Below are 57,009 nucleotides of genomic sequence, written 5' to 3' on the forward strand. Positions count from 1 at the left end.
CTCGGAGTTCGACGCGGCGCTGTTCGCGTGGGTGGGCCAGCCGCTCAAGGCCGGTGCCTACGGCAACTACGCCCAGAAGGACAAGGGCGGCACGGTGAACTACAACAACTACGACTCGGCCGTGGTGACCGAGCAGTGGAAGACCGCCAACGGCGAGCTCGACTTCCAGAAGCGCACCAAGATGATGAACGACATCGACAAGGAGATGCGCAACGACCTGCACAGCGTCCCGCTGTTCCAGCTCACCGACTTCGCGGCCAGCACGGCCGACATCTCCCCGATCTCCTACGTGGGGCTCGGTGGTGGCGTGACCTGGAACCTGTACGCCTGGCAGATCAGGAAGTAGCTCCGACGCCCCCGGTACCCGGGTGGGCGGGGTACCGGGGGCGGCACGACACCGCTGCCCGGCGGCGGTGGCAGCGGCGAAGCGCTCGGCCGGGACATCCCGGCCGAGCGCTTCGCGCTACCACGGGGTTTCCCGCGTCACGAGCGTTTCTCCAGCTCGCTGAACGGGGTGAGCACGCCGTCGCGCGCGGTGCGCAGGGCGACGTGGCGGCGGCGGACGAGTTGGCCGACCGCCAGCAGGACGTAGAGCGCGGACAGGGCGACGATCACGGTCTTGTTCGCGTCGGCGGGCAGCACGATGCTCGCGGTGAACTGGGTGGCGAACAGCGCGAACAGGGTGACCGCTCCGGCCGTCGTGAGCGCCAGGTCGGTGAGGATGCTGATGGCGAACAGCGACTGGGCGGCGGTGAGGAGCAGTTCCAGGCGCTGGTGGTCGTCCAGCGGGAGCCCGTGCCACCCGCCGCTGGACAGCGCGAACACCACCGGGATGGTGCCGACCAGCAGCGTCCACTGGTTGACCTTGCTCGACAGCAGCGTGCCGAGGGACTGCGACGCCATCAGGCGCGCGGCGTAGAGGCAGGCCACGATCAGCTCCGGTGATTCGCTGGCCAGCGGCGCGACCCACTGGACCAGCAGGAACTCGTCCGCGCCCAGGCTGGTGCCGGTCCGCACGAGACTGGTGGCGAAGTGCTCGGCGGTGGCCAGGATGACCAGTCCGGCGAACGCGAACATGCCGATCACCCACGTCCGCCGGGGGGTGGAGGCCTGCTCACCCACCCAGGCGCTCACGCCCAGCAGGTGGGGCTGCTCGACCGGTGCCTTGGACAGCCGCCACACGTAGGCGACGAACACGGCCACCAGCACCGCCGCGTCCACCACGGTCAGCGACGTCCGCAGCGGCAGGCTGAGCGAGTACAGCGTGGCGATGCCGAGGAAGACCACCTCGGCCGACATCACGCGAGGGAGCGCCACCCGGCCCCGGTGGGTCGACTCGCTGTCGTGCTTCGCGCGGCGCACCGCGACGGCGGCCACGAGCACCACCAGCGGCCAGCCGATGCCGACCAGGACCCGGTTGGCCCCGGTCATGTTCGCCAGCGCGAGCGAGCACGGGTCGGCCTGGCCCGGTGGCGGCGCGCACGTGCCCTGCTGCGCGAACTCCTGGCCCGCCTGGAAGGTGAACACGAGGTCGACGGCGTACTCCGGCAGCACGGCCACGAGCGCGAGCAGCGCGATCGCCAAGCCGGCGCTGACGTCGACCTGCGCGGCTTCGGCGGCCCACGACAGGACGAACGCGGCACCGACGATGGCGATGCCGAACACGGCGGCGGCCACCGCGTCGGGCAGTTCGGGGTGCGGCAGGCCGAGGTAGTCCGCCGCACCCAGCAGTGCGCCGGGCAGGGCCGTCACGGCGGCGAGCGGCAGCCGCAGGGGGAACGCTGGGCGATCACCGGACAAGGTGCGACCTCCGACGTGGGTTGTTCACCGCGATCCCGTCACGGGTACCCGGACTTCGGCGGTTGCGACGAACCGGAGCCCATCGGCCGGGTGAACGCGCGACAGCGCCCCCGCGCTCAGTCGAGCACCCCGAAACCGGTCAGCAGCGTGGCCAGGGCCGGCAGGAAGTTGTTGAACTGGTGGGCGGCGATCGCGGCGGTCACCGTGCCGGTGCACAACCGGGCGAGCCCGATCGGGATCGCGACGACGACGAGCAGCGGGGTCCGCTGCCACTCCAGGTGCGAGAGGGCGAACGCCGCCGTGGTGACGGCGAACACGACCCACCGGTGGCACCCCCAGTGCTCCAGAGCTCGCCACAGCACCCCGCGGAAGAGCACCTCCTCTGCGATCGGCGCGATCAGCCACACGGTCAGGAAGATCGCGATCCCCGCGCCGAGGCCGGGTTCGCGCCCGTCGAGCAGGTGGCCGGCGGCCGAACCCCCGCCGTCGGTCCACGCGGACCACATCGCCGCCGCCGGGACGACGAGCAGCAGCCCCCCGGCCCCGAACGCGGCTCCGACCAGCACGTCGCGCCGAACACCCGCCCACTCGCGCCGCACCCGCCCCGGGCGCGGTCCGCCGCCGACCAGCCGCAGACCCCCGGCCGCGACCAGCACCGCGACGAGGGCGGGCACGACCAGCAGCAGCGGTAACGGCCAGAGCGGCTGCCCGACTTCGGCCGGGGACCAGCCCGCCCGGGAGAGCAGGAGCGCGAACAGGAGGGACGTGCCGGCCAGCGCGAGCTCGGCGACCAGGAAGACGGCCAGCAGGCGGGTACCGGTGCCCCGGTCCCGGGTGACCGTCCCAGCGGCGCGGAGCCCGCGTGGAAGACCGGTCCGGTGCCGCACTGGGAACCCCGTTGCCTGGGCGGAAGTGGTGCCCTCCGGTTACCCCGCCCACCGGTGACCGAACCCCGCCACCGACGCGGTGGGCGTGCGGGCCGATCACGGTCACCCTCGGTGAGTTGGAGCCACCCGATCAGGTACCAGCTTCGCCGGTGTAGGTCGTTCCGCCTCGGGTAGTCGCCAAATGGAGCAGAGGAGGCCCGGTGGAGGCGAATAATCCCGCGCAGCGCGTCGGCGACGCCGTGGAGCAGGCCCCGATTCTCCTCGCCCCGGCCCTCTCCGAACTGTCCGCGAGCGGATCGCCCGCCTTCCCGCCGACCGCCGCGCCCGTCCCCGCTGTGGCGTGGACCCCGGCCCCGGGCGTGGCCACCGGTGGCACCGCGACCGACCGGAGCACCACCGTGTTGAAGCGTGCCTACCGCCCCCCACCGGCTTGCCGTGGACGGGGTGGTCGGCGACACCGCTGAGTTGGGAGGAAGACATGGAACCCCTGACCTTCACCCCGTGGATCTGGCGAGACCCGGCGTGGCCGGCGGTCAGCGGTGCCGCGTTCGACCCGGCCCGCGGCCCGGTCGGCGGTGGCGAACCGCCGGAGACCGGGCTGATCGGCTACCGCGTCGAGGCGACCGACGGGAGCCTGGGCAAGGTGGACGGCGAGCACGCCGACGTGCCGGAGGGCTGCCTGCTGATCGACACCGGTCTGTGGATCTTCGGCAGCACGGTCGTGCTCCCGGTCGGCCTCGTCAGCCGGATCGACCACGAGCAGCGCACGATCTACCTGGACCGCACGAAAGAGCAGATCAAGGCCGCGCCGGAGTACGACCCGGAGGGCGGGGGCAGCGACGACTTCCGCCACCGGGCCGACGAGTACTACACCGAGTGCTACCGCCTCCTCCCGCCACTGCTCTAGCCGGCGCGGTCGGCCGCGTCGGCCAGCGCCGCCGCGATCGCCTGCTCCGCGGTGTCGTGCAAGGGCAGGAGCGCTTGCATCGCGGTGAGTTCGAGCGTCCGCCGCACGTTCCCGCCGACCGCCACGTGGATCGGGCGCGTGCCGTTGTCCCGGTTGTGGCCGTGCAGGTGGGCGAGGGCGGCGATGCCGGAGGAGGCGAAGAACGTCACCCCGGACAGGTCGAGCACGAGCGCGATGGCGTCACCGTCGAGCAGTCTCACGCCGTGGTCGCGCAACTCGTCGCTGTTCGACATGTCGACCTCTCCGACCGCTCGGAGCACGGCCACCTCGCCGAGCATCTCGGCGCTCATCCGGGTGGTCGGGGGGTGCGCTGTAGGCATGCGCACATGGTTCCCACCTCTCGCGCGCTGGAAACAGCCGTTGTGGAGCCGGATCACGTGACCTCGACGCGCTCCGGATCAGGAGGCGGGGCGCACGGCGTTCGGCCCCGCCGAGGAGGAGATCGTCAGCGCACCGCGCCCAGAACGTGGGCGGGCGCGGAGAGCAGCGCGGTGACGTGGGGTTCGGCGGCGCGCCGGGTCAGGGGGAGCGGGGGACAGGCGGCCAGGTGCTCGGCGACGGCTCCCAGGCGGCGCACCTCGGACACCGCCGCCACGCACGCGCCGGGACCCACCGCGAACGGCAGGAACGCGTCAGGGCGGTCGGGCAGGTCCGCCCACCGCGCGGGATCGAAGGCGGCCGGGTCCGTCCAGTACCGGGGATGGCGGTGCATCGCGTAGGTCGGCACCACCACGTCATCGCCCCGCAGCGCCGACAACGGCCCAAGGCGGTGGTCGTGCCGCACCGGGCGTCGGTGCTGCCACGCGGGCGGCCACAGGCGCAGCACCTCCAGTGCCACGTGCCGGGGATCGGCCTCCCGCACGTCGCCCACCCGGCGGGCCTCGACCGGCTCCGAGCGCTGGAACGCGCACACCAGCCAGGTGAGCGCGGCGGCGGACGCGCCGACGAACGCCGTCACGGCCCGGAGGTAGACCTCGCCGCGCACGGCCGCGTCCAACTCCGGCAGCCCGGCCACCGCCCCGCCCGCCGTCACCGCGCCGGCCCGCGCGCAGAGCCGCTGGAAGCCCGCGTCGTCCACGCGCCGACGGGAGCCGGTGACCATGCTGTGGAAGACGGTGTCCAGGAAGTCGGCGACGACCGCGCGCAGGTCGGCGTCGTCGAGCCCCAAGGCCTGTCGGTGCGCCTCGGCCGTCGCGTGCAGGCACGCGCGGTGCAGGTCGCCGCGCGCGGCGGCGAGCGAGTCGACCGCGAGCCCGGCCGAGCGGTGGACGTCCTCGGCCGCGAGGGCGCGGTGCACCCACCGGTTCAGCGCCGCGCACCCGTCCGGGGGCAGGGCGACGCCGCCGGGACGCCAGAACGCGGGCGGGTGGTCGAGCACGCCCCCGGCGTCGGCCAACGAGTCCCGGGCCAACCGCGCGTCGCACACCACGACGCTGCCCGCGAGGGTCCGGAACACCGGGCGGCGCACGCACCGGCGGTGCAGCCCGCGCAGCCCCCGCCAGCCGATCCGGCGGATCGGGCCGAACGGCACGGGTCAGTAGTACGTGTACATCGGGCTCCACGCCAGGTGCCGGAACCCGCGCTCGATCCCCAGCCTGCGCAGCAACGGCCTGATCAACCTCTTCACGGCATCCTCCCGGGCAGCGCGTCGGGTCGTCGCACCCCACGTAACACGCCGCCGGGGCGGGCGGTCAAGTGGTCGACCAGGTGACGACGGCGGGTGATCCGGCACCTCGCCGGTCACCCGCCCTCCGGGGCCGGCTCCGGGCGGTGGCCGGCGGCGATCGTCTCCAGGTGGGCCAGGTCGGGGACCTGGACGACGCGCCGCGCGCTGGCCCGCACCGCGCCGGTGTCGCGCAGGTCGCTGAACGCCTTCTCGGCGGTGCGGGGCTTCATCCCGGCGATCGAGGCCAGCTCGATGTTGGTCAGCGGGAGGTCCAGGGTCCAGCCGCCGTCGGCGGTCCGCCGCCCGTGGCGCGTGACGAGGTGGACGAGGACCCGCGCGATCCGGGTGGACGCCTGCTGGGGCATGGCCCGGCGCAGGTCGTTGGACCAGCGGAGGTGGTCGACGCCGGCCTTGGCCAGCTCGGCCAGGACCGTCCCGTGGCGGTCCAGCAGGTCCAGGAGCTGGTGCTGGGGGATCAGCCGGGCGGTGACCGCGCCGCAGGCGGTCACGGTCGCGGACCGGGGTTTGCCGTCCAGCGCGGCCATCTCGCCGACCAGGTCCCCGGCGGAGCGCACGGCGAGCAGGGTGGGACCACCCTCCACGCCGGTCGCCCAGACGGTGACCGCACCGGTCAGCAGGAGTGCCGCGTGCCCGTCCTCGGCACCCTCGCGGAACACCGTGGCACCCGGCACCCACGCGACCGGTGCGCCGAGTGCGAGCAGCGCGCACGCCGTGTGGTCCGACAGTCGGCCCAGCAGCCCTCGATACGGCCGGTCATTCTCCACGTCCCCGCCCCCTGAGCAGTTCGTTTCCCGAGTGGCACCCGATGTCGAGCATTCCACCAGCCGGCCGAGCCCCGGGCGTCCCGGTACCGGGGTGCCCGACTCGTGCCGATCCTCCCGACCGTCCACGCGGCAGGGGCGCGGGACGTCGGTGTGGCACAACCCTGCCAGTCTCCCCGCTCGGCCACCCGTCGCGGGTGGCCGAGCGGGTGGACGCGCCCCGTCGAGCGGAAGGCCGGAGCCGCGTCCGACGGTGCGACGGAGGTCCGCTCAGGTCGGTTCCGCTCCGGCCGGACGTGGTGCGCCGTGCCCGCCGATCACCGCACCACCGCATCGAACGTGCCGGGTTCGTACGACCCCGCCGGGGTCCGCACGATGACGTTGATCCGGTTGGCCCGGATCTTGACCAGCTCCCGGTTCTCCCTCGGCAGCGGCGACTGGTCGACCACCAGATGCCGCCCGGCGGTCCGGTGTGACAGCCACCGAGACGTTCCTCGCCCACCGCGACCCGCTGTTCACGGTCGCCGACGAGATGCTCGGCTCGGCCGCCGACGCGGAGGACGTGCTCCAGGAGACGTGGTCGCGGTGGACGGGCGTCGAGCCGGCGGACAGCGTGTCGATCGCGGTGCTGTGGGTGCTGGAGACGCTCGCGCCGACCGAGCGGGTCCGTGTCGCGGGCGGGGACGCGGGAAGCGCTCGACGCGTTCCGCCGGGCGGTGGAAACGGGTGACCTGCAAGGGTTGTTGGACATCCTCACGCCGGACGCCGGACGTCGTGCTCGTGGCCGACGGTGAGGTCGACACGGTCTTGGCGGTGCGCTTCGACGACGGCCTGATCTCCGGGATCTACGCCGTGCGCAACCCCGAGAAGTTGTCGCACCTGGCCCGGGAAAGCACCCTCCACCGCTGACCGCTGCGAAATCGGAGTCGGTGGGTGGGGCGGCGTGGGTCCGCCCCACCCACCTCCCGGTCAGCCGCTGGTCACCCTGGTGACCAGGTGCGGTAGGCCGGGGCCTGGGGGTGAAGAGTGTCGTAGTCACCGCAGGTGAACTATCCGGCCCCGTGCCCCCGATGCCCATGCCCGGCCACGAAAGGGAGTCCGGCGTCGCTCGGTGGTGGACGGCCCACGACACCGCGTCCACCGTCACCCGGATCGAGGCTGGGCCAAGTGGGCGACGGGGTGCGGTAGACCGGTAACGGTGCGTTTCTCCGACAGGGCCGGGCCCACCGCGTGAAGTCGCGAGGTCGGGGTCAGGAGACGACGGCCTCGATCAGGCAGTACCCGGACGGCGGCAGCGGGACGACGTCGGCGACGGCGAACCCGTTGTCTCCCAGCAGGGTCTCGAACTCGGCGCGCGTGCGCTCCCGGCCTCCGACGTTGACCAGCATGTTGAGGTCGCTGAGGTAGACCACGGGCGCGGTGGCGTCGGCGACCGCCTCGGGGAGCACCGGCTCCACCACCAGCAGTCGGCCGTGGGGAGGCAGGGCCTGCCGGCAGTGCCCGAGGATGGTCCGGCAGCGCTCGTCGTCCCAGTCGTGCAGGATGCTCTTGAGCAGCACCACGTCCGTCGAGTCCGGTACGTCGGTGAAGAAGTCGCCGGTCGTCACCCCGGACCGGGCCGCGACACCGGCCGCCCGCAGCGTGTCACCGGCCCGCGCGGAACCCGCCGCCGTGTCGAACACCGTGCCGCGCAGACCTTCGTGGCGCTTCAGGACGGCGGCCAGCAGGGTGCCGTCCCCGCCGCCGACGTCGGTGATCGGGGCGAAGCGGCCGAGGTCGCAGGCGTCGGGCAGCAGCGCGGCGACGATCCAGGTGCCCTGGCCCATGGCGGCGTTGAAGGCCGCGCCCAACTCCGGCGCGGACTGGAGGTGGTCGAAGAACGGCACGCCGAAAGCGTCCTCGAAGGTGGTGCGGTCGTCCCGCACGGCCTGGTCCAGGTCGTGCCACGCCCGCACCATCACCGGGTCGGTGAACACCCGCGCGAAGGTGTGCATCGACGCCGGCCCGTCGGCCCGGAGCAGCGCACCGGCCGGGGTCAGGGCCACGCGGTCCCCGGCGCGCTCGGTCGCCAGGCCCAGCGCCGCCACGGCGCGCAGGAGCCGCCGCATCGGCCCCACCGGCGTGCCGCAGGCCCCGGCCACCTCCCCGGTGGTCGGCTCGCCGTCGGCGATGGCGTCCGCGACGCCCAACCGGACGACCGCGCTCACGACCTGGGCGGCCATGGACCCGAAGACCAGGTCCACCACGGTGCGACGGGCTTCGGTGGTGGTGTTCGGCGATTCCGCCATGCGATCCCCCCGGATCTCGCGAACTGACAACGATTGTCACCTCCACGGTAGCGGCGGGGACGTGCCGAGGCCACCCGCCGAGGACGGGGACGTGCCGGGCGGTGCCGGTGCGAGATCACCGGTGATCACGTCCGGAGCATTCCGGTGGACCGGCGGTGTGGACCGACAGTGTCGTCGGGAACACGGCGCGCAACAATCGGATCACCGGGCCGGGTAAATGGTCGGCGATACCGCGATCGCCCACCCGACCTCATTTCCACGGGCTATTCGGCGGATGCGGCCACCGGCCGCTCGGCGGGGACCGACCGCCGGTCAGGACGGGTGTCGGACCGATTGCGGAGGGTCGACATATCGCGTGCGCCGGCACGACCCACCGGTAGGACCCCGGGTGGGTTATGTCACGAAACCGGCCGGGGGATCACTGGACCGCCACCGGCTGGTTAGGTTAGCTTCAGCTAAGAAGTGCGGAAGAAACTTCACGTTGCTCCGGCCGGTTCGGAACAGGTGTCGATCTCGTACGGGAGAGGCACCACCGGGCGCGCGAAGCCACGGCGACGTCACCACCGCCGCGCTGTCGGCCCCGATCCCCCGCAGGAGCACCGAGTTGAGCATCGCGAACCCGTCCACCGCCGGGCACGCGGCGGCGGCGGCGTGACCGCCCCGCGCACCGACCACCGCGACCGGTACCTGGAGCGCATCGCCGAGGTGCGCGCGGGCAGCGCGGCGGCCAAGGTCGGCTACCCGATCCACGTCCGCGAGGCCACCGTGGTGCGCTCCGCGCCGCTCGGGTCCGGGCTGCTGCGGGTCACGCTGGGCCGGCCGGGCACCGAGGGCTTCGAGGCCCACGCGCCCGACGAGCACGTCAAGCTGCTGTTCCCGGGCGAGGACGGCGTGCTGCGGCTGCCCGAGCCCAACGGCCTGATGCTGAGCTGGCCCAAGCCGTTGCCGACGTCGCGCGAGTACACGGTGCGCCGCTACGACCCGGTGACCGGCGAGCTGGACATCGACGTGGCGCTGCACGCCGGCGGCCTCGGCTCGGAGTGGGCGCGCGCCGCCCGGCCCGGTGACACCGTGCACCTCGCGGGCCCTCCCGGCGGGCTGATCGTGCCGCACGACTACGACCGCTACCTGCTGGCGGGCGACATCACCGCACTGCCCGCCGTCGCGCGCTGGCTGGAAGAGCTGCCGCGCGACGCGGCCGGGTGGGCGTTCGTCGAGGTTTCCGGCCCCGACGAGGAGATCGCGCTGTCCGCGCCGGACCGCGTCGAGGTGCGCTGGCTGCACCGCGGCGACGTCCCGCCCGGCGCGAGCACCCTGCTCGCCGACGCCGTGCGCGAGGTGCGCGTGCCCGAGGGGGAGCGGGTCTACGTGTGGGTCGCGGGCGAGGCGGGCTCGATCAAGCCGCTGCGCCGCTGGGTCCGCGACGAACTCGGCCTGGGCAAGCACGACCACGACATCACCGGCTACTGGAAGCGCGGTGTCGAGGACTTCGACGACGACCACGAAGAGGGTCACGAGGACCACGACCACGACGACCACGACCACTAGACCCCCCGAAAAGCACCGCGAACAGCAAGGAATCACGCATGTCCATCGCCAGATCCCCCCGACTCGTCGGCGCGCTCGTGCTCTCGCTCGCCGTCGCCACCGGCTGCGGCTCCTCCGACGGCGGGGAGAGCGCGCCGGCGGCCGAGGCGCAGACCCGGGTCTTCGCCGCCGACAACGGTGACGTCACCATCCCCGTCTCGCCCCAGCGCATCGTCGCCACCGGCTACGCGGTGCCCGCGATGCTGGAGGCCGACGCCCCGGTGGTCGGGATCTCGTCCTGGCAGCGCGGAGTTCCGCTGATGGGCGACGAGGACCGCAAGCGCTACGAGGAGACGCCGAAGATCGCGGGCGAGACCGCCGCCGAGACCAACTACGAGGCCATCGCCCAGGCCGACCCCGACCTGATCATCATCGGCGTGCCCAAGCCGGTGCTGGCCGACATCGACCTCAAGCGGTTGCAGGACATCGCCCCGGTCGTGGCCATCGGCCCGTCGGTGCCCTCGATGTGGCGCGAGCTGTCCCGCAAGCAGGCCGACGCGGCGGGCTCGCTCAAGGAGTTCGACGCCGTCCAGGGCGAGTACGAGGCCAAGTCCGCCAAGCTGACCGAGAAGTACGCCGCCGTGCTGCCGGGCCTCAAGCTGGGCCACGTCGGCGCGTACGGCGAGGTCGCCAAGGGCAACTTCCAGCGCGAGTTCAACGGCTCGTGGGGCACCAACATCGCCGAGGACCTGGGCGCGACGTACTACGGCGAGGTCAAGGTCAAGGGTGCCGGCTCGGCGGCGGTCAGCGAGTACCCGTCGATCGAGGAGCTGCCGGCCGCGTTCGCCGAGGCCACCGCGATCACCTACTCGGTCAAGGCGGACGGCACCGTCCCGCCGCCGGTCCAGTACGTCCTGGACTCGCCGCTGTGGAAGGAACTGCCGGCCGTGAAGGCGGGCAAGGTGTTCCCGCTGCGCTACACCGAGGCCGCCACCTACCGGTCGGCGATGAAGACCCTGGACGCCGCCGACGAGGCGTTCGCGCCGCTGCTGACGAAGTGAGGACCGCGCGCCGGGGGCCGGGCGCGCTGACCGTCGTGCTGATCGCCGCCCTGGCCGTGCTGGCCGCCGTGGCGGTGGTCAGCATCGGCGTCGGCGCGCACGCGATCCCACCCGCCGACGTCGTGCGGGCCCTGTTCGCCTTCGACGGGTCCAGCGACCACATCGTGGTCCGCGACATCCGGGTGCCGCGCGCGGTCCTGGCCCTCGGCGCGGGGGCCGCGCTCGCCACGGCGGGCGTGCTGGTGCAGGTGTTGTCCCGCAACCCGCTGGCCGAGCCGGGCGTGCTCGGCGTGACGGCGGGTTCCGGTTTCGCGATCGCCACCGGTTCGGCGCTCGGCCTGACCGCGACGGCGGTCGGCGAGCTGGTGGTGGCCGTGCTCGGCGCGGTCGCGGCGACCCTGCTGGTCTACTCGGTCGGGCGGGGTTCCCCGCTGCGCCTGGTGCTGACCGGCGTGGCGCTCAGCTCGGTCCTGGCGGGCGTGTCCCTGGGGCTGCGCCTGATGATCCCGGACGTGTTCGACAAGTACCGCTTCTGGTCGGTCGGCTCGCTGGCCGGCCGCGAGCAGGCACCCAACGCGCTGCCGCTCGTCGTGATCGCGTTCGCGGTCGGGTGCGCGCTGCTGCTCGGCAGGCAGCTCGACGTGATCGCGCTGGGCGAGAGCGCGGCGCACGGGCTGGGCGCGAACGTGACCCGCGTGCGGTACGCCTCGCTGGTGCTGATCACCGTGCTGGCCGGCACCGCGACGGCGATCGCCGGGCCGATCCTGTTCGTCGGCCTGATGGTGCCGCACGTGGCGCGGCGGCTGGCCGGCGCGTCCGTGCCGTGGGCGCTGGCGCTGGCCGTCGTCCTCGGACCGGTGCTGCTGCTGGTGGCCGACATCGGCTCGCGGGTCCTGCTGCCCACCGGCGAGGTGCCGGTGGCGATCGTGACCGCGTTCCTCGGCGGCCCGGTGCTGGTGTGGGCCGTGCGGCGGTACGGGGCGGCGGCCCTGTGAAGACGACCGCGAACGACTCCGCGCACCACCCCGCGCAGGCCGCCGCGCCGACGGCGCTGGTGCTGCGCGCGGGCCCGGTCTCGGTGCTGGTCGAGCGCCGGACGCTGGTGCTGGTGGCCGTGCTGGGGCTGGCGATCCTCGGGCTGGGCCTCGTCGGGCTGTGCTACGGACCGACGTGGGCGAGCCCGGCGAAGGTGTTCGACGCCCTCACCGGCGGCCGGGGCGGCTCGAACGTGGTGATCCGCGAGTGGCGGTTGCCCCGCGTGCTGGCGGCCGTGGTGTTCGGCGCGGCGCTCGGCGCGGCCGGCGCGGTGTTCCAGAACATCACCCGCAACCCGATGGGCAGCCCCGACGTGATCGGGCTCGACGCGGGCGCGTACACCGGCGCGCTGATCGCGATCACCGTGCTGGCCGGCTCGCCCACCCAGCTCGCGCTCAGCTCCGTGGTGGGCGGGGTGCTCACGGCGGCCCTGGTCTACCTGCTGTCGATGGGCGGCGGGATGTCCGGGCTGCGGCTGGTCGTGATCGGCATCGCGGTCAACGCCACGCTCACCGCCCTCAACTCGTGGATCGTGCTGCGCGCGGAGCTGGAGGTCGCGATCGCGGCCGTCGGGTGGAACGCGGGCTCGCTGAACGGGGTGGGCTGGGACGACGTGACCCTCCCGTTCGCGATCGTCTGCGTGCTGCTGGTGCTGCTGGCCGTCCAGTCCCGCGCCGTCCACCAGGCGTCGCTGGGGTCCGACGTCGCGGTGACCACCGGCGTGCGGCTGGAACCGCTGCGGTTGCGCCTGGTGCTGATCGGCGTGGGCTGCACGGCGACGGTGACCGCCGTGGCCGGGCCGATCGCGTTCATCGCGCTCGCCGCGCCGCAGATCGGCCGCCGGCTGGCCGGCGCGCCCGGCATCCCCGTGCTCCCCGCCGCCCTCACCGGCGCGGTCCTGCTGCTGGGCGCGGACCTGACCGCCCAGGCGCTGCTCGCGCCCGTCGCGCTGCCGGTCGGCGTGATCAGCACCGCGATCGGCGGCTGCTACCTGATGTGGTTGCTCGCCAAGGAGGTTCGACGCAGGTGACAGCGCTCCTGTCCGCCCGGGACGTGACTCTGCGCTACGGCGACCGCGTGGTGTCCACGCGGCTGGGGGTCGACGTCCCCGACGGTGCCTTCACCGCCATCGTCGGCCCGAACGCGTGCGGCAAGTCCACGTTGTTGCGCGCGTTCGTCCGGCTGCTGCGCCCCACCGAGGGCCAGGTGGTCTTCGCCGGCCGCGAGATCGGCACCTACCCGAGCAAGGTGCTGGCCCGCCGGCTGGGTTTCCTGCCCCAGGAGCCCGTCGCGCCCGAGGACATCCGGGTGCGGCAGCTCGTGGCGCGCGGGAGGTTCCCGCACCAGTCGCTGCTGTCCTCGTGGACGCCCGCCGACGAGACGACGGTGGCCGAGGCGATGCGCGTCGCCGGGGTGGTGGACCTGGCCGACCGGCCCGTGCAGGAGCTGTCCGGCGGGCAGCGCCAGCGCGTGTGGGTGGCGATGGTGCTCGCCCAGGACACCTCGCACCTGCTGCTGGACGAGCCGACCTCGTTCCTCGACATCACCCACCAGTACCAACTGCTGTCGCTGCTGGCCGGGCTGCGCGACCAGGGGCGCACGGTGGTCGCGGTGCTGCACGACATCAACCAGGCCTCGCGCTACGCGGACCACCTGGTCGCGATGAAGGACGGCCGGGTGGTCGCCGAGGGCCCGCCGGCCGAGGTGGTGGACAGCGTGCTCATGAAGCAGGTCTTCGACCTGCCGAGCATCGTGGTTCCCGACCCGGTGACCGGCACGCCGATGGTGGTGCCCACGCTGTAGCCCGCTAAGCGACTGTGGTCCCGCGACCACGGTCCCTCAGCGACCACGGCCCTCGGCGCGGGGCCGCCGCCGTCCGCGCCTCACGCGCACTCCTCGTCCGTCGGGTGCACGGCGACCACCGGGCTGTACTCGTCCTGCCCGTCGTTGCCGTTGAACACGACGACCTGCGCCCTCGCGGCCGTCCCGCCGAACGCGGCCGTGGGCACCCGCCAGGTGACCTCCGGCCCGTCCCGCACCTGCTCGACGTCGGTGACCGGCTCCCACTCCCAGCCCGGCCCGGTGTAGCGGAACAGCACGTCGTTCTCGACCAGGTGGTCCGCGCCGGAGGGCAGGCCCGGGGGCAGCGCCCACCCGGTCGACGGGTCGTCGTCGGCGTCGACGAACACCCGGCGGTGCGGGAACTCCCGGGTGAACGTCGCCCGGTAGCGGGTGGTCGTCGGGCCGAGGCAGGCAGCCGGGTCCAGCACGGCGGCGGGCGGCGTGGTGGCGGTGACCGGCGCGCTGGGCGCGGAGGCGTTGCCCGCGACGTCCCGCGCCCGGACGGTGAACGCGTACGCCGTGCCGGGCCGGAGGTCGGTGGCGGTGAAGGCGGTGTCGTAGGTGGTGCCGACCGGTTCGCCGTCCCGGAGCACCTCGTAGTCGGACACCGCGACGTTGTCCGACGCCGACCGCCACCGCAGGACCACCTGGCCGGACGCGGCCGTCGCGCCGACCCCGCGCGGCGCGCCGGGCGGGGTCGTGTCCGTCACGCCCGCGATCTCGCCGAGCTCCGCGTCCCAGTACGTGGTGAGCCAGTCCCACGTGGACGGGCTGAAAGGGCGGTCGGTGACGTAGACGTACCCCGCGCCGTTGGCCTTGGTGCGCGCCACGACCTCGGCCATGTCCTGGGCGGTGGGCACGTCGTAGACCAGGTGCCAGAACTTCTCCCGGCGGGGGTTGGCCGATTCCCACGCGGGTGGCACGTGCGCCAGGTATGACCGGTGGTCGCCCTCGAAGGACAGGATGGTGTCGGCCACGGCGTCGTAGCACTGCTCGGCACCCGTGCCCGGGTTGATGGCGACGCGGGCGTGCGGGTGGGCGGCGCGCACGTGGTCGCGGATCGCGGCGTAGCGGTCGACGTACTCGCCGTCCGGGCCGCACATGTCCAGCACCTGGTCCAGGAATACGCCGTCCACGCCGTAGTCGCCGTACAGCGCGTACCACTCGTCGACGTCCTGGCGGATCTGCGCGGCCCACGCGTCGACCGACGTGCTGCCGTCCCTGGTCGGGTGCGAGCCCTGGCCGACGTCGACGCCGAGGTACCCGGTGTCCACGTAGACCAGCACCCGCGCGCCCGAGTCGTGCACCGTCTCGATGGCCTCGGCCCACTCCGGGGAGAACGGTGCCTGCGGTCTGCTCAGGCTGCCGTTGACGACCACCAGGCCCGTGGTGGGCCGGTTCTGCGCCAGGCGTCGGAACGTGGTCAGACCGTCGGGGTCGGCCGGGCTCCAGTAGGCGGGGATCGCGGCCTGCTGGGGTGTCGCCGCCGTCGCGGGGACCGGGGTCAGCAGGGACACCGCCGCGACCGCGACGCCGACTCGGGCCAGAGCGGAACTCGGGCAAGCCATGGTCGCCAGTCTCGGCCACCGCGCCCGGACGGGCAATCACGCGGAAAGGGGGGTCCGCGCTGGGCCGCCCGCAGGCAGCCGACCCGAGCGGCGGACCAACGCCCACCCGTCCGGCCCAGCCGCCGCCGGGCGTTCCGGTGACCGCAGCGGGCTCCGGACTTGAACCTCCAGTCGCTGGAAGCCCTAGCGTGCCGGCCATGACGATCACGGTTCTCGACACCTGCCCGGCCATCCGGGAGATCCTGCGGGCCGCGCCGGCGGACCGCCCCGGGCTGCTGCGGGCCGTGCTGGAGCCCGCCGCCGGGATGTACCGGTACTTCCCCGGCGAGGTCGACCTCGTCGCGATGCACCGGATGTCGTCGGGCTTCCCGCTGGACCGCGACGAGGACCGGTGCCTGGAGGCGCTGGGCGCGTTGCGCGACGCGGACGCGTGGGGTCGGATCGGGCGTGCGCTGGAGGACGCCCTGGCCGTGCAGCTCGCCGCGACGCCGGGCCTGGCGGTCCCGGACATCACGGTGCTCCTCGTGCTCGGCGACCCCGGTGACGAGCACTTCACGGGACCGAACCTGGGCATGACGGCGAACGGCAGCGTGCCCGGCCACCTGTTCCTCACCCTCTGGCCGTACCCGGAGAACCTGGCGCGGCTGGAGGCGACGGCGGTCCACGAGCTGAACCACAACCTGCGCTACGGCAGCGGTTCCGTGGTCTGGGACCCGGCGACGGTCACCGTGGGGGAGCACGTGGTGTCCGAGGGGCTGGCCGACGCGTTCGCGCGGCAGTTGTACGGCGACGAGCTCGGGTACACGCGGATCGGCGTGCCGCACCTGCACGACGACGCGGTGTTCGCCAAGGTCGTCTCCGGGCTCGGGGTGACCGGGATGGAGAACTTCACCGCCTGGGTGCACGGCGACGCGACCGCCGTCCGGTACGGGGCGACGCCGGTCGGCCTGCCCACCGGCGCGGGTTACGCCGCGGGCAACCGGCTGGTCGACGCCTACCTGGCCGCGACCGGCCGCACGGCGGCGGAAGCGCTTCTGGTGGACAGCCGGGAGGTCGTCGAGACCGCGCTCCGCGTCGGTGCCCGCGACCGGTCCTGAGATCGGCGGCTAGATCGCCGCGAAGGTCGTGTTCGAGGATTTCGCCGGGAATGCGCCGGTGGAGTCCGAGGTAAAAAGGATTGCGTGATCAATCGGTGGCGCGCATACTTCGATCACATCACCGGACGAAGGGTGCGGGTCATGGCGGTCGAGGGCGAGCGGGCGGAACGGCATTCGCGGCACCACGCCGCCGCCGGCGTGCTCGGTGCGCACCCCGCACCGGCCACGGCCCGGCCCGAACCGGTGCTGCTCCAGGTGATCGCCTCGCCCTGACCTCGGTCTGGACGCGATCACGCGGAGCCGCCCATCGGGACACCGATCCGGGCGGCTCTTCCTTTCGGGCATTCTCCGACGGATTTCTGTTATGCGGTGTACGTCGGGTGCGGAATGGTCGGTAGAAGCCGTTCGTCATTCCCGGATTGCCGAGTGCCGACCATTGTCGGGTGTTGTTGCCCGGGAGGTCCGGGTTCGAGTCCGGTGGGGGAGCGAGCCGTCCGCGTGGCGGCACCAGGGGGACGCGCCGGGCGCAGACGATCCTTGCAAGATCGTCGGGGAGGGTCCGACACCCTCGTCCTCCACCACCCGCAGCGGGTTCGGCCGCCGGCGGGACAGTTGTGACCGAGGCCGAAGCAGTCGAGGCACCAGATCGTGGTTCTGGTCGAAGCCGGTGCGAGTCCGGTCGGTCACCCCAAACCCCGCACCCGTCCGTTCCACCGTGGAACCCGGTCGGCGTCCGTCCGTGCGACCGGGGGCGGCGACGTCGTTGGCACCGCCCCCGGTCGCACGCCCTCAGCGCCCGAGCACCACGCAGGTGGCGGTCGCGGTCCTGGTCGGGTCGCTCTCCGAGGTGGCCGTCAGGGACACCTTGGTCAGCAACGGCCCGCCGGACCGCCGCACGTGCACCGGGACCTGGACGTGGCGGCCGAACTGGGCCGTGGCCAGCGCGTTGGGCACGTCGACGGTCCAGCCCGCCGCCGCCGTCGCGGAAACGCGGTAGACGTCGCCACCGAGGTACCGGGCCACGTCCTCCGGGTGCTGCCCGGCCGGGGTCGCCCCGCGCCCGGTGTTGAACAACGGGAACTCGCAGGTCGCCACGCCGTCCTTGCCGGTCCGACCGGCGGTGGGCAGGACCCGCACGCCCCGCCGCTGCGGGCCCGCGCCGTCCAGCGACCGGATCGCGACGGTGTAGGACAGGACGCCCTGCCGGTCGCGCTCGACGTCGAGCACGTAGAAGTGCAGGCGGTTGGCCTGGTCGACGTACTCGTACTCGCTGCCCGAGTTCGTGCCGGCGTGGAACAGGGCGTCGGAGAGCTGCCGGTAGTCGCCGACCGTGATGGGCACCTCGCGCCCGTCCGGCAGGACGTAGTCGGTCATGCCGATGTCCTGCGGGTTGGCGTCGACCACCCACGCGAACGGCGCGCGGTCCTCGTTCTTGGTCTTGGCGAGCAGCACGCCCGCGTCCGGCGTGAACGAGTCCGCGCCCATCCGGTCCACGACCTCGACCGTGTAGTTCTGGTAGCCGCCGCCGTCGCACAGCGGGTCGGTCCGGATGTCGCAGGCGGGGGCGAGGTCGCCGGTGTCGAGCGCGACGTTCACGCCGGAGAGCCCGTCGCCGCCGGGCTGGACGGTCCGGGCGGTGACCCGGGCGACGACCGTGCCGGACTCGTCGAGCGCCTCGCGGGAGAGCCGCAGCACGTTGCGCTCGTCCACGATGCCGAGCTTGATCTTGTTGCGCAGCACGTGCTGCGCGCCCAGCGACGCGCCCGCCGTGGCCGGGATGACCCAGCGCGAGTGCGGGCCGCCGGGACCGTTGAACGAGCCCCGGGACAGCATGTCCCAGATCCCGGTGTACGCGCGGCGCGGCGGGTTGCCGTAGGGGTTGTTGTAGTTGTCGCCGATGCCCAGCAGGTGGCTGAGCTCGTGCGCGTACACGCCCTGGCCCGAGCTCTCCGCCTGCGTGGACGAGCCGCCGCCGGCGTTGGGCCAAATCGCGGACCCCGCCGCCCACGAGGTCCAGTCGACGTACCGGGTGCGCGACCAGTTCGGCAGCGCGGGGTCGGGCGGGCCGAACTCGTCGGGCACGTCCTCCTTCGTCGCGAACTTCATCGTCCCGAACTCCTGCCAGGTCCCGGACTCGTCCTGGCCGGCCGACAGGAAGTAGACGAAGTCGAAGCCGGCGGGCACCTGGGCCCCGACGTCGGCGACCCACGCGGCGCGGCCGTCGGTGCGGATGTCGCGGTCGCACCGGTCACCGGCCGGGCAGCCGGTGCCCTCCTGGAACTCCATCGCGTACTCGTGGTCCTTGCCCGGCATGGTGTACGGGCCGAAGCCGGCGAGCTCGACGCCGTAGCGCCCGCCGGAGTCCTCCATCCAGTACTCGTGCACGGTGTGGCCCCGGTTGAGCCCGTTCGGCTTGTTCAGGAAGTCCTGGTAGAACCGCGCGACCTGGTCCCGGGGGACGTCGTGGGCCTCGGCGCTGGGGTTGCCGAACACCGTCGACCCCTGCGGCTGGGTCACCACGAACGGCTGGTCGGAGTAGTCCAGCAGCACCAGCGCGCCCTTGAAGGTGCGGACCGAGCCCTTGACCGCCGGGTCGGCCCAGTCGGTGCCGGGGATCTGCCGGTAGTCCCGCTCCCAGGTCATGTGGTCGGGGTTGACCCAGTTCTGGGGGTCGACGGGGCCCGGGAACCCGGCCTGCGCCGCGACGCGCGCGGTGTCCCGCGTCTGCTGCCAGGGCTGCTGCCGAGGCCAGTGGTCGTACTGCCAGGGGTGCTCCGGCGCGTCCGGAGCGGCGGCGAGCGCGCCGGTGTTGCCCGCGGTCAGCGCGGCGACCGAGAACAACGCGGCCACCACGAGCACAGAGCGCCTGTGCCTACGACGGACCCGAGTGTGATTCATGCCACCTCCGAGGTGTGATCCACCCACGCTAACGGCCGTCCCTCACCCGGCACGGCCGGTGAATCCGTTGTCAGTTGACGGCACTCGTCCCCTGACTGCCGACGGCGACTGACAGGACGTGCGGCGGGCGGCATCCCGGGGCGGGGGAACCGACGAGGGGGTCTGGTGCGCGTGGAGGAGTTCTTGGCCGAGCGGGATCACGTGCTGGTCGCGTTCGACGGGCCGATCGCCGAGTTGCCGCCCGCCGGGTCGGTCGCGGACCGGTTGCGGGTGCTGGTGGCAGAAGGCGGGCTGTCGCGGGAGGTGCGGCGGACCGACGACCCGTTCGAGGTCCTGGCGCACGCGGCGGAGATCGGGCCGGCGACCGCACGGGCGGTGTACGCGCAGTTGTGCCGGATCGAGCACGAACTGGTGGCGTTCGCCGAGGTCGCGCCCGGCGTCCGGGGTGCGCTGGCCGCGATCACCCGCGCGGGCACCCACATCACCGCGGTGACCGGGCTGGACCCCGAGGCGGCGCGCACGTTCCTGGTGCTGCACGGGTTGAGCGACGTGGTGCGCCACGTGGTCGGCCGGGCCGGTCCGGATGGCGCGGGCCTGCCGCCCGCCCCGGACCTGGTCGCCCTGGCGGTCCACGAGCGGGCCTTCCCGGTGGGGTCGTGCGCGTTCGTCGGCGGCACCGGCCCCGATCTCGCCGCCGCCCGCGCGGCGGGCGTGGAGGCGCTCCGCTACCGGCGCGCCCCGGACGCCGCCGACCGGGTGACGCCGCCCAATCCCTGGTTCGACGCGCTGTCCGCGCCGACCAAGAGGTGACCCGCCCGCAGGACTGCGGACCGCCGGGCGGGCGGACAGTCCACAGTGGAGGAACCCGGGAGTCGCCGCACGGCGCGTACGGCGAAGACGCGCCGGCACGACGGGACACCACGGGTCTACTTGCGGTGGGCCGCGCCGGATCGCACCTCGCCGAGCGTGACGTTCAACGACCACCTGGGCGCGCGGACGGTGGTCGACCACCTGCTGTGGCACGGCTACCAGGACGTCGTCTGCGTGGCCGGGGAGATCGGGGCCGGGCCGGCGGAAGGCCGCGAGGGCGGTCGGCGGCAGGCGATGGAGAGCCCCGACCGGCCCCGCGCGATCTGCGCCACGACCGACGAGCAGGCACTCGTGACCATCCGCACGGCGACGAGCCTGGGCCTGCGGGTGCCCGACGGCCTGGCGGTCGTGGGCTTCGACGGCGTGCGCGAGGCGCGGCTCGGCAGTTTTCCGCTCACCACCGTGGGCCTGCCGTTCGAGGAGTTCGCGGTGCGCGCCTTCGACGCCTTGGGCGCGGTCTTCCACGACGGCGGGAGTCCGTCCGCGCCGGTGGTGCCGGACGGCACGCTCAGCGTCGGCGTCACGTGCGGGTGCGCGCCCGGTCCCACCGCCTGACCGGACGGGCCGCGTCGAACCCCACCGGGAGGGCGCGGTGGGGCCGACGCGCGCGCACTACGGCTGGGGCGGGTGCTCGGCCGACCCGTAGTTCGGGCTCAAGGACAGGGCGCTGAACCGGAACGGGCGGTCGACGCGGGTAAAGCCGAGCGGGCAGTGGCGGACGCCCGCGGGGAGGTAGACCGACCCGCTCGTCGTGATCGTGTGGCGGACGCCCTCGATGTCCAGGTAGATCTCGGCACCGAGGTCGTCCACGTCGTCCGGGTCGTTGCCGTGCCAGATGAGGACCTCGTCGTAGTCGTGCACGTGCTCCTTCACCCACTGCACCGGCTCGCTGCACGGGTTGATCCACGTGTAGGTCAGGTGGACCTTGCTCTCGGGGACCTCTTCCGAGCGCATGAGGGCGAGCGCCTCGCCCACGTTGTCCGGGTCGGGGATGCCGCTGCCGCCCCCTTCGTTGACGAGGTCGGCGAGGCAGTTCGGCATCTTCCTGACGAACAGGCGCTCGTACGGGCTGGTCATGGTCGCTCGTCCTCCAGGGCGGTTCGCCGGCGGGTTCGACCCCGACGCTAGCCATCCTCCGATCGCTTGGAGAAGTCACTCAGCTCCCCTTCCCCGGCATCGACGCCGGAAGTCCGGTGGTGCGGGTTCGCGGAGAGCCGGTCGCACGTGCCGGTGGCGGGCGTTCGTCGAGCGGGTGCGGTCGACTCCGTGCTGCCGGCACCGTCGCACCCGGTCAGACGCGGCCCACGGCGGCGAGCTTGTCCGGGTTCATCATCCAGAAGATCCGGTCGATGCCGTCCGCCGAGGCCGCCACGGTGAGCACCGTGACCACGGTGCCGTCCCGGCGCAGCAGCGCGGCGTCGGTGCCGTTGACCGACGTCCAGCCGATCTCGACACCCGTCCAGAAGTGGCCGGCGAACGCGCGGACGTACTTCGCCACGGTGGTCGCGCCGGCGACCGGGACGCGCGAGGCCCGCACCACGCCACCGCCGTCGGAGTAGCTCACCACGTCGGCGGCGAGCAGCTCCTCCAAGGCGGCCAGGTCGCCCCCGCGCGCCGCCGCGACGAACGCGGTCAGCAACCGGCGCTGCTCGGGCCCGGCCACGGGGGTGCGCCGCGCGTCGGCGAGCTGCCGACGCGCCCGGCTGACGAGCTGGCGGGCCGAGGACTCGGTGGCCTGGACGATCTCGGCGATCTGGCCGTAGGGGTAGCCGAACGCCTCGCGCAGCACGTACGCGGCCCGCTGCGTGGGCGTGAGCTTCTCCAGCAGGACCAGCACGGCGACTTCCAGCGCGGCGTCCCGCTCGGCACCCAACTGCGGGTCGGCCGAGGTGTCGACCGGTTCGGGCAGCCAGGGACCCGCGTAGACCTCGTGCCGCGCCCGCGCGGTGCGGCCGGCGTTGATGGCCGACCGGGTCGTGGCGGTGGCCAGGTAGGCGAGCGGGTCGAGCACCACCGACCGGTCGCAGGACTGCCAGCGCAGCCACACGTCCTGCACCAGGTCCTCGGCGTCGACGGCGCTGCCCAGCATCCGGTAGGCGATGCCGAAGAGCCGGGGCCGCACCTCGGCGAACACGGCTGCGGCGTGGTCGAGGTCCCCGCCGACGGTTCCCGCCATGGTCGAGACGTCCTCCCACACCGCGCGGCCCGTCCGCGAACCGATCGCCGCCGATCCTACCGGCGGGCGTCGGACCGGCCCGCTGTCACGAATCGGGACCCTGCGCTGTCCTGGTTGGCGTAGGCGCGTCCCGGAACGGCCGGACGTCGGCGAGAGGAGTCACCATGAAGGTCGTCGTGATCGGCGGAACCGGGCTGATCGGGTCGAACGTCGTCGCCCGGCTCGGCGGGCACGGGCACGAGGCGGTGGCGGCGGCACCCTCGACCGGGGTCGACACGATCACCGGCGACGGGGTCGAGGAGGCGGTGGCCGGCGCGGACGTGCTGGTCGACGTGTCCAACTCGCCGTCGTTCGCCGACGCCGACGTGCTGGAGTTCTTCCGCACCTCCACCACCACCCTGGTCGAGGCGGCCAGGAGCGCCGGGGTCGGGCACTACGTCGCGCTGTCCGTGGTCGGTGCCGAGCGCGCGCCCGCGTCGGGGTACCTGCGCGCGAAGGTGGCCCAGGAGGAGCTGATCCGCGCGTCCGGGTTGCCCTGGTCGCTGGTGCGCGCCACGCAGTTCTTCGAGTTCGCCGGCGGCATCGCGGACTCGGCGACGGTCGCCGGCGTGGTGACCCTGCCGGACGGCGGCGTGCGGCCGGTGGCCGCCGCCGACGTGGCCGCGACCGTGGGCCGGACGGCGGTCGGCGCGCCGCTGGGCGACGTGGTCGAGATCGGCGGCCCCGAGGTGTTCGGCATGGACGGGTGGGTTCGGACGGTCCTGGCGGCGCGCCACGACCGGCGCGCGGTCGTCACCGACCCCGAGGCCCGCTACTTCGGCACCCGGCTGGAGGCGAAGACCCTGCTGCCCGGTCCGGGCTCGCTGGTCGGCACGACCCGGCTGGCGGACTGGCTGGCCGGCTGACCCGCGCGGGCGGTACCGGCACCCGTGTGGTTCCGTGAGGTTCGCCGGGAGATCATCGGACGAGGGGGTCGCGTGGCCGTGTCGATCGTGGAGTTCCCGGTGGGTGAGCCGGGTGCGGGCCCCTACGGGGTGGTGGTCGGGCCGGACGGCGCGGTCTGGTTCACGGAGGTGCACCACGGGCGGATCGGGCGGTTGGACCCGGACGGCGGGCACACCGCGTTCGCGCTGCCGGACCCGGCGGGCCGTCCCTCGGTGCCGGTGGTCGGGCCGGACGGCGCGGTGTGGTTCACCGAGTCCGCCGGGCACCGGATCGGGCGGATCACGGTCGACGGCGGGGTGACGGCGTTCCCGGTGCCGGGCGCGGGACCGTTCGGGCTGACCGCCGGTCCCGACGGCGCGCTGTGGTTCACCGCGATGGACACCGGTCGGGTCGGCCGGATCACGACCTCCGGCGAGGTCGCGGAGTTCGACGTGCCCGGCGGCGGCTTCCCGGCCGTGATCGCGGCCGGTCCGGACGGCGCGCTGTGGTTCACCCTCAACCAGGCGGGCGCGATCGGCCGCGTGACGACGTCCGGCGAGGTCACCACCCACCCGCTGCCGACCCCGGCGGCGGGCCCGGTGGGCATCGCCGCGACGGCGGACGCGCTGTGGTTCGTCGAGCTCGGCGCGGGGCAGGTCGGCCGGATCACCCCGGACGGCCGGATCACCGAGTTCCCGCTGCCGGACCGCGCGGCCCGGCCGCACGCGATCGCCGCCGCGCCGGACGGCTCGTGCTGGTTCACCGAGTGGGCGGCGGGCCGGGCGGGTCGCGTCACCCCGGACGGCGCGGTCGAGACCCACGCCCTGCCCGGCGCGGAGCCGCACGGCATCGCGGTCGGGCCGGACGGGGTCGTGTGGATCGCGCTGGAGTCCGGGGCGATCGCCCGGCTCGACGGTTGAGGCTCCGCTCGCGGGCGCGCTGAACACGTTGTGGCGCAGGGTGGACGGCGGCGCGCGGCCCACGTCCGACAGCGCGGTCGACCCTCGCTGACCGGGCGGTCCCGCGTCCTGAAGCACCCTGTCGGGGGTCGGTTGCGTCTTTTCGATACCTAGAACTACTATGCCTCAGTGTTCTAGGTATTCAGTGGAAAGGGGGGTCGTGAAGGTCACGAAGGATCTTGTGGCGGCCTCGGCGACGCCGATGGTGTTGGGCATCCTCACCGAGGGGGACAGCTACGGGTACGCCATCCTGCGGCGGATCAACGAGCTGTCCGGCGGGGAGTTGGACTGGACCGAGGGTCTGCTCTACCCGTTGCTGCACCGGCTCGAACGCCTCGGCCACGTCGAGTCCACCTGGCAGGCGGTGGCGGGGGAGCGGCGGCGCAAGTACTACCGCATCACCCCCGGCGGCCTGGCCGAGCTCGCCGAGCAGCGCCGCCAGTGGGACACCGTCGTCAGTGCGCTGAAGGAGATCTGGTCGGGTTCCGGGGATGCCCGGCCGCTGATCGCGATGCCGTGGGGAGGGCCCGCATGACGGTGCCGAACGGTCGGGACGGGCTTGAGGACCAGTTCGCCCAGTGGCGGCGCTACGTGCAGCGCCGACCGGAGCTGCGCAGCGCCGACGCCGACGAGCTCGAAGACCACCTGCGCGGTTCGGTCGACGGGCTGGTCGCCGCCGGTCTGCACGCCGACGAGGCGTTCCTGGTCGCGGTCAAGCGGATGGGCAGCCTGGACGAGCTGTCCCGCGAGTTCGCCCGCGAGCACTCGGAACGCCTGTGGAAGCAACTGGTGCTCACCGGCGACGCCGGCAACCCCTCCACGCGCAGCCGGTCGCGGCGCGACCTGCTCGCGATGGTGGTGTGCGCGATCGGCGCGGCGGTGTCCATCAAGGTGCCGGAGCTCTTCGGCCTGGGGTTCGAGGACGACCCCGCCTTCTACGCGCCGAACCTCGCCCTGTTCACGCTGCCGTGGCTGGCGGCGTTCCTGGCCTGGCGGCGACGGGCGGCGAGGCCGCTGATCGGTGCGCTGCTCGCGTTGTTCGCGCTCGGCGCGGTGGCGGCCAACGCCTATCCGCTCGGGGACGGCTCGCAGTCGTTGGTCCTGACCAGCATCCACCTGCCGATCGCGCTGTGGTTCGTGGTGGGCTTGGCGTACGTGTCCGACGACGTGCGCTCGCCACGTCGCCGCATGGACTTCGTGCGCTTCACCGGGGAGTGGTTCGTCTACTACGTGCTGATCGCCCTCGGCGGCGGCGTGCTGGTGGCGTTCACCTTCGGCACCTTCGACGCCATCGGGATCTCGCCGGAGATCCTGGTGTCGCAGTGGCTCATCCCCGGCGGGGCCGCCGGCGCGGTGGTGGTGGCCGGGTGGCTGGTGGAGGCCAAGCAGAGCGTCGTGGAGAACATCGCGCCGGTGCTCACGCGGTTGTTCACACCGCTGTTCACCGCGGTGCTGCTGGCTTTCCTGGTCACGTTCGGCCTGGCCGGCGTCGGCATCGACGTGGAGCGGGAGGCGTTGATCCTCTTCGACCTCCTGCTGGTGGTGGTGCTGGGGCTGCTGCTCTACTCCATCTCGGCCCGCGACCCGCTCGCCCCGCCCGTGCTGTTCGACAAGCTGCAACTCGCCCTCGTGGTCAGCGCGCTGGCCATCGACGTGCTGGTGCTGGTCGAGATCGCCGGGCGCATCGGCGAGTACGGCACCACGCCGAACAAGGCGGCGGCGCTCGGCGAGAACGTCATCCTGCTGGCGAACCTCGTCTGGTCCGCCTGGCTGGTGCTGCGCCTGGTCCGCCGGCGCGACCCGTTCGCGGTGGTGGAGCGGTGGCAGATCAACTACCTGCCGGTGTTCGCCGGCTGGGCGTGGATCGTGGTGCTGGTGTTCCCGCCGGTGTTCGGCTACCTCTGACCGGGGTGCTCCAGCGCGGGGTCCGACCGTGCGGCTTCGGCCGCCGGTCGGACCCCGCACGGCCGAACACCGCCGCGCCGGTGACGTGGCCCGGGACCGTCCTCAGTGGACCGAAACGGGTGCGCGCCCCTCGGACGATCGGCTTGTGCTGGAATGACTGCGGTGCGTTGTAGTCTTGGTGTCCCGGATCGAGCAGGAGACCGCCTTGGACACCGCACCGCCCGGCACCGCCGTCCCCGAGCTCGACCCCGCCGTCGTCGGCCGCTGGCAGCGCTCCGGCGGCGAGCTGGTCGACCTGCTGACCGCCGCGCAGCGGCTCGGCGGGGTGAGCGGGTTCCGGCTCGGCAACCGGCGGACGGTCCTGGTCACCGCGCCCGAGGCGGTGCACCACGTCCTCGCGCTGCACCCCGACCGGTACGTCAAGCGGTCGCACCGGTTGAAGGTCGTGCTCGGCGACGGCCTGCTGTCGGCCTCCGGCGAGCGGTGGCGCACCCAGCGGCGGGTGATGCAGGCCCAGTTCACCGGCCAGGGCGTGCGCCGGTACGACGGGCTGATGCGCGACGCCGTCGCGGACGTCACCGCCCGGTGGGCGGCGAGCGCGCGGACCGGCGAACCCCGTGACGTCGCCGCCGACATGCGGCACTTCTCGCTCGACGTGATCTGGCGGTCGATGACCGGCCGGCCGCTGGACGAGACGACGCACCGGGAGTTCCTGGCCGCCGGGCGGGTGGTGGCGGCGCTGCCCGCGTTCGCGCCCGCGACCGGGGAAGCCGCGCCCGACGTGACCGCCGAGCTGGCGCAGGTCGACGCGGTGGCCGCGCGGGCGATCAGGGCGGCGCGCGAGTGGCCCGGCCCCAGCCTGCTGCACGTCCTGCTCGCGGCGGCCGAGGACCACCCGGAGTACACCGAGAGGGTGATCCGGGACGAGCTGGTCACCCTGCTGGCCGCCGGCTACGAGACCACCGCCACGACGTTGAGCTGGCTCTTCCTGCTGCTGCACGACAACCCCGCCGAACGCGACCGCGCGGTGGCCCACCCGCCCGGCTCGCCGGAGCGCGCCGCCGCGATCCGCGCCCTGGTCCACGAGACGCTGCGGCTCTACCCGGCCGCGTGGATCATGCCGCGCCACGCCGCCCAGGACGACGTCCTGGCCGGGCACCGGATCGACGCGGACACCACGATCCTTACCAGCCCGTACCTGACCCACCGCGACGAGACCGCGTGGCCCGAACCGGAGCGCTTCCGGCCGGACCGGTTCGCCCCGACCGCGCCCCGCCCGCCGGCGGGCGCGTACTACCCGTTCGGGATCGGACCGCGCGCCTGCCTGGGCATCCAGTTCGGCCTGCGCGAGACGACCCTGTTGCTCGACGCCCTCCTGCCGGGGTTCACGGTCGTCCCGCACGTCCGCCCGGCCCCGACCTTCGGCGTCACCGTCCGCCCGGACGGCCCGCTCACCGCCACGATCACGACCTGAGCCGCGCCGGTTCGCGGGTTCGCGGGTTCGGTAAGGCGTAGCCGGGTGTCCTGGTCTGGACCATTCGGCGGACACCGGGTGCTGGACATCCACGCCGATGTGCGCTGAAGTGGGAGCACTGGGGCAATACTGGGGGATTTCCACGGGGGACCGGGTTCGCGCACCGCCGACCGGCGGTGTTCTTCGGCGCGCCGGTACGGCCCCCGACGGTTTCTCCCGTCCTCACCAGTGGTTTTCGAGGAGAGGGCAACTCTGTGAGAAAGAAATCGTTGGCACTGCTGACCGCCGCGCTCGTCGTGGGTGCCGGCAACGTCGCGCTGTCCGTGCCCGTCGCCTCGGCGGCACCCACCGGACCGGGTGAGGTCGTCGAGGTGAAGCTGGCCGCCGGGGCCGGTGTCGCCGAGGTGCGGCAGGCGCTGGGCGGTCGCGGGATCGCCGCGGTGCAGCCGCTGTTCGCCCGTCTCGACGATCGGCTGACCACGCTGCGGCAGGTCGGCGCGAAGTCGGAGACCAAGCCGGGGTCGGCCCCGGCACCGGCGCTGGAGCGGTGGCACCGCGTGCGCCTCGCGCCCGGTGTGGACGCCAAGGCCGCCGCGCGGGAGCTCACCGCGCTGGACGGCGTCGAGATCGCCTACCCGCAGCCGGTGGGCAGCGACACGATCACGCCGAACTTCTCCGCGCAGCAGGTCTACGCGGACTCCGTGGCCAGCAGCGGCATCGACGCCGACTACGCGCACACCGTCACCGGCGGCACGGGCGGCAACGTCAAGGTCGTCGACCTCGAACAGAACTGGAACCCGCAGCACGAGGACCTGTCCAAGCTGCGGCTGACCGGGGCGCTCATCCCCAACGGCACCCCGAGCTTCACCCCGACCAGCATCGACCACGGCACGGCCGTGGCCGGGGTGATCGGCGCGGACGCCAACGGGTTCGGCGTGACCGGCCTGGTGCCCGACGCCGGCCTGCACTACACCAACGTCGTCAGCCAGGAGAACGGCTACGACCTGGCGAACGCCATCCTGACGGCGGGCGCGGGCGTGGGCGTCGGCGACGTCCTGCTGATCGAACAGCACGTCGGCTACTGCGGCGACTACGCCCCCATGGAGGTGTGGGACTCGGTGTACGACGCGATCGTCACCGTCGTGCAGTCCGGTCGGCACGTCGTGGAAGCCGGCGGCAACGGCAACCAGGACCTCAACAACTCGTGCTTCGGCGCGCGGTTCCCGGCCGACAAGCCGGACTCCGGCGCGATCATCGTCGGCGCGGGTGCGGCACCGGGGTGCACCGGCACCCCGAGGTCGAAGCTGGGCTTCTCCAACTACGGCACCAGGGTCGACCTCCAGGGCTGGGGCGAGTGCGTCACCACCACCGGCTACGGCGACCTGCACGGGACCGGCGCGAACGACAAGTACACCTCGTACTTCTCCGGCACGTCGAGCGCCTCGCCGGTCGTGGCGTCCGCGCTGGCGTCGCTGCTCAGCGTGGCCGAGGCGAACGGCGAGACGCTCTCGCCCGCCGAGGCCCGGGAGATCCTGATCGCGACGGGCACCGCGCAGAGCGGCACCCAGCACATCGGCCCGCTGCCGAACCTGCTCACGGCGGTGGGCAACTACCTGGCGAACGTGAACTTCCCGGAGCGCGTCGCCTACCCCGGTCCGCGCCAGGCGACCCGGACCGTGCCGACCAGCCTGGCGCTCCAGGCGTGGGACGGCGACGACGACGCGCTGACCTTCTGGGGCACCGGCCTGCCGCCGGGGCTGAGCATCGCGTCGGGCACCGGCGTGATCTCGGGTACGCCCACCACCGCCGGCACCTACACCGTCACGGTGTACGCCAGCGACAGCTACACCGGGCCCGCCCAGACGACGTTCACGTGGACCGTCTCCTAGGCGGTCGGTGAGGGGTCGAACCGGCGGAACCACGCGGTGGGTGCGGTCTTCCCGCACCCACCGCGTGGTTTCCTCTTTCCCGCGAACGGCACCGACGCACTCGGTCCGTCCACAGTGGATCGAAACGAGTGGATCGAAACGAGTGGACCGACGCGTACGACGACGACCCCGCGACCGGAGCGGTCGCGAGGTCGTCGTGCTCAGCGGAGGACGCCCCCCGGAGGGGAGCGCCGCCGTCACGCGTACTGGTAGATGGCGCTGTGGTTCAGCATGTCGTTCGGCGTGGTGGTCCACGGGCTCATGGCCTCGTAGAGGTCCACGACGTTCGCCGTCCCCGAGCTGGGCAGGTAGGTGCTGGTGGGGTGCTGGGCCTGCCACTGCGACCACAGGCGGTCGACGTTGCAGTGGTGCAGCCAGAACACGGGGTCGTTCGGCGAGCCGAACCCGGCCATCGTGCCGTTGACCCAGTTGTGCACCCGGTTGTGCAGGTTCGGGCCGCGGAAGCCCTCCAGGTAGTTGCGGAAGCTGCTGAGCGACGTGCTGTTCCACGGCGAGGTGTCGTAGGTGGCGAGCCCCAGGACCGACGTCACCTCGGCCGCCGTCGGCAGGAGCAGGCCACCCAAGCCGAAGTTCCGGCGCAGGTAGTTGGCCGAGTCGCTGCGCACGGTCAGCGTCCACTGGCCCGTCGACTGGGCGAACGGGCCGGAGTTGACCCGCCAGTTGCTCACGGCGGTCCCGTTGGGACCCAGGAAGTTGTTGGCCCACAGCGTGGAGGTGCTGCCGGCGGTCGTCCAGTCCCAGTAGGGGATGGTCACCGACGGGTCGATCGCCTGGAGCGCCAGCTCGAACTCGATCAGGTACCGGCGGTGCCACGGCAGGAACGACGGTGACCGGTGCCCGATGCGCACCGACCAGTCGCTGTCCCCGTTGGCGCGGGTGATGTGCTGCTGCACGAAGGTGTCGTAGCCGCCGCTCTGCTTGAGCGCGAGCAGCGCGTTGACGAAGTTCGTCCGCTCCGTGGCGGTCAGGTTCTGCTGGTTCTTGCGGATTCCCATGATCTCCCCCTGTTCGATGCCCGGATCAACGGCCGTGGTGGGCCGACTGCGATTCCGGCCGCAGGTCGCCGAGGGTGTCCACGGCACGCCGTGCCGCGTTCCGGAGGGAGTCGAAGGACTCGTAGTGGTTCACCGACGTCGTGTACGTGTGGTCGCCGTTGCGCATGACGTGCAACGGGGCACCGTCCACGGACGCCTCGCTGCGCGGGTCGTCCCCGTTCTGGACGGCCCACCCCTGGATCCGCCGCCCCTGGTACACCTCGTCGAACTCCTCCAGCGCCAAGGCCTGTGCGTTCGAGCCCAGCCCGAGCAGCCCCACCCCGGCCGCCACGGCGACCCCGCCGCCGATCAGGCCGCCGACGAGGAATCTCCGCCGGCCGACGACCCGGTCGGCCCCGTCTTTCTGGACATGCATGTCTGTGCCACCTGTCTGTGTGGTGAACGCGGCGCGAACAATCCGAAGGGCGGCCTTCACCTCCCCCGGAAGCGCCGCAGTGCAGACGTTATCAGTGGATATTTCTGTGAAAGAGCCGCCAAATAGGCGATTTGTCCCCGGTAAAGTGTTAAACAAGTGCCTGGGCTCACCGGGGCGGCACCGGGAACCGCCGGGTGCGGTGTGCCGCCCGCCCGGACCGCGTATAGCGACACGTTCTCCGCTGCTCACCGGCTCTTTCTCCGGCAGAATTGCGGCAGTTCTGCGCCGAGGGCGGTGACACGAGTTCGGTAGAATGCACACCGCCGTTCGGGGCCACCGGAACCGATGAGTTCGGAAACGCGTAAGACTCGGTGCGCGCGAGCAGCCGTCCCCCGGCCCACGGTGTCGCGGGCAACAGTTACTCGGCGTCACCTCGGTGGGGTGGTGTGACCGGCGCGAAGGCGCTTCCGCCGCGTTGTGCGGGATTGTGCGGAACAACCGTGAACGCTGGTCCTGGAGCGGGTGGTGCGAGTAGTGCGCCCGGCTGACGGTGTTCATCCACGGGTCGAAAAGATCTGATGTGCGAAGACAGGTGGCCGCGCGGTCCGGTTGACTTCACCGCCCGGCTGCCCGATCGTCAAAGCAGACCGCTGAGCTGGGGAAATCGCGGATGCCGCGACAGCGACTCCATTCGGCTGTCGGCAGGCCGTACGGCGAAGAGGTCAACCCGGGCGGCGAATGCCTCACGAGAATGGGCCGTCGGTGAATCTTATACTGTTACGCATATGCGTGACGCAGCTCACATATACTCGGTGGCGGGGACTGCGACCAGCGCTTTCGGTTGGTTTCGCAGTTAATTCCGCAGCGCCTCTTTCACAGTCGACGAAAACCCTTTGCCATCGCCCGGTAATCCGCTGTTAACGTCGGTTCAGGTGCTGCCCTGCGGCACCGGTCCGGTCGAATCCGACCTTGTGGAGAGTCGACATGACGAAGCTCGCGCGTGTTCTGGGTGCGGTGGTGACCGCGACCGCGGCCACCCTCGCGCTCACCGGGGGTAGCGCGCAGGCCACCCCCAACACCGTCTACCTCTATACCGGCACCCAGGCGCTCTGCCAGAAAATCGGTAACGGCGGGGTCTCGAACGACGTGTTCGACACCTACGAGTGCAAGAGCGGTGTCGGCGGCTACAGCACGCTGGTCGACCCGACCAACAACATGCTGGCCAACGTCCCCGTCTTCACCGACGCGGAGGCCGTCTGCGAGACCGTCGGCACCAACGGCGTGACCAACGGCGCGTGGAGCGCCTACGGGTGCCAGTTCGGCATCGTCGGGTGGACCCTGTTCGTCGACCGCTGGTGACGCCGGCGGCGGCTCGGGCGCGCTCCCGCCCGAGCCGCCGGCCTCCCCCTCGTCCGTCCAGATCGTGCCCTGAAGTCCGGAAGGAAATGACATGACCAGACGAGTGCGTTTCTTCGCGACCCTGCTCGCCGCGCTCGCGGCGGTGTTCACCGTCTCGGCCGGGGCGGCCCAGGCCACCCCGGACCCCGACGTCTACGTCTTCTCGGCCCCGCAGGGCCCGTGCGAGGCGGCCGGGACCAACGGCGTGACCGGCGGGGTGTTCACGGACTACGAGTGCAACCCCGTCTTCATCGACTACGGCCTGTTCGTCGAACCGACCTACGGTTCGTTCGACGATGTCTACCTCGCCACCTTCGCCGACGAACCGACGTGTGAAGCGGCGGGCGACAACGGCGTCCTCAACGGTGTCTGGTCCAGCTACCAGTGCGTCATCGGCACGGCCACCGGATACCTGCTGCTGGTCAGCAACTGATCGCCCGTCCGGTGTGACGGGGTGACCCGCCGCCCGCACCCGCCGCCCGCCCGCCGACACCGGTGGGCGGGCGGCTCCGGCGCGGTGCCCTCCCGGTCGGGCTGCGGTACGGGCAGAACCTCGTAGGCTCAGGGGCGTGAGTGAGTCGAACGAGCACCCCGAGCACAGCACAGGCGGAACGTATTCGGTGAAGGGCAAGGAGTTCACCCGCGACTCCCGGTACATCCCCACCCGGATCACGGCGGACGGGCGGGACGGCTTCCCGGTGGAACCCGGCCGGTACCGGCTGGTCGCCGCGCGGGCGTGCCCGTGGGCGAACCGGTCCATCATCGTGCGCAGGCTGCTGGGCCTGGAGGACGCCCTCTCGCTGGGGCTGCCCGGTCCGACGCACGACGCCCGGTCGTGGACGTTCGACCTCGACCCGGGCGGGCGCGACCCGGTGCTGGGGATCGAGCGCCTCCAGGACGCCTACTTCGCGCGCGACCCCGGGTACTCGCGCGGCATCACCGTGCCCGCCATCGTGGACACCACGACCGGCGCGGTGGTGACCAACGACTTCGCCCGGATCACCCTCGACCTGTCCACGCAGTGGCGGGACTTCCACCGCGAGGGCGCGCCGGACCTCCTGCCCGCCGCGCACCGCGACGAGATCGACGAGGTGAACCAGCGGGTCTTCACCGAGGTGAACAACGGCGTCTACCGGTGCGGCTTCGCGGGCGGCCAGGACGCCTACGACGAGGCGTACGACCGGCTGTGGACCGCTTTGGACTGGCTGGAGGAACGCCTCGCCGACCGCCGCTACCTCGTCGGCGACACGATCACCGAGGCCGACGTGCGGCTGTTCACCACGCTGGTCCGCTTCGACCCGGTCTACCACGGGCACTTCAAGTGCAACCGGAACAAGCTCACCGAGCTGCCGAACCTGTGGGGCTACGCCCGGGACCTGTTCCAGACGCCCGGTTTCGGCGACACGGTCGACTTCGTCCAGATCAAGGAGCACTACTACGTGGTGCACGCCGACATCAACCCGACGCGGATCGTGCCCCGGGGGCCGGACCTGTCGGGGTGGGTGGCACCGCACGGCCGCGAGGCGTTGGGCGGCAGGCCGTTCGGCGACGGCACCCCGCCCGGCCCGGTCCGCGAGGGCGAACGCGTCGACCCCGCCCATACCCCGCTCTGACCCGGCTCCGGCGGCCACGGGCTGTCGGACCCGGGGACCGGGGGGCGACCCGGAACGGGACGGCAGCCCGTGCGCGGCGGCCGGGGCGCGGCGCACGTCAGCCGTTCAGCGCGGCGCGCACCTTCGCTATCACGGCGGTCTCCACCTCGGCCACCACGCCGTCGGCCGCCGCCACCTCGTGGCAGATCGCCTCCACGGCGTCCGGGAAGGTCGCGGCCTCGGCCGGGGACCGGGTGGTGAGGATCTTCAGCGAGGACCGGAGCGCCTCCAGTACCTGCTCCTCCAGCTCCGCCTCCGAGACCGCCGAGAGATCCGGGCGGGACGCGTGGAGCACGCCGCGCAGTTCCGGCGACAGGTTCGCCAGGGCGCGCAGACCCGCGTGGCGCTCCTCGATCACGGGGCCGGGATCGGCGTGGGACACCAGCACCATCACGCCGAAGACCGCCTTGCGCAGGGTCCGGCTCTCGGCATCCGTGTAGAAAATCATGCGCCAAGCCTAAAAGACGTGCTCCGGCGGCCGTGCCGGTGGTCCCGGCGGAATCCCGCGCGGGCCGACGTGAAACGTCCTGACGCGCCAGGGGAAGCCGTCCGGACGTGAGCGGTGCGAGGGCCGCGCTGCCGGGGCTCGCGGGTGATGCACATCACTGCGCACTGCCGGGTGGTGGCGCACCCGGCTCGTCGTCCACGGGAACGGGCCGGGGGTGTCGCGGGTCCCAGTGCCATGACCTACGACATCGCCGTGTTCGAGCCGGCCGACACCGACGACGACGGGTGGGAAGCCTGGTACGCCGACCAGCACGACTACTTCGACGCGAACCCGGACGCGGACGCGTCGGTGACCTCGCCCCGGCTCCAGGCGTTCTACCGGGACCTGGCGCGGACCGTCACACCCGCCGCCCGGCCGGAGGAGGGCGACACCGACGAGGAGTTCGACGAGCTGGTCGACACCGACCCGCTGCGGGCGATCTTCACCTTCAGCCCCCGGATCGTCTACGGCGAGCACTCGCACGGCCAGGAGTCGCGGGCGATCGACCTGTGGCTGGCGCTGGGGGAGCAGCACGGCCTGGCCGTCGCGCTCCTCGGCGAGTGCGATTTGCCGATCCACCGGTTCTGACCGCCCCGCCGCCGGCGCACGACCCGGTCGTGCCGGTGGGTGCGTTGCACCACAGGCACTTCCGCCGCCGCGCGCCGGCACCACAAGTGAGGAACAGTCGTATCCGGCGTGGTCGGCGGTGGGAAGCGCGTTCCGGACAGTGGGACGGTGCACCGTTCGACCACGGGTCCGGCGATTGTTCACCCGGGCGGGTGGGCGCGCCACCGGTCTCCCACGACGGGTGAGAACTTCGCGGTGCCACCGCCTATCGGATGAGGACCAGGCGAGTGGTCCGGGACCCGGTGCCCTCCGGGATCGGCCACCCCGCCACGGACGGGCCCGCTCCCAGTCGCTTGTGGACGGTCCCGGCGGGAAGACGAGTTGCCCCAACGGCGGGCCGCCCGGATGCTGTGTGCCGTCCGACCACTCGTCGGCACCGGTACAGGTCGTACGATCAAGACGGAGCATCCTTTGACAAGTACTGTCGAACCGCGACTGAGTCTTTCCACCCGCGCGGCTCGGACGCTCGCCACGACGACCAAGAGCGTGCCGCAGATGCGCGCGATCTCCCCTCGCTACCTGCTGCGCGCGCTGCCCTGGGTGGACCTCGAAGCCGGTGCCTACCGGGTGAACCAACTCGTCGACTACCGCATCGGCGACGGCCGGATCAGCACCTCGACCGGTGACACCCCGCGCCCGATCCCGGAAGACCTGCGTGAGCTGTGGTTCCTGCGCGACTCCCCGCCGGCGCTGCTCGAATCCGTTGCCGCGGCGTTCACCCGCGAGATCGTCGGACCGGGCACCGTGCTCACCGCGGGGACCCTGGCCACCCGGCTCTTCGTCGTGGTCAGCGGCCGGGTCGAGTGCCACGGGACGTCGGCGTCCGGGCAGGACGCGCTGACCGGCGTGGCCGGCACCGGGGACTTCTTCGACGTGGACGCCTTCGCGACCTGCGGTGCGTGGACGGTCGAGGCCCGCACGGCGACGCCGTGCCACCTGCTGGTGCTGGACCGCTCCCGGCTGGAGGAGCTCGCGGTGCGCGAACCCCGGCTCGCCGAACAACTCCGGGCCGGGCCCGGGGAGCGCGGCCCGGCCGGCGAGGCGAAGGTGGACCTGGCGTCGGGGCACGAGGGGGAACCGCTGCTGCCCCGCACGTTCGTGGAGTACACCGACGACCCGCGCGAGTACGAGCTGAGCGTCGCCCAGACGGTGCTCCAGGTGCACAGCCGGGTCGGCGACCTCTACAACGCCCCGATGAACCAGTACGAGCAGCAGATCCGGCTGACCGTCGAGGCCGCCCGCGAGGCCCAGGAAGCCGAGATGCTGACCAACCGGGACTTCGGCCTGCTGCACAACGTCCCGCTGGCGCAGCGCGTGCACACCCGCAGCGGCCCGCCCACGCCGGACGACCTGGACGAGCTGCTGCGCCTGGTGTGGAAGAAGCCCGCGTTCTTCCTGGCCCACCCGGCGGCGATCGCCGCGTTCGGCCGGGAGTGCACCCGGCGCGGCGTGCCGCCGGCCGTCGTGGACCTGTTCGGCAGCCCCATGATCTCCTGGCGCGGCGTCCCGCTGCTGCCCACCGACAAGATCCCGCTCGACGGCGTCGGCGGCGGCACGACCGGCATCCTGCTGCTGCGCGTCGGCGAGGAGCACCAGGGCGTCGTGGGGCTGCGCCCCGCCGAGCTGACCAACGAGCGGGAGCCCGGGGTCACCGTCGAGCCGATGGGCGTGGACCAGCGGGGCATCAAGTCCTTCCTGGTCTCCTCCTACTTCTCCGCGGCGGTCCTGGTGGACGACGCGATCGGCCTGCTGGAGAACGTCGAGGTCGGCAACTACCATGACTACCGCTAGGTACTGGCTCGACCGGCCGGCCGCCCCGGTCGTCCCCGTCCCGCGCGCGGCGGACTTCCCGGTCGAGGCGGTCCGGCGGGACTTCCCGATCCTGCACCGGGAGGTCGACGGCGCACCGCTGGTGTGGCTCGACAACGGGTCCACCACGCAGAAGCCGCTGACGGTGGTCCAGGCGCTCGCCGATTTCTACCTCACCTGCAACTCCAACGTCCACCGGGGCGCGCACGCGCTCGCCCGCCGGGCCACCGACGCCTACGAGGGCGCGCGGGCGAAGGTCGCCGCGTTCCTCGGTGCCGCCGGGCCCGAGGAGGTCGTCTTCGTGCGCGGCACGACGGAGGCGGTCAACCTCGTCGCCGGGAGCTGGGGGGAGGCGGAGGTCCGCGCCGGGGACGAGATCCTGCTCACCGAGCTGGAGCACCACGCGAACATCGTGCCCTGGCAACAACTCGCGAAGCGGCGGCGGGCGACGCTCAAGGTGGTGCCGGTCGATCCGGACGGCGCGCTGGACCTGGGCGCGTTCCGCGCCCTGCTGAGCCAGCGGACCGCCCTGCTCGCGGTCACCCACGCGTCCAACGTCCTGGGCACCGTCCCGCCGGTGCGGGAGATGGTCGCGCTGGCCCACCGCTACGGCGCGCGCGTCCTGGTCGACGGCGCGCAGGCGGTCGGGCACTTCCCGGTCGACGTCCGGGACCTGGGCGCGGACTTCTACGTGCTGTCCGGGCACAAGATGTTCGGGCCGACCGGGATCGGGGCGCTGTACGCGAAGCGCGAGGTGCTGGCGGCCATGCGGCCCTGGCAGACCGGCGGCAACATGATCGACCGGGTCACCTTCGGCGGGTCGACGTTCGCGGGCCACCCCCACCGGCTGGAGGCGGGCACGGGCAACATCGCCGACGCGGTCGGCCTGGGCGCGGCCGTCGACTACCTGGTCGGGATGGACCGCGACCAGGCCGAGGCGCACGAGCGGCACCTGGCCGGGTACGCGTGCCAAGCGCTCGCGCGGGTGCCCGGCATCCGCCAGTTCGGCGCGGCGCGGGACCGGATCGCGGTGCACTCGTTCCTGGTCGGCGCGACGGACCCGGTGGCCCTCGCGGCCCACCTGGACGCGCGCGGCATCGCGGTGCGCGTGGGCCACCACTGCGCCCAGCCCACGCTGGCCGCCTTCGGCGAGACGGTGGTGCTGCGCGCCTCACTCGCGTTCTACAACACCACCGACGAGGTGGACGCGCTGGTGGGCGCGGTGCTGGAGTTCCTCGACGGTCCGGTGCCGGGTCAGACGCGGCCCAGGAGGTAGCGGGCGGCGGCCAGGTCCTCGTGCCCGGTGAGGAAGGTGGTCAGGGCGGCGCGGAACTCCTCGGTGTGCAGGGTGCCGTCGCCGTCGCGGTCCAGGGACCGCAGGGCGGCGACGATCTCGTGGCGGCGGGGGCTGCCGTCGAGCAGGCGGGCGTACTCGGTCGGGCTGACCTGGCCGTCGCCGTTGCGGTCGATCAGCCCGCAGATCACGTCGGCGACCCGGTCGAGGCCCTCGTCGGGGTCGGGCGGGCCGGGGTAGCGGCCGTCGGCGAGGGCGGCGCGGTACGCGGTCAGGGTCACCGAGCCGTCGGCCGGCGTGCCGGTGGCCGCGAGGAGCTGCCGCCACCACGACTCGAACGCGTCGTGCACCCGGTCCTCGTCGGCCTCGTCCAGGTCGAGGTGGGTGCTGAGCTCCCGGGCCATGCCGAGCAGGTCCGCCCACCGCAGCACGCCGTCGCCGCTCTGGTCGAGGATCGTGGTGAAGAACTCCTCGGGGGAGGTCTCGGCGCGCGGGACGGCCTCGTCGGTGCCCCGGATCGCGGCCGACGCGAACGGCAGGTAGCGCCACGGCTTGGGCAGCAGGTCCAGGACGGTCCGGACGGTGTGGTGCACCCCCGACACGACCAGCCCCGCACCGGGCGCGGTGGTCAGCCGCAGCCTGCGCCGGTACACCTCGGGCAGCGTGACCGAGGTGGCCTGGACGGCGGCGGACACCACGACGTACCGCAGCGGCGACCACAGCAGGTCCGGCACCGGCAGCCCGCCGGGGACCGGCAGCCGGAAGATGCTGCCCGACAGCAGGTCGCGCACGGTCGGGTTGTCCTCCAGCACCTCGGCCACCACGTGGTCGAAGTACGCGTGGAACTCGTCGAGGGTGGCGGGCTGGTCGGTTTCGGACAGCCCGAACATCCGGCCCAGGCCGCGCCACTCGTCGTAGAACCGCCTGCCCTCCTCGGCGCTGAGCTCGTCGCCGCCCAGCCGGTGGCTGGTCAGCACGGCCTCGAACAGCGTCAGGTGCACCCACACCCGGGCGGCCGTGTCGGAGGCGGTGAACGGCCGGCCGTGCGCGTCGGTGCCGCGCATCCGGCGGTGCAGCCGCTCCAACCGGGTGATCTCGCGCCGCCGCTCGTCCGCGGTGCCGTAGACGTAGGTCTGGAGGCTCTGCAACGTCCGCAGGTAGCGCCGCCACGGGCGGGCGGCGTAGACGGAGAACTTGCTCACCGCTGCGCCGATCTGCGGGTGCGCGGCCTGGAGCACCAGCGTGCGGTGCGTGACCAGCAGGAACCGCCACTGTCCCAGGCGGTCCCAGGTGGCCGAGCCTGGTCCGAGCACGTCCGTGCCGGTCATCGGGGGGTACCTCCGTAAGTCGTGCCGCACCGGGCACCGGACGCACCTCCCGGAGGTCCGGCCCCCGTCGGGATCAGGCTGTGCGCATCTTCGGGGATGGCCGGAGTGATCGACAAGCCCCCGACGGCGTGGCACGGCATCACGCACAGCAACGGCCGGGACGGGGCGGGCCGCCGGCCGGTGGTGTCCACAGTGGACTGCCCGGTCCCGGCCGGCGGCGACCACGGCGTATCGCGAAGGGCATTATGAAGGTTAGGCTACCCTTCATAGTCGGGTGGCACGGACCGTGCGACACCCCTGGTCGACGAGAGGCGGGTAGTGCGGATGTCTGTCACCACGACCGAGGTGGAGGCCCAGCCCTTCCGGCACTTCGCCGCCGAGGTGCTGGCGGTGCGGCCGGTCGGGGCGAGCCTGGTGCGGGTCACGTTCGGCGGCGCGGGGCTGCGCGACGTCACCACCAGCGGGCCCGACCAGCGGATCAAGGTGTTCCTGCCGCGCGCGGGCGAAACCGACATCCGGGTGCCCACCGGACCGGACTGGTACGCGCGCTACCGCGAGCTGCCCGAGGACGAGCGGGCCGTCATGCGGACCTACACGATCCGGGCCGCGCGGGACGGGGAGGTCGACGTCGACTTCGTCCTGCACGGCGACGTGGGTCCCGCCTCGCGCTGGGCCGGCGGCGTGACGCCCGGCGACCGCGCGGTCCTGCTCGCGCCCGACCGGCGCTACCCCGGCTACCGCGACGGCGAGCGGGTCGGCGCGGACTACGCGCCGCCGCCGGACGCGGCCTGGCAGGTCGTGGCCGGCGACGAGACCGCGCTCCCGGCCATCTCGGGCATCGTCGAGGCGCTGCCCGCCGACGCCGTGGCGCGGGTCTTCCTGGAGGTGCCCGCCGAGGGCGACCGCGTCGACCGGGCGCTGCCGCCCGGGGTCGAGGTGACCTGGCTGGTGCGCGGTCCCGGTGACGCCTCCGCCCTGACGGCGGCCGTGCGCGCCGCCACCCTGCCGGACGGTCCCGGCTACGCCTGGCTGGCCGGGGAGGCGGGGCTGGTCCGCGAGCTGCGCCGGCACCTGGTCACCGACCGGGGGCTGGACCGGCGGCGGGTCTACTTCGGCGGCTACTGGCGGCGCGGCCAGTCCGAGGACGCCCCGCAGGAGCCGGCCGAGGACTGAACCGGCCCGCACGGACACCGCCGGCGGTGTCCGTGCACAGTGGACACGAGGTGCCCGATAAGGTGGCTGCCGTGGTGGGCATCGAGGCTCTGACGTCGCTGGTGCCGCCACCGGCGGTGCCGGTCGGCGCGGAGGGCGACTGGCACCGGGTGGAGGCGGACCTCGGGCTGCGCCTGCCCGCCGACTACCGCGAGCTCGTCACCCGCTACGGCTCCGGCGGGTTCGGCGACATCGGCTTGCTGACCCCGTTCGACCCCTGCGCGGGCGGTGCGGGCAGTCTGGTCGGGCGCGCGCACGCCCTGCTCGACCTCCACGGGCCGTTCCGCGACGAGTGGCCGGAGGACGTGCCGTTTCCGCTCCACCCGGAGCCCGGCGGGGTGCTGGAGTGGGCGTTGACCGGCAACGGCGACGCGCTGTGCTGGCTCACCGAAGGCGATCCGGACGACTGGCCCACCGTGGTCTGGAACGTTCGCGGCGGTGCCGAGCGCTTCGACCTGGGTGCCGTCGCCCTGCTCCACGGTTACCTGGTCGGGCGGTGCGAGGCGCGGTTGTTGCCCGCCCCTCCCTCGGTGCCGTGGTTCGACCCGTACCGCGAACTGTCCCACGTCTGCTTCACGTTGTCCGACGGTGAACTGCCCTACGTCGAGCGGTTGCGCATCCTGCGCGCCGCGCTGCACCCGACCGCCGACCGGGGCGGTTTCGACAACGGCGACGGCGTCCGCCAGGACCACTTCAAGGCCGTGGCCCGCGAGTGGCGGTTGACCTACGAGAACTGCTACGGCCACCAGGTCCGCGTGGCGTTCCCGCCGGCGGAGGCGGACGAGGTCCGCGCGGTGGTGCTCGACGCCGCGCGGACGATGGGCTGCGAAGTGCTCGCCACGACAACGCGGTGAGGGCGCTCGGACCGGACTCGGCGGAACCCGGAGGGGGCATCCGGCGTCCGACGTCCGTGGCTCAAGGTCGAACAGCGGCTCGGATCGCGGCGGTGGTGGCGGTCGCCGCCGCACTGGTGACGGTCGACCCGGCGGTGTCGGGGGCGTGCGCGTGCGGCGCGTTCGTCGCGAACGACGAGCTCCACACCCAGCAGGAGACCGCTCTGGTCGAGCTGGACGGGCGCACCGAGTCGATCACCGTCGCGGTCCGGACCCGGTCGGCGGCCGAGCAGGCCGCGTTCCTGATGCCGGTGCCCGCGCGCGCCCGGTTCGAGGTCGCCGACGCCGAGCTGTTCGCCGAGCTCGACCGGGTCAGCCGCCCGGAGGTGGCGGTGCGCGAGGTCGTGCTGGACGGTGACGGCGTCGGCGGTGCGCCACCCGGGCGCGGCGCGACGGTCGTCGACCGGGTCGAGATCGGACCCTACGACGTCGCCCAGCTCAGCGGAACCGACGTGTCCGCCGTGACGGAGTGGTTGGGGGACAACGACTTCACCCTGCCCGAGGCACTGGGCGGCGCGCTCGGTCCGTACCTCGCGGAGGGCTGGCTGGTCGTCGCGGTGCGGCTCTCGCCGGCGTCCGGCAGCCTGTCCGACGGCCTGCCGCCGATGCGCCTGACGTTCGAGACCGACACCCCGGTCTACCCGATGCGGCTGTCGAAGACGGCCGAGCACGTCCAACCGCTGCGCCTGTACGTGCTGGCCGACCACCGCGTCGACGTCGGCAACCCCGCACCGGGGGAGGACGCGCCGGAGCTGACCTTCGCGGGCGAGGTGACATCGGACGCGCAGTACCCGAAGCTGTCCGCGCTGGTGTCCACGCCGCGTTTCCTGACCCGCCACGACGGCGAGTTCCGGCCGGAGCGGATCACCGAGGACATCCGCATCACCCGCGCCGCGACCGACGAGCCGTACCGGGCGGTGGTGGTGGTCACCGAGTACGTCCGGTCGCCGTGGCGGTCACCGGTGGTGTGGGTGGCGGCGGGCGGTGTGCTGCTGGTCGGGACGGCGCTCGCGGTGTGGTGGCGGCGCAGGACGACGACCGCCTGAGTCCCGCCGCCGTGGGGACCGGGTCGAGGACGCGGAGCGGCTCCGGGGTGGTGGCGTCACCACTGCGCTCGGGCACCACCTCGGGTCGCGCGAGCTCTCCCCGGCGGGCGCGGTGTGCGGTCCCGGCGGGTCAGACCTTGGCCAGCCGGTATTCGTAACCGGAACCGGAGGCGGAGCAGTTGTTGCCCTGCCGGGACGCGGTGTAGGTGTAGCCGGATGGAATGTTGCAGGCGTACGTGCCGGTGAGGTTGTAGTTCACCGGGTCCAACAGGTAGTACTCGTGCCGCCACGCGCAGTTGGTGTTGGTCCGCACCGCCGACCAGGTGAAACCGGACGGTACATCGCACGCCCACGACCGGTGCAAACCGCTGGAGCCGATGTCGTTCCCGCTGCTCAGCGCGGGCGGCCCCGGTTGGGCGGCGACGGCGGGGCCGGTCGTCACCGCCAGTGCGGCGAGGGTCGCGGTGGCCAGTGCGGCCAATTTCGTGCGACGGATTGCGGTGGTGTTCATCGCTATTCCTCCCGGCCGGGCGAAAAAGGGGCGATCAGGTCGGGTCCGATCGGGGTTCATGGAAGTCGAGATGCGGGTGCGGCAGTACCGCCGAAAGGTTGCCCGCCTTTTCGGTGAACCCACGGCCGGGATGACCCCCGCGCTCACCGGCCGCCGGTCGGACTGTCCGAAGTGGACCGGACACCGCGTGGTCGCGGCGCGTGCGCGGCAAATAACCGACTGCGTGATTCCCCGTCACGCCCGATCGGTGCCAGGGTGGAGACCGACGACGGGGGTGGCCGTGGGCAGAGGGCTGATCGGCGCACGCGTGAGCCGCGCGGAGGACGTGCGGATGCTCACCGGTCGGGCGGTGTACATCGACGACGTGCGGCCACCGGGGGTGCTGGAGGCGGCCGTGCTGCGCAGCCCGCACCCGCACGCCCGGATCGTCGGGATCGACACGGCGGCGGCGTCCGCGCACCCCGGCGTCTTCGCCGTCGTGACGGGCGCGGACGTGCGGTCGGTGGTCCACCGGCCGCAGCCGTTGCTGTGGCGGCTCGGACCCGACGCGCCGGAAACGGTCGCCTACCCGCTCGCCGTCGACAAGGTGCTCTACACCGGGCACGGGCTGGCGGCGGTCGCCGCCGTCGACCGCGCGACGGCCGAGGACGCGCTGGAGCTGATCGAGGTCGAGTACGCGCCGCTGCCCGCCGTCACGACGCTGGAGCAGGCGCTGGCCCCCGACGCGCCCCGCCTGCACGAGGACTGGGCGGACAACGTCGCCGGCCGCGCGGTCGTGGCGCAGGGCGACGTCGCGGCGGCGTTCGCCGAAGCGGACGTGGTGCTGGGGGAGACCTTCCGCTTCGCCCGCCAGATGGGCACGCCGCTGGAGACCCGGGGTGTCGTCGCGACGTGGGACGTGTTCACCTCGCGGCTGGACGTGTGGCTCAACACCCAGGCCCCGCACCTGGCCCGCGAGCTGTTCGCCGAGGTCCTGGGCCTGTCGGTGGACAAGGTGCGGGTGCGCGTGCCGGACATCGGCGGCGCGTTCGGCAACAAGTTCGACTTCTACGGCGACGAGGTCGTGGCGGCGGTCCTGTCCCGCGCGGCCGGGCGGCCGGTGAAGCTGGTGGAGGACCGGCGGGAGAGCTTCGTCGCCACGGTCCACTCGCGCGAGCAGCACGTCGAGGTCGAGCTGGCGGCCCGCGCCGACGGCACGATCACCGGGCTGCGCGGCACGCTGCACGGCGTGCTCGGCGCGAACCTCAGCACCGTGGGCATCAGCCCGTGCTGGACGGCCGCCGCCGCCATGACCGGCCCGTACGCGATCCCGGCGTACGAGATGACCGTGATCGGGGTCGTCACCAACAAAACCCCCTACGGCTCGTACCGGGGCTACGGGCTGCCCAAGGCGAACTTCGTGCACGAACACCTGGTGGAGGCGCTCGCCCGGCGGCTCGGCCTCGACCCGCACGAGGTGCGGCGGCGCAACTTCATCACCGATTTCCCTTACCAGAGCCCGGTTTTCGTCTACGACAGCGGCCGGTACGCGGAGTGCCTGGACCTGTGCCTGGACGCGGTGCGGCGGGCCGGGTGGGCGGCGCTCGTGGCCGACGCGCGGGCCGGTGGCGCGCACGTCGGCATCGGGTACGCCTTCCAGACCGAGGTCTCCGCGTTCGCGCCGTCGCGGATCGCGAACCTGGCGGGCCTGGCGCACTCGGGGTTCGACGAAGCCGTGGTGCGGATCGACTCCACCGGCCACGTCACCGTCCACACCGGGCAGACGTCGATGGGCCAGGGCATCCACACGGCGTTGGCGCAGGTGGCCGCGCACGCCCTGGACGTGCCGCTGGACCACGTCAGCGTCGTGGCCGGCGACACCGACTCCAGCCCCTACACCGGCTACGGCACCGCTGCCAGCCGCGCGGCGGCGGTCGGCGGCGCGGCCGTGCTCAACGCCGCGACCCGGTTGCGCGCCAAGGTGTTGCGCATCGCCGCGCACCTCCTGGCAGCCTCGCCGGACGACCTCGTGGTCGCCGACGGCGTGGTGTCCGTCGCGGGCGCGCCGGGCCCGTCGGTGGGCTTCGCCGCGATCGGCGACGCGGCGTACCGGCGGCTCGCCGGCGCGCTGCCGGACGGCGAGGAGCCGACGTTGCACGAGCGCGAGGTGTACGACCCGGTCAACGTCACCACGGCGTTCGGCTGCACGGCCGTGCTCGCCTCGGTCGACGTGGAGACCGGGGCGGTGGACCTGCTCGGCTACCTCATCGCGCACGACTGCGGCACGGTCATCAACCCGATGATCGTGGACGGCCAGTTGGCCGGCGGTGCCGCGCAGGCCATCGGCGGCGCGCTCTACGAGAGGCTGGCCTACGGCCCGTCCGGCGAGGCGTTGACGCGGTCGTTCGCCGACTACCTGCTGCCGACCGCCACCGTGGTCCCGCCCATCGGCACCTCCCACATGGAGACCCCCGCCGAGCAGGTCCCCGGCGGTTTCAAGGGAGCGGGGGAGGCCGGGGTGATCGGTGGCGGCGCGGCGATCGCGCACGCCGTGGAGGACGCGTTGACGGAGTTCGGGGTGCGCATCACGGGGTTGCCGATCACCCCGCCGGAGCTGCTCGCGGCGATCCGCGCGGGTGGTGCCCGGTGAAGGCCGCGCCGTTCGAGTACGTCCGACCGCCCACTGTGGACGGTGCGGTGGCCGCCCTGCGGCCCGGTGCCGCCGTGCTGGCGGGCGGGCAGAGCCTGGTCCCGCTGCTGAACACGCGGGCGCGGCGGCCGGAGGTCGTGGTCGACGTGTCCCGGCTGCCGCTGGCCGGCGTCGAGCGGGACGGCGCGGCGCTGGTGCTCGGCGCGCTGACCCGGCTCCGCGCCGCCGAGACGTCGCCGGTCGTGCGCGCGGCGCTGCCGCTGCTGGCCGACGCCCTGACCCGGGTGGGTCACGTGTCGGTGCGCAACCGGGGCACGGTCGGCGGCAGCGTCGCGCACGCGGACCCGGCGGCCGAGCTCCCGGCCGTCTTCCTCGCCTCGGACGCGGTCTTCACCGCGCGGGGCCCGGCCGGCACCAGGACGATCGACGCCCGGGACTTCTTCCTCGGCCCGCACCGCACCGCCCTCGCGCCCGACGAACTGCTCGTCGCGATCCGCGTCCCGCTGCCGCCGCCGACCGCCCGGCACGGCCTGGCCGAGCTGAGCCGCCGGCCCGGCGACCTGGCGGTGGTGGGCGTGTTCACCTCGCTCGTGGTCACCGACGGCGTGATCACCGACGCCCGCGTCGCCGTGGCCGGCGCGGCACCCACCCCGATCCGCGCGCACGCCGCGGAAAGCCTCCTGCGGGGCGGCACCCCGACCCCGGACGTGCTGGCCGAGGCGGCGCGGGCGGCGGCGGCCGAAACCGATCCGGCCGACGACGTGCACGCCCCGGCGGCCTACCGGCGGGACATGACGGCGGTCGTCGCCCTCAGGGCACTGCACCGGGCGGTGACCCGATGAGGATCGACCTCACGGTGAACGGCCGCGCCCAGGCGGCGCACTGCGAACCCCGCCGCACGCTCGCCGACTTCCTCCGCCACGACCTGGGCTTCACCGGTGTGCGCGTGGGGTGCGAGCACGGCGCGTGCGGGTCGTGCACGGTCTTGGTGGACGGCGCGACCGCCCGGTCGTGCTGCGTCCTGGCCGCCCAGGCGGACGGCTCCGAGGTCACCACCGTCGAGGGCCTCGCGACCACGTCCCTCAACCCGCTCCAGGAGTCCTTCCGCCGCCACCACGCCCTGCAATGCGGTTTCTGCACGCCGGGGATGCTCGCGGTGGCCGCGGAACTCCTGCGGGAGGTCCCGACGCCGACGGAGGCCGAGATCCGCACGGCGATCTCCGGCAACCTGTGCCGCTGCACCGGGTACCACAACATCGTCGCCGCGATCGCCGCCGTGGGCGAGGAGAACCGGCGGGGCACGGCCGGCGAGGGCGGTCGCGACGGGCAGGGGGCGTGACCCCGGCCGCCGGGATCACCGCGTTCACCGTCGAGGACGCCGACGAGCGGGACCTCCGGGGCTGCCACCGGGTCATGCTGGCCAGGCAGCTCACCGACCGGCCGGACGAGCCCCGGCTGGGCTACGAGAGCTGCGTGGGCCGGCTGCGGACGCCGTTCCCGGGGTTCGGTCCGGTGCGGCACTGGGCGGCGCGCGTCGACGGCGAGGTGGTCGGGCTCGCGACGGTGCACTTCGCCGAGGCGGCGAACAGCCACCTCGGGCTCACCGACGTCGTCGTGCACCCGGAGTCGCGCCGCCGGGGCATCGGCACCGCGCTCCTGCGGGCGCTGCTGCCCGACCTCCGGGCCCGGCACCGGACGGCGGTGGAGGGCTGGCAGGTGACCCGGGGCGGCGACGGCGAGGCGTGGGCCTCGGCGCTGGGGTTCCGGACCGTGTACACGTCGCTGCTCCAGTCGCTGCCGGTGCCGGAGGTCGACCCCGACCTCTGGGACGTCGAGGACCCGCCGGGCTACCGGCTGGAGCGGTGGCGCGGCGCGTCGCCGGAGCACCTCCTCCCGTCCTACCTCGGGGCGCGGGCCGCGATCCACGACGTGCCGGTGGACGACCTGGGCGTCCCCTCGCCGAGGTGGACGGCGGAACTGGTGCGGCACCACGAGGCGGACTTGCGCGGCAGGGGCGTGGAGCTGCTCGGAGTGGTGGCGGTGCACGAGGAATCCGGTGCGGTGGTGGGGGTGACCGAGATCGAGGTCCACCCCCACCGGCCGCACCTGCCGTTCCAGCGCGACACCGCCGTCGTCGCCGCCCACCGGGGTCGCGGGCTCGGGCGGTGGATGAAGGCGGACATGATCCACTGGCTGCTGGACGACTTCCCCGACGTCGAGGGCGTGCACACCGCGACGGGCGCGGAGAACACCCACATGAGCCGGGTCAACCTGTCGCTCGGGTTCACCACGGTCCGGACGATGCTCGCGGTCCGCCGGGGCGTCGGGGAACTGGAGTCCGCGCTCGCCGCCGGCTGAGCCCGGCGGGCGCGCCCCGACGCGCTCGGTGGTGTGGTGCTGGACGTCGGGTGGCCGCCGGGTACCGCGCCCGCAGGGCTCGGACCTGCGGGTTCGGGGGTGTCACCTGGGCGTGGCGACCTCCGTTGTCGGTGGTCGCGGGTAACTTGTACGCCGTGAACGCTCGGGAACGGATCCAAGAACTCGCCGACCGGATCGTGGCGCTGCGCGAGGCGTACTACCAGGGCACGCCGCTGGTGGCGGACGCGGAGTACGACGTCGTCGAGGACGAGCTCCGGGGGCTGGTCGAGGCCCACCCGGAGCTGGCACCCGACCCGAACCCGCTGGAGCAGGTGGGTGCGCCGGCCGTGCTGCACGCGCCCGTGCGGCACTCGCGGCCGATGCTGTCGTTGGAGAAGGCGACGAGGCCCGAGCAGGTCGCCGCGTTCTTCGACCGGTTCCCCGGCCAGTCGGTCGTGGTGATGCCGAAGCTCGACGGGCTGTCCCTGGCGGTGGTCTACGAGAACGGGCGGCTGGCCCGCGCGGTGACCCGGGGTGACGGCACGACCGGCGACGACGTGACACCGCTGGTGCGCGCGATGGTCGACGGCGTGCCGGAGCGGGTGGACGTGCCCGGCCGGGTCGAGGTGCGGGGCGAGGCGGTGATGCTGCGCTCGACGTTCGCCGCGTACAACGCCGCGCACGTGGACAAGCCGCTGATCAACCCGCGCAACGCCGCCGCCGGCACGCTGCGGGCCAAGGACCCGGCCACGGTCGCCGGGCGGCGGATGCGGTACTTCGCCTTCGACCTGGACACCTCCGAGGGCGGTGCCGCCGCCGACCTGGAGAACGGGTTGCGGACGCTCGGGTTCACCGTCGCGGACATGCGGCACTGCGACGACGCCGCCGCCGCGCAGGCGGTGATCCAGGAGATCGAGCAGGGGCGCAACAACCTGGACTTCGACCTCGACGGCGCGGTGCTGCGGCTGGCCGACCGGAACGCCTTCGCGGCGGCCGGCACCCGGTCGAACTCGCCGCGCGGCGCGCTGGCGTTCAAGTTCGCCGCCGAGGAGAAGACGACGGTGCTGTCCGCCGTGCTCTGGGACGTGGGCAAGACGGGCAAGATCGTCCCGGTGGCGCACCTGGAGCCGGTCTTCGTCGGCGGGACGACGGTGACCAAGGCGACGCTGGCCAACCAGGAGGTGATCCGCGCCCGGGACGTGATGATCGGCGACACGGTGCTGATCCGCCGCGCGGGCGACGTGATCCCGTTCGTCGCGGGTGTGCTGGACCCGGCCGCGCGCACGGGCGCGGAGCGGGAGATCGTCCCGCCGGTCGCCTGCCCGTCGTGCGGGCAGGCCGTGGTCGAGCAGGGCAACAGCCGGGAGTTGTTCTGCACCAACGTGGCCTGCCCGGCGCAGACCGTGCGCCGGTTGATCCACTGGGCGTCGCGGGCGGCGGCGGACATCGAGGCGGTCGGTCCGGTGTGGATCGAGCGGCTCGCCGAGGCGGGTGTGCTGGATCGGCCGTCGGACTTCTACGACCTGACCAAGGAGCGGTTGCTGGAGTTCGACCGGGTCGGCGAGGTCTCCGCCGCGCGGATGATCGACTCGATCGCGACCAGCCGCCGGGTGGGGCTGCGCCGCGCGTTGATCGGCCTGGCGATCCCGATGGCGTCGGAGGGCACCGCGGCCCGGCTGTGCCGCGCGGGGTTCGCGACGCTGGAAGAGGTCGCCGACGCGGGCGAGGAGCGCCTGGTGGCCGTGGAGGACATCGGGCCGAAGGTGGCGGCGTCGCTGACCGAGCACCTGACCCGGTTGCGGCCGGAGCTGGAGCGGCTGCGGGAGCGGGGCGTGTCGCTGGACGTGCGCGACGAGGACCTGCCGCCGGTGGTGGCCTCCGACGCACCGCTGGCGGACAAGACGGTGGTGATCACCGGGGCGATCAGCGACCCGCGCTCGGGGGAGAAGATCCCGCGCCCGACGTTCCAGCGGTTGTGCGAGAAGGCCGGCGCGACCACGGTGACGTCGGTGTCGGCGAGCACCGACATGCTCATCACGGGAGCCGACGTCGGCGCGAGCAAGATCGCGAAGGCCGAGAAGCTCGGCGTCGCGGTCGTGGACCAGGGCGAGATCTGGGCGCTGCTCTTCGTGGCCGGCGTCGCCTGAGGGCTGTCCCGGCACCGGTCTCGCGGTGTCACGCCGGTGAGCGGTCGTCGCCGTCCGGCGGGTCCGGCGCGTCGGTGGACCGCGCCGTCGTGGTCGCCGCCAGCCCGGTCGCCACGAGTCGGACGGCTCCGGTGAGCGCGGCACGCGGGTTGTCGCGCCAGTCCGGGGTGAGGGGTTCCAGGCTCGTCGACCGCGGGTAGCGCTCGCGCAGGTCGGGGACCTCCTTCGCGGTCGCCTGGGCCTGCCGGGTCCACTCGGTGGCCCCGCGCTCGTCCGTGCTCCGGTACGCGGCGGCGGTGGAGGCGGTGGCGCGGACCGTCGCGTAGAGCATCGTGATCGCCGGGGGCAGCGCGCCGGGCGGAACGCCCCAGGTGTCGAAGATCCGCACCAGGCGTTCCAGCCAGTCCTGCTCGTGCGGGCCCTGGGTGGCCTGGGACCACGGTCGCCCGGTCAGCCACGGGTGGGCGAGGTACACCTCGAACAGCGCGCCCGCCCACGCCTGGAGCGCGTCGGCCAGGCTGGTCGCGGGGTCCTCCCAGGCCGGCAGGGCGGACGCGTGGTCCTGCATGAGGGCGAGCAGGTTCTCCTTGGTGCCCACGTACGGGTAGAGCGCCATCGCGGTCTTGTCGAACTTCGCGGCGATCGCGCGGGTCGACACCGCCGCCAGGCCCTCGGCGTCGGCGAGCGCGATACCGGCCTCCAGGATCTCGTCCAGGTCGAGTTGCCGGCGGGGACCCCGGCGCGGGGTCGGCGGGGTCGTGCCGCGGTGCCGCCAGAGCCGGCGGACGTGGGCGGTCACGTCGGGGGAGGGGGTCACCATAGTCTCTACACTGTAGAGTGTTTTGCGTCCGATCTCTGCGCAGGGGGTTTTCCGTGGTCACGGCACGACTGCACGACGGCTCGTCCCTGGAGGTGTCGGTGCTGGGCGACGGCCCGACCGTCCTGGTGCCCCTCGGCACCGCCGAGGCCGACGAGGCCACGGCGGAGCAGGCGCGCGCCTGGGGTGCCGATCCCGACCTCGGGCACACCCTCGCCACCGCCCTCGCCGCCGCCGGCTTCCGGGTCGTCGCCGCCGACTACGAGGGTCACCTCGCCCGGCACCCGAAACCCCGCACGCTCACCGCGTCCGCCGTCGCCGCCGACCTGCTCGCCCTCGCCGACGCGGCGGGCGCGGACCGGTTCGCCTACTACGGCTACTCCTGGCTCGCCCTGGCCGGCCTCCAGCTCGCCACCCGCACCGACCGGCTCACCGCGCTGGCCATGGGCGGCTTCCCGCCCCTGGGTGGTCCCTACGGCCCGATGCTCGCGGTCACCCGCGCCACCCACCGGATGGCCCTGGCCCACGCCGACCGCCGGCCCGACCCCGTGGTTCCGGTGCCGGGGGACTGGGACACCGTGGAGGTCGCGCTCGACCAGGACCAGACCGGCCAGTACGTCACCCTCTACGAATCCCTCCAGGGCTTCGACGAACGGGCCGCGCTGGACCGGGTGGACGTCCCGTGCCTGGTGTTCGCCGGCGAGAACGACAACATCACCTACGGCGCGAAGTGGGACGACGCCCACGTCGCCATCGCCGACGCTATCCAGCGCCACCGCGCCGAACTCGGGGAACGGGGCTGGACGGTCGAACTCGTCCCGGACACCGACCACATGAGCGCCATGCGGGCGCGCACGGTCCTGCCGGTCCTGACCCCGTGGCTGGAGTCCGTGCTCCGACGCCGGTGACGCCACGACCAGTCGGTCCGGGCGGCGCGGACACCCGCGCCGCCCGAACCGTCCCGGTCACCCGGCGCGCGTGATCCAGTCCCCGCGGTGGGGTGCCTCCGCGCCGATCGTGGTGCTGTCGCCGTGCCCGGTGTGCACGGCGGTGTCCGCCGGCAGCACCAGCAGGCGGTCGGTGATCGACCGGATGATCGTGTCGAAGTCCGAGTAGGACCGGCCGGTGGCACCCGGGCCGCCGTGGAACAGGGTGTCGCCGGTGAAGACCGCGCCCAGGTCCGGGGCGTGGAAGCTGCACGCGCCGGGCGCGTGGCCCGGGGTGTGCAGCACGTGCAGGGCGGTGCCGGCGATTTCCACCACCTGGCCGTCGGCCAGGTCCCCGTCCGGGGCGGCGGCCGGGTGGACCAGGTCCCACAGCACCCGGTCGGCGGGGTGCAGCAGCACCGGTGCCCCGGTCGCCGCCGCGAGGGCCGGTGCGACGCGGACGTGGTCGTCGTGGGCGTGGGTGGCCAGGATCGCCTTCACCTCGCGGTCGCCGACGACGTGCAGGATCTTGTCCACGTCGTGCGGCGCGTCGATGACCACGCACTCCTTGTCGTCGCCGATCACCCACACGTTGTTGTCGACGTCGAAGGTCTGCCCGTCGAGGGTGAACGTGCCGCGCGTGACGCCGTGGTCGATGCGGGCCATCAGAAGACCACCACCGAGCGCAGCACGTCGCCGCGGTGCATCTTGGCGAACGCCGCCTCGACCTCGTCCAGCGCGATCGTCTCGCTGACGAACGCGTCCAGGTCGAGCCTGCCCTGGAGGTACAGGTCGATCATGTACGGGAAGTCGCGGGAGGGCAGGCAGTCGCCGTACCAGGACGACTTGAGCGACCCGCCGCGCGAGAAGAAGTCGATCAACGGCATCTCGATCCGCATGTCCGGCGTCGGCACCCCCACCAGAACGACCGTCCCGGCCAGGTCGCGGGCATAAAACGCCTGCTGCCACGTCTCCGGCCGGCCCACCGCGTCGATCACCACGTCCGCGCCGAACCCGCCGGTCAGCTCCCGCACGCGGGCCACGGCGTCCTCGGTCGAGGCGTCGACGGTGTGCGTCGCGCCCAGGCCGCGCGCCCACTCCAGCTTCCGGGGGTCGAGGTCGACCGCGACGATCGTGGTCGCACCGGCCAGCCGGGCACCGGCCACGGCCGCGTTGCCGACCCCGCCGCACCCGATCACCGCGACGGTGTCGCCGCGCCCGACGTTGCCGGTGTTGACCGCCGCGCCGAACCCGGCCATCACCCCGCACCCGAGCAGGCCGGCCACGGTCGGCGACGCCGCCGGATCCACCTTCGTGCACTGCCCGCTGTGCACGAGCGTCTTCTCCGCGAACGCGCCGATGCCCAGCGCGGGGGACAGCGGGGTGCCGTCGGCCAGCGTCATCGGCTGGGCGGCGTTGTGGGTGGCGAAGCAGTACCAGGGCTTGCCCTTCAGGCAGGCCCGGCACGCGCCGCAGACCGCGCGCCAGTTCAACACCACGAAATCGCCCGGTCCGACGTTCGTGACGCCCTCGCCGACCGCCTCCACGACCCCGGCCGCCTCGTGGCCGAGCAGGAACGGGAACTGGTCGTTGATGCCGCCTTCCCGGTAGTGCAGGTCGGTGTGGCAGACCCCGCAGGCCTGCACCCGCACCACCGCCTCGCCCGGACCGGGGTCGGGGACGACGACGTCCACCACCTCGACCGGAGCCCCCTTGCCCCGGGCGACCACGCCACGAACCGTCTGAGCCACGAAGTTTCCTCCTCGAATGCGTCCAGTCCGAGTCTGTTCTATGTCACGCGGCCCCGCACGCGAAACCCAGCCCCTCGCCGGGCGGCTCCACAGTGGAGCGCGAAAAGACCGCCGCACCTGCGCCGACACGGCCCCCAGGCACGCCGCGAAACCGTCGAGGACCGGGGCCCTGGGCCGGGGAGTCAGGGCCGCAGCAGCGCGTCGCCCAGTCCGGTGCGGTGGTAGCGGACCTCGTGGCCGTGCCTGGTGGTGGCGAGCAGACCCGCGGCGCGCAGCGCGGTGAGGTGGCCCGACACCGTGCTCGGGGCGAGGCCCAGCCGAAGGGCCAGTTCCGCGGTACCGGCCGGGCGGTTCAGGGTGCTCAGCAGCGCGGCCTTGGACCGGCCGAGCACGCCGGCGAGCGCGCCGGGCGGCCGGTCGGGCGCGGACCACAGCTCGGCCACGCCGCGTGCGGGGTAGAGCAGGGCCGGGTGCCAGGGCTCGCCGGTGATCACGCCGACCCCGGGCCAGGCGAACACGCTGGGGATGAGTTGCAGCCCCCGGTGGTCGAGGTGCACCCGGCCCCGGCTGGAGCTCGCCACGCCGATCGTGTCGCCGGTCAGCCGGACGCGCTGGTGCAGGTCGGCCAGTGCCAGTGCGATGCCGCCGTTGGCGAGCCGCCGGGCGCGGTGGTCGACGTCGGCGAGCAGGGTGTGGCGCAGCCTGGGCCAGTCCGGCTCGACCAGCTCGGTCCACGCGATTTCGAGCTGCGCGGCCAGCAGGTCGCGGGCCCGCTCGGGGTCGTCGGGCAGCGCGCCGAGGTCGGCGTCCACCCTGGCGAGTTCGAGCGCGACCTGGGCCGGCGGGGTCGCCCGCACCAGGTCCAGTTGCGCGGCGGCGGTGGTCTCCGGGGTGCCGGGCGGCGGGCTGAGGAAGTCGGTGATGTAGTGCGCGCCGCTCAGCACTCGGAACAGCTCGGCGAGCGGCAGTCGCCCGGCCCGGTCGGCGGCGCGGCGAAGCCACGGCAGGTGCGCCGGGTGGCTCCGCTTCCCGAGGATGACCTCGATCGCGCCCAGTGCCTCCTCCAGCGGCGAGATCGCGAACCGCACCCGGTGCGCGCCCGTCCGCCCCAGCACCAGCTCGATCACCGCGCGCTCCCGGATTCGGCCATGTCCGAATCAGTGTGCCCGAACGGTCGGCCGGCGGACGGTGGTCGCCATGATCCCCGTCGTCCCGCACCCTCCGCTCACCGGCGCGTACCGGCGCTGGTCGACCGGAGCCCAGTTGTCCCGGCTGCCGCAGGCCATGGCCCCGCTCGCGTTCACCCTGCTGACCACCGCCACGACCGGTTCGCACCGGCTGGGCGGGGTGATGATGGCGGTGTTCGCCGGTGCCGAGATCCTCGGTGCGGTGCCGTGCGGCCGGCTGCTGGACCGGGTGGGGCCGGCGCGCGGGCTGCGGCTCGCGCTGGTGGCGGCGGCGGCCGGCCTGGCCGGTCTCGCGTCGGCGGCGGTGCTGGGTGCGCCCACTCCGGTGCTGGTCGCGGTGGTCGTGCTGCCCGGACTGGTCGGCGGCGGGATCGCCGGCGGGTTCCGCACCCTGCTCGCCCAGACGGTGCCGCCCGCCGCGTTGCCGCGCGCGGTGGCCGTGGACCTGACCGTGGTCGAGTGCGTGCTGGTCGCCGGTCCGGTCCTGGCGAGCGCGATGGTGTGGGTGCACCCGGTCCTGCCCGTCCCGGTGATGGCGGCGTCCTGCCTGCTGGCCGTGCTGTTCGTGCCCCGCTCCGCCGTCGAGCGGACGCCGCGCCCGGCCACGCGGACCGCCCTCCGGCTGCCGGTGCGCGCCGTGCTCGGGTGGCTCGCGACCGCCTACGCGATCGGACACGTGCTGGCCACCGTCGAGGTGGCCCCGGTGCCGCTGGTGCAGCGGATCGGGGCCGACCCGGAGGTGGCTCTCGTGGTGCCGGTCGTGCTGTGCGTGGCGAGCGTGGTGGGCGGTGCCGCCTACGCCTGGCGGGGGTTGGCACTGCGCCGGTCCCGCCAGGCGCAGGCGCTCGTCCTGCTCGGCGCGTACGCGGTCGGGGCGGGTGTCCTGCTGGTGTCCACGGGCTGGCCCGCCCTCCTCGCGGGCACCGCCGTGATCGGCCTCGCGACCGCGCCACTGGGCACCATCGCGTCCACCGAACTGCAACGAGCGGTGCCCGCCGAGCGGTGGACTGAGAGCTTCTCGCTCGTGTTCGTGGTGCAGGGGGCCGGTTTCGTCGTCGGCTCGCTGGCCGTGGGCATCCTGCCGACACCGGCCGCGATCGTCCTCGGCGTCCTCGCCGTGGTCCTCGCCGGGACGGTCCTGGCCCACCGCCCGCGCCCGGTGCGCGACGCCGAGCGGCTCCCGACGTGACCGCCGCCGTCCCGGAAGGAGGACGTCGGCAAGGCGGCGCTGGCCTGCACCCCGTTGTCCCACAACGAGACCACCACGACGACGACGGCGACCCCCGCCGCGCACCGCCCGCCCGACCCACTCGTCCGCACGACCGCACGACCGCACGACCGGCTTATCGCCTCGGGTCGGGTCGGGTCGGATCGCCTCGGGTCGGTCGGGCGGTGGTGATGCGGACCACCTCCGGGATTCCCGGCCCGCCGCGCTTGACGTGAGGGCCGGATGTCCAGGATGCTTGTGGTGCGGAGGGGAGTACCCGCCCGGTTCGTGATCGTCATTACGGCCGCTCCACAGCGGCTCGGTCACGACGTCGTCGCCTCGCGACGACCGGGGAGACCTCTGGTTCGGATGAACCGGAGGATTTCTGATGCGTTCCCCTGTCGCCCTCGCCCTGTCCGCAGTCACCCTCGCCGTTGTCGTGAGCGGTTGCGGTGCCGCGCAGGAAGTCGCGGACACCGCCAACGCCATCTCGAACACTGCCACCACGGTCCAGGTGTGCACCGACGCGTTGAGCCAGGCCGGTCGGATCTTCGACGGCGGCTCGCCGGAGCGGACGGTCGACAGCGCCCACGCCGCCGCCGGCTCGCTGGCCGATCTCGCCGCGTCCGCCGCCGACACCACCGT

53 protein-coding genes and 2 pseudogenes (1 of these 55 only partly in view) are annotated in these 57,009 nt (G+C 73.3%); 35 read left to right on the forward strand and 20 right to left on the reverse strand.

The genetic code is table 11. From position 1 onward, the window contains the following. A pseudogene (locus AB0G01_RS24265) lies at positions 1-346 on the forward strand (ABC transporter family substrate-binding protein); the annotation flags it as partial. A 137-nt stretch (positions 347-483) separates the two neighbouring features. Here the strand turns inward: AB0G01_RS24265 and AB0G01_RS24270 are convergent. After that, positions 484-1,800 (reverse strand): sodium:proton exchanger, encoded by a 1,317-nt coding sequence (locus tag AB0G01_RS24270; protein ID WP_360949191.1) that lies wholly within the window; start codon positions 1,798-1,800, stop codon positions 484-486. A 116-nt stretch (positions 1,801-1,916) separates the two neighbouring features. Beyond that, positions 1,917-2,687, reverse strand: a complete 771-nt coding sequence (locus AB0G01_RS24275) for a CPBP family intramembrane glutamic endopeptidase (protein ID WP_360949193.1) — start codon at positions 2,685-2,687, stop codon at positions 1,917-1,919. A 478-nt stretch (positions 2,688-3,165) separates the two neighbouring features. Between AB0G01_RS24275 and AB0G01_RS24280 the strand changes: the two genes are divergently transcribed. Beyond that, the gene (locus AB0G01_RS24280) at positions 3,166-3,594 is read left to right on the forward strand and encodes a PRC-barrel domain containing protein (protein ID WP_360949195.1); all 429 of its coding nucleotides are present in this window, start codon (positions 3,166-3,168) and stop codon (positions 3,592-3,594) included. Here the strand turns inward: AB0G01_RS24280 and AB0G01_RS24285 are convergent. From AB0G01_RS24285 to AB0G01_RS24300, 4 genes are all read right to left on the reverse strand, one after another. Next, complete coding sequence (locus AB0G01_RS24285; protein WP_360949197.1) at positions 3,591-3,974, reverse strand: STAS domain-containing protein; 384 nt, start codon at positions 3,972-3,974, stop codon at positions 3,591-3,593. The two genes, AB0G01_RS24280 and AB0G01_RS24285, sit on opposite strands and share 4 nt — an antisense overlap. A gap of 125 nt (positions 3,975-4,099) precedes the next feature. Next, entirely contained in the window at positions 4,100-5,185 is a 1,086-nt protein-coding gene (locus AB0G01_RS24290) for a cytochrome P450 (RefSeq protein WP_360949199.1), read from the reverse strand. Between the two features lie 209 nt (positions 5,186-5,394). Beyond that, on the reverse strand, positions 5,395-6,105 hold the full coding sequence (locus AB0G01_RS24295; protein ID WP_360949201.1) for a Crp/Fnr family transcriptional regulator: 711 nt from the start codon (positions 6,103-6,105) through the stop codon (positions 5,395-5,397). Positions 6,106-6,419: 314 nt separating this feature from the next. Beyond that, complete coding sequence (locus AB0G01_RS24300) at positions 6,420-6,551, reverse strand: hypothetical protein (protein WP_360949203.1); 132 nt, start codon at positions 6,549-6,551, stop codon at positions 6,420-6,422. Positions 6,552-6,634: 83 nt separating this feature from the next. On the opposite strand from AB0G01_RS24300, the pseudogene AB0G01_RS24305 reads away from it, so the two are divergent. After that, positions 6,635-7,011: pseudogene (locus tag AB0G01_RS24305) on the forward strand (hypothetical protein). Positions 7,012-7,352: 341 nt separating this feature from the next. Here AB0G01_RS24305 and AB0G01_RS24310 read toward each other — a convergent pair. Beyond that, positions 7,353-8,390, reverse strand: coding sequence for a methyltransferase (locus tag AB0G01_RS24310; protein WP_360949205.1), 1,038 nt, complete (start codon positions 8,388-8,390; stop codon positions 7,353-7,355). Positions 8,391-9,041: 651 nt separating this feature from the next. Here AB0G01_RS24310 and AB0G01_RS24315 point away from each other — a divergent pair. The 5 genes from AB0G01_RS24315 to AB0G01_RS24335 are packed head-to-tail and all read left to right on the forward strand — an operon-like array spanning position 9,042 to position 13,816. Then, positions 9,042-9,938, forward strand: a complete 897-nt coding sequence (locus AB0G01_RS24315; RefSeq protein ID WP_360949207.1) for a siderophore-interacting protein — start codon at positions 9,042-9,044, stop codon at positions 9,936-9,938. A gap of 38 nt (positions 9,939-9,976) precedes the next feature. Further along, positions 9,977-10,978 carry an ABC transporter substrate-binding protein gene (locus AB0G01_RS24320; protein WP_360949209.1) on the forward strand — a complete coding sequence of 334 codons (1,002 nt, stop codon included), beginning with the start codon at positions 9,977-9,979 and terminating at the stop codon, positions 10,976-10,978. After that, positions 10,975-11,973: an iron chelate uptake ABC transporter family permease subunit gene (locus AB0G01_RS24325; RefSeq protein ID WP_360949211.1), complete on the forward strand. Its 999-nt coding sequence runs from the start codon at positions 10,975-10,977 to the stop codon at positions 11,971-11,973. Before AB0G01_RS24320 ends, AB0G01_RS24325 begins: the two co-directional genes overlap by 4 nt. A gap of 56 nt (positions 11,974-12,029) precedes the next feature. Beyond that, entirely contained in the window at positions 12,030-13,043 is a 1,014-nt protein-coding gene (locus AB0G01_RS24330; protein ID WP_360949721.1) for an iron chelate uptake ABC transporter family permease subunit, read from the forward strand. Beyond that, on the forward strand, positions 13,040-13,816 hold the full coding sequence (locus AB0G01_RS24335) for an ABC transporter ATP-binding protein (protein ID WP_360949213.1): 777 nt from the start codon (positions 13,040-13,042) through the stop codon (positions 13,814-13,816). The genes AB0G01_RS24330 and AB0G01_RS24335 overlap by 4 nt, the downstream gene beginning before the upstream one ends. An 80-nt stretch (positions 13,817-13,896) precedes the next feature. Here AB0G01_RS24335 and AB0G01_RS24340 read toward each other — a convergent pair whose 3' ends face one another. Beyond that, positions 13,897-15,423, reverse strand: coding sequence for a spherulation-specific family 4 protein (locus AB0G01_RS24340; RefSeq protein ID WP_360949215.1), 1,527 nt, complete (start codon positions 15,421-15,423; stop codon positions 13,897-13,899). A 197-nt stretch (positions 15,424-15,620) separates the two neighbouring features. On the opposite strand from AB0G01_RS24340, the gene AB0G01_RS24345 reads away from it, so the two are divergent. Both AB0G01_RS24345 and AB0G01_RS24350 read left to right on the forward strand, forming a co-directional pair. Further along, positions 15,621-16,520 (forward strand): DUF2268 domain-containing putative Zn-dependent protease, encoded by a 900-nt coding sequence (locus tag AB0G01_RS24345; protein WP_360949217.1) that lies wholly within the window; start codon positions 15,621-15,623, stop codon positions 16,518-16,520. Between the two features lie 141 nt (positions 16,521-16,661). Further along, the gene (locus AB0G01_RS24350; protein WP_360949219.1) at positions 16,662-16,793 is read left to right on the forward strand and encodes a hypothetical protein; all 132 of its coding nucleotides are present in this window, start codon (positions 16,662-16,664) and stop codon (positions 16,791-16,793) included. 516 nt (positions 16,794-17,309) lie between these two features. Here the strand turns inward: AB0G01_RS24350 and AB0G01_RS24355 are convergent. After that, positions 17,310-19,418, reverse strand: coding sequence for a M6 family metalloprotease domain-containing protein (locus AB0G01_RS24355; RefSeq protein WP_360949221.1), 2,109 nt, complete (start codon positions 19,416-19,418; stop codon positions 17,310-17,312). 165 nt (positions 19,419-19,583) lie between these two features. Here AB0G01_RS24355 and AB0G01_RS24360 point away from each other — a divergent pair, with 165 nt between their 5' ends. Then, positions 19,584-20,228 carry an HAD family hydrolase gene (locus AB0G01_RS24360; RefSeq protein ID WP_360949223.1) on the forward strand — a complete coding sequence of 215 codons (645 nt, stop codon included), beginning with the start codon at positions 19,584-19,586 and terminating at the stop codon, positions 20,226-20,228. Between the two features lie 156 nt (positions 20,229-20,384). Then, complete coding sequence (locus AB0G01_RS24365) at positions 20,385-20,843, forward strand: substrate-binding domain-containing protein (protein ID WP_360949225.1); 459 nt, start codon at positions 20,385-20,387, stop codon at positions 20,841-20,843. Positions 20,844-20,900: 57 nt separating this feature from the next. Here AB0G01_RS24365 and AB0G01_RS24370 read toward each other — a convergent pair whose 3' ends face one another. Together AB0G01_RS24370 and AB0G01_RS24375 are read right to left on the reverse strand one after the other, a co-directional pair. After that, entirely contained in the window at positions 20,901-21,365 is a 465-nt protein-coding gene (locus tag AB0G01_RS24370) for a hypothetical protein (RefSeq protein WP_360949227.1), read from the reverse strand. Positions 21,366-21,579: 214 nt separating this feature from the next. Beyond that, complete coding sequence (locus AB0G01_RS24375; RefSeq protein ID WP_360949229.1) at positions 21,580-22,464, reverse strand: RNA polymerase sigma-70 factor; 885 nt, start codon at positions 22,462-22,464, stop codon at positions 21,580-21,582. A gap of 164 nt (positions 22,465-22,628) precedes the next feature. On the opposite strand from AB0G01_RS24375, the gene AB0G01_RS24380 reads away from it, so the two are divergent. From AB0G01_RS24380 to AB0G01_RS24405, 6 genes are all read left to right on the forward strand, one after another. Then, complete coding sequence (locus AB0G01_RS24380) at positions 22,629-23,369, forward strand: NAD(P)H-binding protein (RefSeq protein ID WP_360949231.1); 741 nt, start codon at positions 22,629-22,631, stop codon at positions 23,367-23,369. Positions 23,370-23,441: 72 nt separating this feature from the next. Continuing rightward, positions 23,442-24,308, forward strand: a complete 867-nt coding sequence (locus AB0G01_RS24385; protein WP_360949233.1) for a virginiamycin B lyase — start codon at positions 23,442-23,444, stop codon at positions 24,306-24,308. Between the two features lie 199 nt (positions 24,309-24,507). Further along, positions 24,508-24,882 carry a PadR family transcriptional regulator gene (locus tag AB0G01_RS24390; RefSeq protein ID WP_360949235.1) on the forward strand — a complete coding sequence of 125 codons (375 nt, stop codon included), beginning with the start codon at positions 24,508-24,510 and terminating at the stop codon, positions 24,880-24,882. Next, the gene (locus AB0G01_RS24395) at positions 24,879-26,252 is read left to right on the forward strand and encodes a permease prefix domain 1-containing protein (RefSeq protein WP_360949237.1); all 1,374 of its coding nucleotides are present in this window, start codon (positions 24,879-24,881) and stop codon (positions 26,250-26,252) included. The genes AB0G01_RS24390 and AB0G01_RS24395 overlap by 4 nt, the downstream gene beginning before the upstream one ends. A gap of 178 nt (positions 26,253-26,430) precedes the next feature. Continuing rightward, positions 26,431-27,726 (forward strand): cytochrome P450, encoded by a 1,296-nt coding sequence (locus AB0G01_RS24400; protein ID WP_360949239.1) that lies wholly within the window; start codon positions 26,431-26,433, stop codon positions 27,724-27,726. Positions 27,727-27,980: 254 nt separating this feature from the next. After that, complete coding sequence (locus AB0G01_RS24405) at positions 27,981-29,615, forward strand: S8 family serine peptidase (RefSeq protein WP_360949241.1); 1,635 nt, start codon at positions 27,981-27,983, stop codon at positions 29,613-29,615. A gap of 236 nt (positions 29,616-29,851) precedes the next feature. Here AB0G01_RS24405 and AB0G01_RS24410 read toward each other — a convergent pair whose 3' ends face one another. Continuing rightward, entirely contained in the window at positions 29,852-30,670 is an 819-nt protein-coding gene (locus AB0G01_RS24410) for a tyrosinase family protein (protein ID WP_360949243.1), read from the reverse strand. 25 nt (positions 30,671-30,695) lie between these two features. Further along, on the reverse strand, positions 30,696-31,085 hold the full coding sequence (locus AB0G01_RS24415) for a tyrosinase family oxidase copper chaperone (protein ID WP_360949245.1): 390 nt from the start codon (positions 31,083-31,085) through the stop codon (positions 30,696-30,698). A 984-nt stretch (positions 31,086-32,069) separates the two neighbouring features. Between AB0G01_RS24415 and AB0G01_RS24420 the strand changes: the two genes are divergently transcribed. The 3 genes from AB0G01_RS24420 to AB0G01_RS24430 all read left to right on the forward strand — a co-directional run bounded on the left by AB0G01_RS24420 (position 32,070) and on the right by AB0G01_RS24430 (position 34,096). Beyond that, entirely contained in the window at positions 32,070-32,444 is a 375-nt protein-coding gene (locus AB0G01_RS24420) for a hypothetical protein (protein ID WP_360949247.1), read from the forward strand. 91 nt (positions 32,445-32,535) lie between these two features. After that, positions 32,536-32,916, forward strand: a complete 381-nt coding sequence (locus AB0G01_RS24425; protein WP_360949249.1) for a hypothetical protein — start codon at positions 32,536-32,538, stop codon at positions 32,914-32,916. Between the two features lie 187 nt (positions 32,917-33,103). Then, the gene (locus AB0G01_RS24430) at positions 33,104-34,096 is read left to right on the forward strand and encodes a glutathione S-transferase C-terminal domain-containing protein (RefSeq protein ID WP_360949723.1); all 993 of its coding nucleotides are present in this window, start codon (positions 33,104-33,106) and stop codon (positions 34,094-34,096) included. Between the two features lie 97 nt (positions 34,097-34,193). Here the strand turns inward: AB0G01_RS24430 and AB0G01_RS24435 are convergent, their stop codons facing one another. Beyond that, entirely contained in the window at positions 34,194-34,583 is a 390-nt protein-coding gene (locus AB0G01_RS24435; protein ID WP_360949251.1) for a hypothetical protein, read from the reverse strand. A 234-nt stretch (positions 34,584-34,817) separates the two neighbouring features. On the opposite strand from AB0G01_RS24435, the gene AB0G01_RS24440 reads away from it, so the two are divergent. From AB0G01_RS24440 to AB0G01_RS24450, 3 genes are all read left to right on the forward strand, one after another. Then, on the forward strand, positions 34,818-35,210 hold the full coding sequence (locus AB0G01_RS24440; protein WP_360949253.1) for a hypothetical protein: 393 nt from the start codon (positions 34,818-34,820) through the stop codon (positions 35,208-35,210). A 450-nt stretch (positions 35,211-35,660) separates the two neighbouring features. Further along, positions 35,661-37,040, forward strand: coding sequence for a family 2B encapsulin nanocompartment shell protein (locus AB0G01_RS24445; RefSeq protein WP_360949255.1), 1,380 nt, complete (start codon positions 35,661-35,663; stop codon positions 37,038-37,040). Then, positions 37,027-38,334 (forward strand): SufS family cysteine desulfurase, encoded by a 1,308-nt coding sequence (locus tag AB0G01_RS24450; RefSeq protein ID WP_360949257.1) that lies wholly within the window; start codon positions 37,027-37,029, stop codon positions 38,332-38,334. The genes AB0G01_RS24445 and AB0G01_RS24450 overlap by 14 nt, the downstream gene beginning before the upstream one ends. On the opposite strand, the gene AB0G01_RS24455 is transcribed toward AB0G01_RS24450, so the two are convergent. Continuing rightward, on the reverse strand, positions 38,313-39,680 hold the full coding sequence (locus AB0G01_RS24455) for an oxygenase MpaB family protein (protein ID WP_360949259.1): 1,368 nt from the start codon (positions 39,678-39,680) through the stop codon (positions 38,313-38,315). The two genes, AB0G01_RS24450 and AB0G01_RS24455, sit on opposite strands and share 22 nt — an antisense overlap. 324 nt (positions 39,681-40,004) lie before the next feature. Between AB0G01_RS24455 and AB0G01_RS24460 the strand changes: the two genes are divergently transcribed. From AB0G01_RS24460 to AB0G01_RS24470, 3 genes are all read left to right on the forward strand, one after another. After that, positions 40,005-40,853, forward strand: coding sequence for a siderophore-interacting protein (locus AB0G01_RS24460; protein ID WP_360949261.1), 849 nt, complete (start codon positions 40,005-40,007; stop codon positions 40,851-40,853). A gap of 62 nt (positions 40,854-40,915) precedes the next feature. Continuing rightward, complete coding sequence (locus tag AB0G01_RS24465; RefSeq protein WP_360949263.1) at positions 40,916-41,746, forward strand: SMI1/KNR4 family protein; 831 nt, start codon at positions 40,916-40,918, stop codon at positions 41,744-41,746. A 92-nt stretch (positions 41,747-41,838) separates the two neighbouring features. After that, positions 41,839-42,831, forward strand: a complete 993-nt coding sequence (locus AB0G01_RS24470) for a DUF2330 domain-containing protein (RefSeq protein ID WP_360949265.1) — start codon at positions 41,839-41,841, stop codon at positions 42,829-42,831. A 130-nt stretch (positions 42,832-42,961) separates the two neighbouring features. Here AB0G01_RS24470 and AB0G01_RS24475 read toward each other — a convergent pair whose 3' ends face one another. Further along, a complete protein-coding gene (locus AB0G01_RS24475) occupies positions 42,962-43,342 on the reverse strand; it encodes a hypothetical protein (protein WP_360949267.1) in 381 nt (126 codons plus the stop codon). Between the two features lie 280 nt (positions 43,343-43,622). On the opposite strand from AB0G01_RS24475, the gene AB0G01_RS24480 reads away from it, so the two are divergent. From AB0G01_RS24480 to ligA, 5 genes are all read left to right on the forward strand, one after another. Next, positions 43,623-45,971 (forward strand): xanthine dehydrogenase family protein molybdopterin-binding subunit, encoded by a 2,349-nt coding sequence (locus AB0G01_RS24480; protein ID WP_360949269.1) that lies wholly within the window; start codon positions 43,623-43,625, stop codon positions 45,969-45,971. Further along, complete coding sequence (locus tag AB0G01_RS24485; protein WP_360949271.1) at positions 45,968-46,813, forward strand: FAD binding domain-containing protein; 846 nt, start codon at positions 45,968-45,970, stop codon at positions 46,811-46,813. Before AB0G01_RS24480 ends, AB0G01_RS24485 begins: the two co-directional genes overlap by 4 nt. Then, on the forward strand, positions 46,810-47,310 hold the full coding sequence (locus AB0G01_RS24490; RefSeq protein ID WP_360949273.1) for a (2Fe-2S)-binding protein: 501 nt from the start codon (positions 46,810-46,812) through the stop codon (positions 47,308-47,310). The genes AB0G01_RS24485 and AB0G01_RS24490 overlap by 4 nt, the downstream gene beginning before the upstream one ends. Beyond that, a complete protein-coding gene (locus tag AB0G01_RS24495; protein ID WP_360949274.1) occupies positions 47,307-48,329 on the forward strand; it encodes a GNAT family N-acetyltransferase in 1,023 nt (340 codons plus the stop codon). The genes AB0G01_RS24490 and AB0G01_RS24495 overlap by 4 nt, the downstream gene beginning before the upstream one ends. Positions 48,330-48,484: 155 nt before the next feature. Further along, positions 48,485-50,476, forward strand: a complete 1,992-nt coding sequence (gene ligA, locus AB0G01_RS24500) for an NAD-dependent DNA ligase LigA (protein ID WP_360949276.1) — start codon at positions 48,485-48,487, stop codon at positions 50,474-50,476. Positions 50,477-50,504: 28 nt separating this feature from the next. On the opposite strand, the gene AB0G01_RS24505 is transcribed toward ligA, so the two are convergent. Beyond that, a complete protein-coding gene (locus AB0G01_RS24505) occupies positions 50,505-51,296 on the reverse strand; it encodes a hypothetical protein (protein ID WP_360949278.1) in 792 nt (263 codons plus the stop codon). A gap of 53 nt (positions 51,297-51,349) precedes the next feature. Here AB0G01_RS24505 and AB0G01_RS24510 point away from each other — a divergent pair, with 53 nt between their 5' ends. Further along, on the forward strand, positions 51,350-52,201 hold the full coding sequence (locus AB0G01_RS24510; protein WP_360949280.1) for an alpha/beta hydrolase: 852 nt from the start codon (positions 51,350-51,352) through the stop codon (positions 52,199-52,201). Between the two features lie 57 nt (positions 52,202-52,258). On the opposite strand, the gene AB0G01_RS24515 is transcribed toward AB0G01_RS24510, so the two are convergent. From AB0G01_RS24515 to AB0G01_RS24525, 3 genes are all read right to left on the reverse strand, one after another. After that, on the reverse strand, positions 52,259-52,888 hold the full coding sequence (locus tag AB0G01_RS24515) for an MBL fold metallo-hydrolase (RefSeq protein WP_360949725.1): 630 nt from the start codon (positions 52,886-52,888) through the stop codon (positions 52,259-52,261). Further along, positions 52,885-53,970, reverse strand: coding sequence for an S-(hydroxymethyl)mycothiol dehydrogenase (locus tag AB0G01_RS24520; protein WP_360949282.1), 1,086 nt, complete (start codon positions 53,968-53,970; stop codon positions 52,885-52,887). The genes AB0G01_RS24515 and AB0G01_RS24520 overlap by 4 nt, the downstream gene beginning before the upstream one ends. A gap of 182 nt (positions 53,971-54,152) precedes the next feature. After that, positions 54,153-55,097, reverse strand: coding sequence for a DUF5937 family protein (locus AB0G01_RS24525; protein ID WP_360949284.1), 945 nt, complete (start codon positions 55,095-55,097; stop codon positions 54,153-54,155). A gap of 70 nt (positions 55,098-55,167) precedes the next feature. Here AB0G01_RS24525 and AB0G01_RS24530 point away from each other — a divergent pair, with 70 nt between their 5' ends. Next, entirely contained in the window at positions 55,168-56,346 is a 1,179-nt protein-coding gene (locus AB0G01_RS24530; RefSeq protein WP_360949286.1) for an MFS transporter, read from the forward strand. A 406-nt stretch (positions 56,347-56,752) separates the two neighbouring features. Continuing rightward, positions 56,753-57,009, forward strand: the 5' portion of a protein-coding gene (locus AB0G01_RS24535) for a bacteriophage spanin2 family protein (protein ID WP_360949288.1). Its footprint extends 133 nt past the window's final position; the window shows 257 of its 390 coding nt (coding positions 1-257); the start codon lies at positions 56,753-56,755; its stop codon lies off the right edge, out of view.

The sequence above is a fragment of the Actinosynnema sp. NPDC023587 genome, from assembly GCF_040640215.1.
Classification (GTDB): domain Bacteria; phylum Actinomycetota; class Actinomycetes; order Mycobacteriales; family Pseudonocardiaceae; genus Actinosynnema.

Coding starts and splice junctions, on each gene's coding strand:
- AB0G01_RS24320 (WP_360949209.1), top strand. CDS start 9,977: ATGTCCATCGCCAGATCCCCCCGACTCGTCGGCGCGCTCGTGCTCTCG.
- AB0G01_RS24285 (WP_360949197.1), bottom strand. CDS start 3,974: ATGCCTACAGCGCACCCCCCGACCACCCGGATGAGCGCCGAGATGCTC.
- AB0G01_RS24475 (WP_360949267.1), bottom strand. CDS start 43,342: ATGAACACCACCGCAATCCGTCGCACGAAATTGGCCGCACTGGCCACC.
- AB0G01_RS24370 (WP_360949227.1), bottom strand. CDS start 21,365: ATGACCAGCCCGTACGAGCGCCTGTTCGTCAGGAAGATGCCGAACTGC.
- AB0G01_RS24455 (WP_360949259.1), bottom strand. CDS start 39,680: ATGACCGGCACGGACGTGCTCGGACCAGGCTCGGCCACCTGGGACCGC.
- AB0G01_RS24355 (WP_360949221.1), bottom strand. CDS start 19,418: ATGAATCACACTCGGGTCCGTCGTAGGCACAGGCGCTCTGTGCTCGTG.
- AB0G01_RS24440 (WP_360949253.1), top strand. CDS start 34,818: ATGACCTACGACATCGCCGTGTTCGAGCCGGCCGACACCGACGACGAC.
- AB0G01_RS24425 (WP_360949249.1), top strand. CDS start 32,536: ATGACCAGACGAGTGCGTTTCTTCGCGACCCTGCTCGCCGCGCTCGCG.
- AB0G01_RS24310 (WP_360949205.1), bottom strand. CDS start 8,390: ATGGCGGAATCGCCGAACACCACCACCGAAGCCCGTCGCACCGTGGTG.
- AB0G01_RS24415 (WP_360949245.1), bottom strand. CDS start 31,085: ATGCATGTCCAGAAAGACGGGGCCGACCGGGTCGTCGGCCGGCGGAGA.
- AB0G01_RS24350 (WP_360949219.1), top strand. CDS start 16,662: ATGGCGGTCGAGGGCGAGCGGGCGGAACGGCATTCGCGGCACCACGCC.
- AB0G01_RS24505 (WP_360949278.1), bottom strand. CDS start 51,296: ATGGTGACCCCCTCCCCCGACGTGACCGCCCACGTCCGCCGGCTCTGG.
- AB0G01_RS24490 (WP_360949273.1), top strand. CDS start 46,810: ATGAGGATCGACCTCACGGTGAACGGCCGCGCCCAGGCGGCGCACTGC.
- AB0G01_RS24375 (WP_360949229.1), bottom strand. CDS start 22,464: ATGGCGGGAACCGTCGGCGGGGACCTCGACCACGCCGCAGCCGTGTTC.
- AB0G01_RS24435 (WP_360949251.1), bottom strand. CDS start 34,583: ATGATTTTCTACACGGATGCCGAGAGCCGGACCCTGCGCAAGGCGGTC.
- AB0G01_RS24340 (WP_360949215.1), bottom strand. CDS start 15,423: ATGGCTTGCCCGAGTTCCGCTCTGGCCCGAGTCGGCGTCGCGGTCGCG.
- AB0G01_RS24395 (WP_360949237.1), top strand. CDS start 24,879: ATGACGGTGCCGAACGGTCGGGACGGGCTTGAGGACCAGTTCGCCCAG.
- AB0G01_RS24450 (WP_360949257.1), top strand. CDS start 37,027: ATGACTACCGCTAGGTACTGGCTCGACCGGCCGGCCGCCCCGGTCGTC.
- AB0G01_RS24410 (WP_360949243.1), bottom strand. CDS start 30,670: ATGGGAATCCGCAAGAACCAGCAGAACCTGACCGCCACGGAGCGGACG.
- AB0G01_RS24460 (WP_360949261.1), top strand. CDS start 40,005: ATGTCTGTCACCACGACCGAGGTGGAGGCCCAGCCCTTCCGGCACTTC.
- AB0G01_RS24530 (WP_360949286.1), top strand. CDS start 55,168: ATGATCCCCGTCGTCCCGCACCCTCCGCTCACCGGCGCGTACCGGCGC.
- AB0G01_RS24280 (WP_360949195.1), top strand. CDS start 3,166: ATGGAACCCCTGACCTTCACCCCGTGGATCTGGCGAGACCCGGCGTGG.
- AB0G01_RS24380 (WP_360949231.1), top strand. CDS start 22,629: ATGAAGGTCGTCGTGATCGGCGGAACCGGGCTGATCGGGTCGAACGTC.
- AB0G01_RS24345 (WP_360949217.1), top strand. CDS start 15,621: ATGACGATCACGGTTCTCGACACCTGCCCGGCCATCCGGGAGATCCTG.
- AB0G01_RS24420 (WP_360949247.1), top strand. CDS start 32,070: ATGACGAAGCTCGCGCGTGTTCTGGGTGCGGTGGTGACCGCGACCGCG.